Raw genomic sequence first — 56,530 nt, 5'->3', positions numbered from 1 at the left:
GGTTGGCCCCGGCGGACGCCGCCACGGGGACGGCCGAGAGCAGGCCCACGGTCAGGAGCAGGGGAAGCAACCGGAAGTGCATGGATTCAGGCTAGCGCCGCCGCGGCCGCTCCCCCTGGCTCCGGCCCCTCACTCGTAGAAGACCCGCTCGACGACCTGGCGCGCCCGCCGCGTGATGCGCATGTAGTCGTTGACCATCTCCTCGGTGTGGTCCTGACCGATGCCCAGCAGGTGGGCCAGGCCGGCACGGTCCATGGCGGTCTCGACCATCGACTCGGCGGGCTTGGCGCGCCACAGGACCACGCCGTTGCGGATCCGCGCGACGAGGCGCCACGACTCGATGAGCGCCTGCGCGTCCTCGGTGGACAGCAGGCCGGCCTCGGCCGCTGCCTCGAGCGCGGCCAGCGTGCGGGTCGTGCGCAGCTCCGGCACGCGATGGGCGTGCTGCATCTGCAACAGCTGGATCGTCCACTCGACGTCCGCCAGGCCGCCACGGCCCAGCTTCAGGTGGGTGTTCGGGTTGGCGCCGCGCGGCAGTCGCTCGGAGTCGACCCGGGCCTTGATGCGCCGGATCTCACGCTCCTGGGTCGTCGACAGGCCGTCCTCGGGATAGCGCAGCGGATCGATCAGGGCCGTGAACCGCTCGCACAGCTCGGGGTCGCCGATGGCGGCCTCGGCACGCAGCAGGGCCTGGGCCTCCCACGTGTCGGACCACTTCGCGTAGTAGGCCGCGTAGGCGTCGAAGGTCCGCACGAGGGGTCCGTTCTTGCCCTCGGGCCGCAGTCCGGCGTCGATCTCGAGCGCGGGGTCGGCACCGGCCGCGCCGAGCATCTTGCGAATCAGCTGCGCAACCCACAGGGCGCACGCCTTGGCCTCGTCGACATCGGCGCCCGCGATCGGGTCGTGCACGAACATGACGTCCGCGTCGGAGCCGTAGCCCGCCTCGTGGCCGCCGAGCCGCCCCATGAGGATGATCGCGTTGCGCGTCGGCACCGGCCGGTCGTGATCGATGGACCACGCCAGCTCCGCCGTGCGCAGAGTGGCGGCGATCGTGGCGGTGTTGATCGAGGTCAGTGCCTCGCCGACCTCGGTGATGTCCAGCCGGCCCAGCACGTCGGACATCGCCACGCGGCACAGCTCGCGGCGCCGGATGCGCCGGATCGCGCGCACCGCGCCGTCGGGGATCGGGTGTCGCCTGGCCGCCAGCGTCATCTCGGTGTCGAGACGTTCCAGCTCGCGCGGGACCAGTGCCTCGTCGTCACCGAGCAGCGCCACGGCGTCGGGCGCCCGGCGGATGAGGTCGGTGACATAGGTGCTGGAGGACAGCATCTGGGCGAACTGCTGGGCGCCGGTGCCCTCATCGCGCAGCTTGCGCAGGTACCAGGGCGAGTCGCCGAGCTCCTCGGAGATCTGCCGGAACGCCAGCAGCGCCGCGTCGGGCTGCGGCGACTCGGCGAACCAGCTGAGCATCGCCGGGAGCAGCGAGCGCTGGATCACCGCGCGGCGCGTGACCCCCGAGGACAGGGCGCTGATGTGTGCCATGGCGCCGCGGGGATCGCTGAAGCCGAGGGCGGCGAGCCGGTCCTCCGCGGCCTGCGTGCTCAGCCGCAGCCGGTCCTCGGGCAGCGAGGCGACCGCCTCGAGCAGCGGGCGGTAGAAGATCTTCTCGTGCAGACGGCTGACGATCCGCCGGTGCGCCTGCCACTCCTTGACCAGGTTGTCGGCCGGGTTCGTGGCGAAGCCCATGCTGCGGCCGATGCGGCGCAGGTCGTCGGGGTCCTCGGGCACGAGGTGCGTGCGCCGCAGCCGGAAGAGCTGCAACCGGTGCTCGAGCGCACGCAGGAACTCGTACGACTCCTCCAGCGCCGAGCCGTCGCGCCAGCCCACGTACCCGCGCTCGGTCAGCGCGCTGAGCGCCTCCAGCGTGTTGGGGCTGCGGATCTGCTCGTCGACGCGACCGTGGACCAGCTGCAACAGCTGGACCGCGAACTCGACGTCGCGCAGACCGCCGCTGCCGAGCTTGAGCTGACGGTCGCGATGGGCGGCCGGGATGTTCTCGATGACGCGCCGGCGCATCCGACGCACCTCGGGCACGAAGTCCGCCCGCTCGGCGGCCTTCCACACCAAGGGCTGCAGTGCCGCCAGGTACTGGTCGGCCAGCTCGCGGTCGCCCGCGGCGTACCGGGTCTTGAGCAGAGCCTGGAACTCCCAGGTGACCGCCCACCTGTCGTAGTAGGCGATGTGACTGGCCAGGGTGCGCGACAGCGGTCCCTGCTTGCCCTCGGGCCGCAGGTTCGGGTCGACCTCCCAGATGGTGCCCTCGGCCGTGTGCTCGCCGCAGATCCGGATGATCGCCGAGGCCAGGCGTGCGGCCACCGCGGAGGCGCGGTGGTCGTCGGCGCCCTCGGCCGGCTCGTGGACGAAGATGACGTCCACGTCGCTGACGTAGTTCAGCTCGTGACCGCCGGTCTTGCCCAGGGCGATGACCGCGAGCCGCACCAGGTCGGCCTCGGGCTCGTTGGCCACCGCGATCCGCAGGGCCGCCTCGAGCGTCGCGACGGCGAGGTCGGACAGCTCGGCCGACGACTGGGCGAACGTCGTGTGCGCGTTGAGGTCGCGCGCGGCGATGGCCGCGAGCTCGCGGTGGTACCGCACCCGCAGCGCGTCCGGGTCGGTCGCGTCGGTGAGCCAGTCGCGGTACTCCGGCTCGGTGGCCGGACGCTCGAGCAGGTTCTCGCCGACGAGGTCCATCACGTACTGCGGGTGCCGCCGCCAGAAGTCGCCGATGGCGCGACTCGTGCCCAGCACCACCATGGCCCGCTGGCGCAGGACCGGGTCGCCGTCCAGCGCCTCGATCACGCTGCGGCCGTCGTCCGTCTCGGCCAGCGCCACGAGGGACGTCAGCGCGGTGTCGGGGTCGGCGACGGCCGAGATCTGCTCGACGAACTCCGCGGACACCGCCCCCAGTCGGGCGAGGTTGGCGCTGGCGGTCTCGGGGTCGGCGAACCGGGATCGGGACACGGCGGCGCCTAGAGGACCGGCATGAGACGGTCGATCTCGAACTGCGTCACCTGCGAGCGGTAGTCCTGCCACTCGGCTCGCTTGTTGCGCAGGAAGAAGTCGAACACGTGCTCACCGAGCGTCTCGGCGACCAGCTCGCTGGTCTCCATCGTGCGGATCGCCTCGTCGAGGTTGCGCGGCAACGGCGAGATGCCCATCGCGCGGCGCTCGTTCTCGCTCAGCGACCACACGTCGTCCTCGGCCTCGGGCGGCAGCGGGTAGTCGTTCTCGATGCCCTTGAGGCCCGCGGCCAGGATCAGCGCGTAGGCCAGGTAGGGGTTGCAGGCCGAGTCGGGCGCGCGCAGCTCCACGCGGGCCGAGCCGGACTTGTGCGGCTTGTACATCGGCACCCGCACGAGCGCGGAGCGGTTGTTGTGGCCCCAGCACACGTAGTTCGGCGCCTCGCCGCCCCACGCCAGACGCTTGTAGGAGTTGACCCACTGGTTCGTCACGGCGGTGATCTCGGGCGTGTGGTGCAGGATGCCCGCGATGAACGCACGGCCGGTCTTGCTGAGCTGGTACTTGGCGCCGGCCTCGTAGAAGACGTTCTCGTCGCCCTCGAACAGCGAGACATGCGTGTGCATGCCCGATCCGGGGTGGTCGGTGAACGGCTTGGGCATGAACGACGCCCACTTGCCCTGGCTCAGCGCAACCTCACGCACGATCGTGCGGAACGTCATGATGTTGTCGGCCATCGACAGCGCGTCGGCGTACCGCAGGTCGATCTCCTGCTGGCCGGGGCCGCCCTCGTGGTGGCTGAACTCGACCGAGATCCCCATCGCCTCGAGCATCGAGATGACCTCGCGGCGGAAGTCCTGGCTCGCGCCCTGCGCCGTGTGGTCGAAGTAGCCGCTGTCGTCGACCGCGACCGGCCGCGTGCCGGGATCGGGCTTGTTCTTGAAGACGAAGAACTCGATCTCGGGGTGCGTGTAGAAGGTGAAGCCCGCGTCCGACGCCTTGGCCAGCGCGCGCTTGAGCACGTAGCGGGGATCGGCGTACGAGGGGCTGCCGTCGGGCATCGCGATGTCGCAGAACATCCGCGCGGTCGCCGGGGTCTCGCCGCGCCACGGCAGGATCTGGAACGACGTCGGGTCGGGCTTGGCCAGCATGTCGGCCTCGTGCACCCGGGCGAAGCCCTCGATGGCCGAGCCGTCGAAGCCGATGCCCTCCTCGAACGCGCCCTCGAGCTCGGTCGGGGCGATGGCCACCGACTTCAACGAGCCGAGCACGTCGGTGAACCACAGCCGGACGAAGCGGACGTCCCGCTCCTCGATCGCGCGTAGGACGAAGTCCTCCTGCTTACTCATGCGGTCAGTGTAGGGCCGCGCCCGGTCCGACCGACCGCAGGTTTGGCGTCCGCCCCACCATCGACTCCGTCACCCGCGCGGCGAACCGGTGCGGAAGTTCCTACGCTGGGTCCCGTGCCTCAACTTCGTCTCGCTCTCGCCCAGGTCAACCCCGTCGTCGGAGACGTCGACGGCAACCTCGAGCTCGTCCTGCAGCAGGCGCGTGAAGCGCATGCCGCCGGGGCGCACGTGCTCGTCACGCCGGAGATGGCGCTGACCGGCTATCCGATCGAGGACCTCGCCTACCGCCGGTCCTTCATCGACCGCTCGCAGGGCGCCGTCGCCTCCCTGAGCGAGCAGCTGGCCCAGGAGGGTCTGCAGGACCTCGTCGTGATCGTCGGGCACCTCGACCGCGCCCGCGACATCCCCGACCGCCTCGGCGTCCCGAAGAACGCGCCGGTCAACGCGGCCTCGATCATCCACGACGGCGCGGTCGTCGCGCGCTACGACAAGCACCACCTGCCCAACTACGGCGTGTTCGACGAGTTCCGCCACTTCGTGCCCGGCGAGCGACTGCAGATCGTGCAGGTGCACGGCGTCGACGTCGCGGTCGCGATCTGCGAGGACATCTGGCAGGAGGGCCCCTCCAAGGCAGCGAAGGCCGCCGAGGCCGGCCTGCTGGTCGTGCTGAACGGCTCGCCGTACGAGGCCGCCAAGGACGACGAGCGCCTCGAGCTGTGCGCCCGGCGTGCCATCGAGGGCGAGTGCGCCCTGGCCTACGCCAACCTGGTCGGAGGACAGGACGAGCTGGTCTTCGACGGCGACTCCCTGGTGGTCGACCCGCAGGGACAGCTGGTCGCGCGTGCCGCGCAGTTCCAGACCGAGCTGCTGGTCGTCGACCTCGACCTGCCCGGGGCCACCGCCCCCATGCCCGCGCCGGGCACCCGCTTCGAAGGGCTGCTGGTCGAGCGCACGATCATCAGCAGCGAGCCGCTGCCGGCGTACGAGCCGGTCGAGCCCTCGGTGGCCGAGCGGTGGGACGACCTCGGCGAGCGCTGGCAGGCGATCGTCCTGGGCCTGCGGGACTACGTCGAGAAGAACGGCTTCCGCTCGGTCCTGTTCGGCATGTCCGGCGGCATCGACTCCACGCTCGTCGCGGCCATCGCCTGCGACGCCCTCGGACCGGACCGTGTCTTCGGCGTCTCCAACCCGAGCAAGTGGTCCACCGATCACTCGCGCTCCGACGCCGCGGACCAGGCCGAGCGCACGGGCCTGGACCTGCGCACGATCCCGATCGCGCCGATCTTCGACGCCTACCAGGAGGCGTTGCACCTCGAGGGCATCGCCGAGGAGAACCTGCAGGCCCGCATCCGCGCCGTGATCTGGATGGGGCTGTCGAACGCCGAGAACCACCTGGTGCTGGCGTGCGGCAACAAGTCCGAGCTGGCCACCGGCTACTCGACGATCTACGGCGACGCGGTCGGCGGGTACGCGCCGATCAAGGACGTGCCCAAGACGATCGTGTGGGAGCTGGCGAAGTGGCGCAACGCGTGGGCCGAGTCCCAGGGCCAGACGCCCCCGATCCCGCCGAACACGATCTCGAAGGAGCCCTCGGCCGAGCTGCGTCCCGGCCAGCGCGACTCCGACAGCCTGCCGCCCTACCCCGTGCTGGACGGCATCCTCGACGCCTACGTCGAGCGTGATCTCAGCTCGGCCGAGGTCGTCGCCGAGGGCTTCGACGCCGAGATCGTCGAGAAGGTCGTCACCCTGGTCGACCGGGCCGAGTACAAGCGTCGTCAGTACCCGCCGGGCCCGAAGATCAGCAAGCGCAACTTCGGCCGTGACCGGCGCGTGCCGATCACGAGCCGCTGGCGCGAGCAGCTCTGAGCCGACCGGCCGGGCTCACTCGTCGCGGATGGACACCAGGACGCGGATCTCGCCGTCGCCCTCGTCCGTCAGCAGCGGGTAGGTGAACGTCTCGTCGGCCGGCTCCTGCGGATCGGCCCAGCCGGTGTCGCCCGCGCGCTCCTCGAGTCGCACCACGACCCGCCGGCCGTCGATGTCGCGCGGCCGGCGGTGGTCGTCGTCGGCGGACTTGGGCCACCAGGACTCGTAGTAGACCGAGCGTCCCTCGACGATCAGCTGGTGCGAGACCGCCGGTCCGACACTGCCCCAGGCGGTGAACCCGACACCCTCGACCTCGACGGGCAGATCGGCGTACGGCCACTTCTGCAGGATGGGCACGAGGTCGTCGAGCACGAGCCGCGCCTGCTTCGTGTTGACCTCGTTGCCCGACTCGACGAACGTGCGCACCGACGCCCAGCCCGCGGTCGCCCCCACGACCGGCAGGAGCAGCGCCGCCACCGTGGCGTAGCGGCCCAGGCTGCGCAGCCGCTCGGGGGTCTCGCCGCGCTGCTCCAGCGTCAGCCGGGCCCGGTGGAAGGCCCACAGGGCGACCGCGGCGGTGAAGAAGACCGGCCCGGCCATCGTGAAGTCGAGGTAGCCGATGCGCAGGTCGCCGCCGGTGCGCGTCCCGGCCCAGAAGCACGCGGCGAGGGCGAAGAGTCCCACGACGACCGCGCTGGTCGCGGCGTCGATGTTCGGGTCGATCCGGCGCCGGTGGCGGCGGTCGCGGGCCCGCCACGCGACGGCGAGGACGCCGAGCGCCAGCAGCACGACGGCGGGCCAGGTGACCTCGCCCACGTCACGCCACTGGCGCGTCCACGGGAACATCATCTGGGTGAGGTGGACCCAGGCCTCGCCCCTCGGGGTGTCCTCGGTCTTCTCGGCCGTGGTCAGCGCCAGGATCTCGCCGACGTTGTTGGGCGAGTAGGTGACCACCTCGATCAGCGGCCCCAGCCAGCACACCAGCGTGACGATCAAGGTCTTGCCGACCGCGCCGGGCGCGCTGCGGTAGCCGCGCCACCAGCGCCGGATGGTCAGCGCGAGCATCCAGACGCCCAGCAGCCCCACGACCGGGGTGACGCCCAGGTGCGCCTGACCGGTCCAGCTGACGCACACCATGAACAGCGGCCACAGCCCGCGGTGACCCAGCAGCATCCGCCAGGCGACCGCCAGACTCGCCAGCAGCCCGAAGACGGTCGGCCACGGGTTCCACGGCAGCACCAGCACCGAGCCGAACAGCCCGTAGAGCGTGACCGTCGCGGCGGCCATGACGAGGAGTCCGGGGCGGCCGGCGGCCCGGTACCCGGACCACAGCGAGACGCCGACGAACGCCGCCAGCACCAGCGCGCAGCCGAGCAGCAGGCCCCACACCTGCCATCCGGACAGCAGGTACGGCAGGCCGATCACGTAGAACTCGAGCGGCCCGGGGTGATAGGCGAACACCCCGTCGACCGTCTGGTCGCTGGTCGAGCGCATGCCGACCAGGGGCCAGTGACCCGTCCACGCGTCATGGGCGCGGGTGGCGATCATCGCGTCGTCGCCCTGGGGCAGCCAGCCCTCACCCAGGCGCGAGAAGAACCAGAAGACGATCGGCACCAGCAGCACGGCGAAGACCGCCCAGAACCAGGGGTGTTCGCGTACGGCGAGGCGGCGGCCGATCCGGTCGCGGATCGAGGCGGTCGAAGTCGGCACGGGTTCCTTGCGGGACGGGGTCGAGGACTTCGGCAGTCTACGGGCCGATCGCGCTACTCGCCGGGGACTACTGTGATCGCCATGACTGAAGAGCCCGCACCCTACGGTTCCCGTCCCACGACCTCGCCCGACGTGCGCAAGGTCCGCACCCACCACCTCGCGAAGTGGAAGGCCGAGGGGCACAAGTGGGTCATGCTCACCAGCTACGACCAGTACACGGCGCAGATCTTCGACGAGGCCGGCGTCCCGGTCGTGTTCATCGGTGACTCCGCCGCCAACAACGTCTACGGCTACGAGTCGTCCCTGCCGATCACGGTGGACGAGATGCTCGCCCTGACGAAGGGCGTCACGCGCTCGGTCCGGCGCGCCCTGGTCGTCGCCGACCTGCCGTTCGGCTCCTACCAGCGCTCGCCCGAGCAGGCCTACGACACCGGTGTCCGGTTCATGAAGGAGGGCCTCGCACACGCGGTCAAGCTCGAGGGCGGCGCCGAGATGGCTCCCCAGATCCGCAAGCTCACCGAGGGCGGCATCCCCGTGATGGCGCACATCGGCTTCACGCCCCAGTCCGAGCACAACCTGGGCGGCTACCGCGTCCAGGGCCGTGGCGACGCCCGGCAGAAGCTCATCGACGACGCCCTGGCCGTGCAGGATGCCGGCGCCTTCAGCGTCGTGATGGAGATGGTCCCGGCGCCCGTCGCGGCCGAGATCACCGCCACGCTGCACATCCCGACGATCGGCATCGGGGCCGGCGCGGACTGCGACGCCCAGGTGCTGGTGTGGCAGGACATGCTGGGGCTGCGGTCGGGCAAGGCGCCGCGCTTCGTCAAGCAGTACGCCGACCTGCGCGGCATCATCGCCGGTGCGGTCGACCAGTTCCAGAGCGAGGTCGCCGACGGCACCTTCCCCGGCCCGGAGCACGCCTTCGAGAGCTGAGTCGCCCTCACCTCACGGGGGTCAGCACCAGGTCGACGTACCGGTCACCGCCGAGGGCGGGCGTGTCCGGCCGCTCCGGCAGCACGACCCGCTCGACCACGGCTCCCTCCGCTGCCGGCTGGGGCCGGTCCGCGTGGCTGTCGACGATCAGCTCGCGGTGCGGCGCGTCCAGGTGACGCGGGTGGCGGAAGTCGTCCTCGCGTCGCCCGTCGACCCGGGGCTCGAAGTACACCTGGCGCCCGTCGGCCACGAGGGCCGCGTACACCGCAGGAGCGATGTCGACCCAGGCGGAGACTCCGGTCGAGCGGACCACGACCGGCCCGTCGATCCCCTGCGCCACCTCGCGGGCGCGCTCGACGACGGGCGCCGCACGGTCGGCGGCCGCGCCGAGGAACCGGTCGAAGGGCCGAGGGACCAGCAGCAGGCTGAGGGCCACGGCGGCGGCGAAGCCGTAGGCGGCGGTCCGGGCGTGGCGCGACCGGCTCCACCACCCCACCAGGGGCCACGTCAGCAGGACCAGCATGGCCGGCAGGGCGAAGGCGATGTAGGCGGCCCGTCCGCCGCCGGCGCGGCTCGCCGACAGCAGCAGCACGGCCGTGGCGATCACGAGCCAGGGGACGACGGCTGACGGCCTCCCGGACGCCACTCCCCCACCCCGCCGGTGGAGCCACCACAGCACCGCGCCGGCCGCCGCGAGCACCATGAGCGAGAGGACGGGCGCGCCATCCCCGGCGCCGGCGACCTCCAGCAGCAGCTCCAGGTTGTGCGGACTCCGCGTCGCGACGTCCGCCAGCGGCGCAGCCCAGCAGGCGACGCCCAGCAGCGCGGTCAGGACGACCGTGCCCCGGGTCATCCGCAGGCGTCCGGCGCGCCAGAGCACGATCGAGACGCCGAGCGCGACCACACCCAGCACGACCGACGCCGGCGCGACGGCCAGATGGGACTGCGCCGCCAGCGACAGTGTCACGATGAAGGCCGGCCACCACCCGCCACGGCCGACCAGGACGGCCCAGCCGCACGTGACGGCGGCCGTGAAGGCGACCATGGCGACCCACGGGTTCCACGGCGTGACGAGCTGCGAGCCCGCCACCGGGAGCACGACCGCCTGCGCGACGGCGACCGCGATCACGCCGCGCTGCCCGCCGGCAACGTCCGCGGCGGCCAGCGCCAGCGCCAGCAACCCCGCGATCAGGACGAACGACCCCACGACCAGGGCCCACGGGGCGTAGCCGGTCACGGCGTACAGCGGCGCCAGCAGCTGGAAGTGCAGCGGGCCGGGGTGGTGGGCGTGGACGCCCGCCACGGTCTGCCCACTCGTCGACGGCATGCCCAGGAGCGGGGTGTGCGATCCGAAGACGTCGTGGACCCGCACGGCGGCCACCGCGGTGTCACCGTGCGGGACCCACCCGCCCGCGACGAGCTCCACGGTCCACCACGCCAGCGGCAGCACCAGGAGGAGCCAGGCGATCAGCCAGGGCCGGGACCGAAGGTCGTCGCGCAGCGTCACTCAGGCGAGCCCGACTCGGGCACGTCGTCGTTCCACTTCGGGTCCTCGTCCCACGCCTTCGTCTTCTCGCGGGCGATCTCCAGCGCGCGCGACGCCTCGTCCTCGGTCGCGTACGGCCCCATGCGGTCGGCGGCCTTGCAACCGTGATCGCCTTCGACGGCATGGTGCTTCAAGCAGTAGTAGTAGGCCATGGGCACATCGTGCCCGATCGAGACGCGGCGCGCGCTGGTACCTCAGCCTTCGGGGACCCAGCTCATCTCGTCGGGGTCGGCGCCGATCCGGCGGCCGGCGTCCAACGCCGAGATGGCGCCCATGTCGGCGTCGGAGAGCTCGAAGTCGAACAGGTCGAAGTTCTGCTTCAGCCGCTCGACCGACGAGGCCTTCGGGAACACGATGTCGCCGCGCTGCAGGTGCCAGCGCAGGACGACCTGCGAGACGCTGCGGCCGGTGCTGCGTGCGATGGCCTCCAGCGCCGGGTCGTCGAACACCTGGCCCTGGGCCAGCGGCGACCACGCCTCGGTGGCGATGCCGAGCTCGGTGTTCACCGCGCGCAGCTCGTCCTGGGTGAAGTACGGGTGGATCTCGATCTGGTTGACCGCGGGAACGACCGTGGCCTCCTGGACGACGCGACGCAGGTGCGACGGCTGGAAGTTCGAGACGCCGATCGCCCGGGCCTTGCCGGCCGCGTAGGCCTCCTCCATGGCGCGCCACGTGTCGACGAAGTCGATGTCGAGCATGGGCAGCGGCCAGTGGATGAGGAAGAGGTCGACGCGCTCGAGGCCGAGCTTCTCGAGCGACTCGTCCAGCGCCGGGCCGACGCGCTCGGGATCGTGCCGGTTGTTGTTCAGCTTGGTCGTGACGAAGACCTCGTCACGGCCCAGCCCGGAGGCCGCGATCGCCGCGCCGACGCCTTCCTCGTTGCCGTACATCTGGGCGGTGTCGATGTGCCGGTAGCCGATGTCCAACGCCTCGGCCACGCGGTCCTGCGCCGTCTCCGGCGGCACCTGCCAGGTGCCGTAGCCGAACTGGGGGATCTGGACGCCGTTGTTCAGGGTGAGAGTGGGAACCGTCATGTGCCCCACGCTAACGGGGGGTCGCCGGGCTCGCGTCCCGGGAACTTCCGGACAGCGACGCGGCGCCATGACATGGTGCCGTCATGCCTCGCTTGATCCCGTCCGCACCACAGTTCACGACCGCCTCCGAGCAGGAGGTCTGGACGCGGCTGCGGGACGGACTCGGCCCCGATGACGTCCTGATCGCCAACCTGCGGCTCACGGACGAGACGAAGGACCACGAGGCCGACCTGGTCGTGCTGATGCCCGACGTCGGGATCGTGGTCGTCGAGGTCAAGGGCGGGAGCGTGTGGCACGACGGGGACCGCTGGCTCATCAGCCGCAACGGACGTCCCACGGTCATCCACCCCGTCGACCAGGTGCGCGGCACCAAGTACGCCATCCGGAACTACGTGGGCCACGACGAGCGGTGGAGCCGGCGCAACCACGTCGCCTGGGGCCACGCGGTCGTCACCCCGTACTCCGCCTTCGATGACGAGTTCGACCTGCCCGAGTGTCCCCGCTGGATGCTGCACGACCGGGACGACCAGCACGACCTCGTGGCGCGGCTGCGCGACAACGCGGCCCGGCAGCAGCACGGCAAGCTCCCGCCGACGGCGGACGAGGTGGACCTGATCGTCGAGATCCTGACCGGGCGCCTCACCACGAGGTACGACATCAACGCCGACTCCGACGAGCGCGCCGCCGCCGCGGACCGCCTCACGCAGGAGCAGTCCGCGATCCTCGGGGTCACCCGACTGCTGCACCGGGTCGAGGTGCGCGGCGGGGCCGGCAGCGGCAAGACGGTCCTGGCGCTGCAGCAGGCCAAGCAGCTGACCAAGGGCCGCAGCGGTCAGCGGCCCCAGCGCGTGGCGATGCTCTGCTACTCCCTGGGCCTGGCCGAGTACCTCAAGCGCGAGGTCCAGTCGTGGAACCGCAAGGAGCGGCCGGCGTTTGTCGGCACCTTCCACGAGTTCGGCAGGCAGTGGGGCGCCCCGGACGGCGACCGGACGGACAGCGACTTCTGGGAGCGCCGGCTGCCCGCGCTCATGTCGGAGCTGGCCGACGGTCTGCCCCAGAGCAAGAAGTACGACGCCGTCATCGTGGACGAGGCCCAGGACTTCGCCGACGACTGGTGGCAGCCCGTCCTGAAGTCCCTGCGCGACGAGCACGAGAGCGGCCTCTTCGTGTACTCCGACGAGAACCAGCGGATCTTCGCCCGCTTCGGCCGCCCGCCGGTGCACCTGGTCCCCCTCGTGCTGGATCACAACCTGCGCAACACGCGCCAGATCCACGAGACCTTCGGTCCCCTGGCCCCCTCGCGCATGTACGCCCGCGGTGGCGAGGGTCCGGGCGTGCGCTTCCTGCCCGCCGAGGCGGGCGACGCGCTGGCGGTCGCCGACGACGCGATCGACGCGCTCCTCGACGAGGGGTGGAAGGCGGGCAACGTCTGCCTGCTGACCACCGGAAGGCGGCACCCCATCCAGGTGGAGCGCACCGATTTCCACGACCAGAGCGGCTACTGGGAGACGTTCTTCGACGACGACGACGTCTTCTACGGGCACGTGCTGGGGTGCAAGGGCCTCGAGCGGCGTGCCGTCGTGCTGTGCGTCAACGAGTCGAGCGTCCAGGAGCGCTCCCGGGAGCGGCTGTACGTGGGGATGTCGCGCGCCACGGACGAGCTGATCGTGGTCGGCGATCCTGAGGTGATCCGCGACATGGGCGGCCCCGAGGTGGCCAGGCGCCTGGGCATCGAGTGAGGCGCGCCCGCGGCGCTGGGCCGGGGGGTGCGAATGAGTCGGCCTGTACGCCGGATTCTGTCCTTCCGGAGCAGGGGCGGCCATCCATCTGGGATGCCCATTGCTGGACACCTCGGTGCGACCCACCTGCCGCGTCGGACGAGCAGCCCTGTGGCACGGCCCCGCGAGGGGCCTACTTGGTCTTGCTCCCGGTGGGGTTTACCTAGCCACGGCGTTCGCCTGCCGCCAGCCGGTCACCGAGCCGGCGGCGCTGGCGGCCCAGCTCGAAATCAGGTGATCCCGGCGGCGACCACCGCTTGCGTGACCCGGTCGTCGGCCGAGCTCAGCGGGGCCTCCACGTTGACCCACGGGTCGCCCCCGAAGTGACGGGTGAAGATCTTCTCCGCCGTGCGGGTGGCGAGAGCCTGGGTGGTCAGCGTCGGGTTCACGCCGCCGGCGCTGTTGGGGAGCGCCGAGTTGTCGGCGACGAACAGGTTCCGCACCGCCCGGGCCTCGCCGTCGGCGTTCAGCACGGAGTCGGAGGCGCGGTGGCCCATCCGCATCGACGACTGCGTGTGCAGCATCAGCGGCGCCATGTCGATGCGGATGACCTTGCGGGCGCCGGCGGCCCGCATGAGCTCCACCGCCTTGGCCGCCAGCCACTCGCGGTTGCGCAGCGTCCGGGCCGAGCGGACCCGCTTGTACATGCGGACCTTGGGCAACGAACCGTTGCGGTCGGGCGGCAGCGGCGAGCGGAGCACCCGGTTCTTCGCCTCGACGTCGTCGTCGGTGAGGATGAGCATGTTCAACAACTTGTTGTTGTCGCGCATGGTGTCCTTCAGCTCGAGCCCGAGGGGACGGCCGGTCTTCCCGTCCCACGGCCCCGTGAGCCCACGGCCGTTGCCGTAGGCGCCGCGGACGCCGCTGTCGCTCAGCAGCATGCTGAGCACCTGGGCCGCCGGACCGAGGCCGACGTTCTCGATGGCCCCGCGGCCGGGGAAGTCGGCCCGGCACGCCGAGTCCGGGCCCTTGTCCTGGTCGGTGTCCTCGTCGAAGATCCCGGTCACCCAGTCGAGGGCGTGGTCGGTGAGGCCCCGGCCCACCCAGCCGTTCGGGTTCGGCAGGCCGCTGTTCAGCCACAGCCGGGGGTTCTCCACGACGCTGCCGGCCATGACCACGACTTTGGAGTCGGCCCGGGTGACCGCACCGGTCCTGGTGTCGCGCCAGGTGACGCCGACGGCCTGCGGGCCGCCGAGCAACGTCGTGCGCGTGTGGATCTTCGTCACGAACGCGTCGCTCACCAGCGTCACGGCGCGTCCGCCCGGCGCCCACCGGTCGGCGGTCAGGGCCATGGGCACGTAGCTGTTGTCGGTCGAGCGCTTGGCTTTGAGGTTTCGCGGTGCCTGCCTCGGCAGGTTGCAGCCCTGCAGGCAGCCCCCGCACATGGTGCAGCCCTGGGCCAAGGGGTACGTGAGCAGCGCCGGGTCGGTGGTGCGGCCGGCGGTGCCCTCGGGCTGCAGGATGGCGTTCTCCTGGGGGCGGTAGGAGTCGTGGGTGGTGTCGCGCTGACGGAGCACCGGTAGGCCGATCCGCTCGCACCCCCGGAAGAAGATCTCCTCCTTCGTACCCATCGGCGCCGTCAGGATCGGGAGGGTGTCCTCGACCCACTCCAGGTACGGCCGGAACTCCTCGTAGGTGAAGGGGAAGCGGTGCTCCGTGTCGTAGGCGCCGGCGTCGGGGCCGGCGTACCCGGCGAAGACGCCCGGTGGCGTCCGCGGGCTGTTGCCGAAGTAGTGCGCGGTCGTGCCGCCGACGCCGGCGACGTGGAAGACCTGGGAGTTCTGCGGGTGGTCACGCTGCCACCACGGCATCTCCCGGTCGTCAGCGCCGAAGCGGAGGTAGCCCCAGAGCGGGTTGTTGGCGTCGTCCTCGAGGCGTGTCCACTTGGCGTCGATGTTCTCGTTGCGGCTCCCCCCTTCGAGCAGCAGGACGTCGAGCCCGCGCTGGGCGAGCTCCTTGGCGACGACGGGCCCGCCACCGCCCGCTCCGATCACGATGACGTCAGGCATCGACGCTCGACCTCCCCTGGTAGTAGCCCCGGAACTCGTCCCATCCGTCGACCGGCCACAGACGGCCGGGCAGGTGGTTCGACAGGTCCCAGCCGATCGGCCGATCCACCAGCCGCCGGGCGGCACGGTCGTACACGAGCGTCTCGCTGTAACTGAAGAACCCGGCGAGCACCGGCGCCACGCCGGACGCGTACTCGATGATCCCGCCGAGCGTCTCGTTCAGCTCGAGGAGCCGACCCACGACCGGCGCCTCCATGGCGGGGTACCGCGGCTTGAGCAGCCGGGGGACGTCCTGCTCGAGTCGGCGCCACGTCTCGGCCTTCTCGGCCCAGCTGAGGCGGGCGAACGGCGCCGCGTGCGGGCCCGCTGCGCTCGACGGGCGGACCGAGACGGCCACGGCGTTGACCAGCGCCACGATGACCGGCGCCAGCGGGACGCCGCCCTCCTGCTCGATCGCCGAGCCGATCCGCTCGCAGGCGGCGACGTCGTCGGGCAGCTCGACCAGCTGGAAGAGGTCGGCGAGCCGGTCGAGCAGCAGCGTGATCGCCGTGGGGTCGAGCAGCACCTGGTTGAAGGCCATGGTGAGGAACTGCGGTGCGCCGGCGGCCACGGCTCCCGGGCGGGGATCGGTGACGCCCTGGGTCGCGGAGTAGGCGTCGTCACCCGGCAGCACCCAGGCGGCGAGCCCGGCCATCGTGTCGTAGGTCGGCCGGCTCATGCAGTACGTCGGCCCCGTCCCTCCCGGGGCGACGTGGTCGGCGAGCAGCGCGGCGTCGGCGGGCGCCACCCGCCAGAGCGACGACGGCGCCAGGCCCGCCACCACGGCGGCGCCGAGGCCGAGCAGCAGGCGCCTTCGTTCGAGCCCGTGCGACGAGAGCGGTTCTTCCACGGCGGTCCCCCCACTCGGATCGACGGCTCATTCCTGGTGACGCTACCGAGTGCGGGCCAACGAAATCAACGGTTTTTTCGGGAAATCAACGGTTTCGTCGGGTTCGTCGTCACCGTGCTGGTCCCGGGCGTAACAGCGTTCACTCGGCCTCCAGGTTGGCCCGCGCTCCCAGCAGGCGGGGCTCCTCGAGCGGCTCGTCGACAACGCACGGCGGGCCCAGCACGGCGCGTCCATCGCCGCGCGCAGGACGACGTGGACCTCATCGCCGAGATCCTGACCGGGCGCCTGCCCACCTCGTTCGACGTGAACGCCGCGGCCGACGAGCGCGCGGAGACAGCCGACCGGCTGACGCAGGAGCAGGCGACCATCCTCGGCGTCACGCGGTTGCTGACGCGCGTCGAGGTGCGCGGCGGTGCCGGAAGCGGCAAGACCGTCCTCGCCCTGCAGCAGGCCAAGCAACTGAGCAACGGGCGCGACGAACTCGTCGGCACCTTCCACGACTTCGGTCGCCAGTGGGGCGCGCCGGACGGCGATCGCACCGACAGTGACTTCTGGGAGCGACGGCTGCCCGCCCTGATGACCGAGCTCGCCGACGGTCTGCCGGATGGGCGGAAGCACGACGCGATCATCGTGGACGAGGCGCGGGACTTCGCTGACGACTGGTGGCAGCCGGTGCTCACGGCGCTGCGCGACGAGGACCGCGGAGGACTGTGCGTCTACTCGGACGAGTACCAGCGGATCTTCGCGCGCTTCGGTCGACCGCCGGTGCAGCTCGCTCCGCTCGCGCTGGACCACAACCTGCGCAACACGCAGCAGATCCACGAGGCGTTCGGGCCGCTCGCGCCGTCGCGCATGTACTCCCGTGGCGCCGTGGACGCCCTGCTGCCCCGGGAAACCGAAGGGTGCGAATGAGTCGGCCTGTAAGCCGGATTCTGTCCTGCCGAAGCAGGGGCGGCCATCCATCTGGGATGCCCATTGCTGGACACCTCGGTGCGACCCACCTGCCACGTCGGACGAGCAGCCCTGCGGCACGGCCCCGCGAACGGGGCTCACTTGGTCTTGCTCCCGGTGGGGTTTACCTAGCCACGACGGTCACCCGCCGTGCTGGTGAGCTCTTACCTCACCGTTTCACCCTTACCCGCACCACCCGGAGGTGGCCGCTGGCGGTCTGTTCTCTGTGGCACTGTCCCGCACGTCGCCGTGGGTGGCTGTTAACCACCACCGTGCTCTGTGGAGTCCGGACTTTCCTCGACGCCCGAAGACGCCGCGACCGCCCGGCCGACTCATTCGCGCCCCCATCCTATGCCGACGCACCGGTCCTTCCCCCGGCCCGGTACGCTGGAGGCATCGAAAGGGAGTAGTCCCCAATCGCTGTGTCGACACACTGAGGCCTCGGTCTCCGGTGCAGCGGGCCAGGCAACTGGCGGACGAGACTTTCGGCCGGATTCGTGTACGACGAGCCCGGTCGAGGCTCGTCGCGAAACATGGCTCCTCGTCCGGGTGGACGAGGAGTTTTTTGATGGAAGCCGTCTTCATCGCGGCAGCGCTGGTGTTCGTCGCCGAGCTGGGTGACAAGAGCCAGCTGATGGCGATGACCTTCGCGACCCGCTTTCGCGCGCGCACCGTGATCCTCGGCATGGGCATCGCCTGCGCGATCATCAACCTCGCCTCGGCGCTGGTCGGCGAGGCGCTGGGCTCCTTCATCCCCGAGCACGTCCTGCAGATCGTCGCCGGTGTCGTGTTCCTCGTGTTCGCCGCGATCACGGCGTGGTCGCTGCGCGGGAGCGAGGACGAGGAGGAGATCGCCGTCGTCCCGCACAGCCGGCGTGCCCTCATCACGGTCGGCCTGGCCTTCACGCTGGCCGAGCTCGGCGACAAGACGATGTTCGCCACCATGACCCTGGCCACCCAGTACTCGTGGGTCTGGGTCTGGATCGGCAGCACCGCGGGCATGCTGCTGTCGATCATCCTGGCGGTCCTGCTGGGCAAGCAGATCCTCAAGGTCCTGCCGGTCCGGGCCGTGCACGCCGTCGCGGCCGTCCTGTTCGCGGCCCTCGGCATCTGGCTCCTGCTCGGCTGACATAAAGTCGCCGACGTGCTGATCGTCCTCCCCCCGTCCGAAGGCAAGACCCGACCGCAGGCCGGTCCCCCGCTGGATCTCGCGGCGCTCTCGTCGCCCCGGCTGACGCGCACTCGCGAGCAGCTGCTGAACGCCCTCGTGCGGCTCAGCACGACCAAGCGCGCCGCCGAGGTGCTCGGCCTCGGCCCGCAGCAGGCCGACGACATCGTCCGCAACGCGCGGCTGCGCGAGGAGCCCACGGCCCCGGCGATCGAGGTCTACACCGGCGTCCTCTACGGCGAGCTGGACTGGTCCGGACTCGACGAGGACGCCCGCGAGCGAGGCCGCTCGAGCCTCGCGATCGCCTCGGCGCTGTTCGGGCTGGTGCGTCCCCACGACCTCATCCCGGCCTACCGGATGAGCGGCTCGGTCACGCTGCCGCGCCTGGGCACCGTCGCCTCGCGCTGGAAGCCGGTCCTGCCGGCCGCGCTGGTCGATCTGGCCGACGGCGAGCTGGTCCTGGACCTGCGGTCGGGGACCTACGTCGCGCTCGGTCAGGCGCCCGCCGGATCGGTGACGATGCGCGTGTTGACCGAGAAGGACGGCAAGCGCTCGATCGTGAGCCACAGCAACAAGGCCACGAAGGGGCGCATCGTGCGCCGGCTGCTCACCGAGGGCGTCGAGGCGAAGGACGCGGAGTCGCTCGCCGACGCCCTGCGCGACCTCGGCTGGACCGTCGAGGCCTCGGGCCCCGCGCGGCTGGACGTCGTCCTGCGCTGAAGCGCCCGACCCGACTCCTCGTCCGCCCCGCCCAGCCCAGCCCCCCACTTTTGGAATCGGATCCACGTCAAACGGTCCGATTGAGGTGGATCCAGTTCCAAATGTGGGGGTGGGTGGGGTGGGGTGAGCTGAGCTCTCGAGCTCAGGGAATGACGGAGAAGTTGCGCAGGCTCGGGGTGCCGTCGGGCCACCACGCGATCGTCGTGATCGAGGCCGGCGACAGCTCCATCCGGTGGATGACGTTCATGTCGGCGCCGAGCGCGAGCCGCACCATGAGCTTGATCGGCGTCACGTGGCTGACCACGACGACCGTCCGGCCGCTGTGGGTCTTCAGCAGCCGGTCGCGTGCCGCCTCGACTCGCTTGGCCACGGCGTCGAAGGACTCGCCGCCGGGCGGCGGGACGGCCGTCGACGACAGCCAGGCGTCCAGGTCGGCGGGCCAGCGCTTCATGATCTCGGCGAACGAGAAGCCGTCCCAGTCGCCGAAGCCGGCCTCGGCGAAGCCCTCTTCGATCTTGACGGGCAGGCGCAGCCGATCGGCCACGGCGCCGGCCGTCTGACGGGTGCGCAGCAACGGCGAGGCGACGATCGCGTCGGCTCCGCCGTGCGCGGCGATCCAGTCCGCCGCACGACGCGCCTGCTGGACGCCCTCGTCGACCAGGGGCGGGTCCTCTCCCCCGGTGCCGCTGAACAGCTTGCGCTGCGTGTGGGCGGTGACGCCGTGCCGCAGCAGGATGACGGTGGTGGGATCGCCGTGCAGCGAGCCGCGCCAGCCCACCAGTGGGTTCTTGCCCTGCGCCTCGACGGGCGCGTCGGCGCGCGGCTCGGTGAACAGCGACGGCGGCTCCGGCGGCTCGTCGGCCAGCTGCACCGGACCGGTCGCGTCGAACGACGAGACGAGGCCCGGGCGACCGGCCTTCTGCTCGTCGAGCGCGGCGTTGGCCAGGGCGTCGGCGCGGGCGTTCTGGGCGCGGGGCACCCACGTCCAGGTGACCCGCCCGAGATCGCGGACGATCTCGCGGGCGCGCGCGGCCAGCGGAATCATGTCCGGGTGCTTGATCTTCCAGCGGCCCGCCATCTGCTCGATGACCAGCTTGGAGTCCATGCGCATCTCGAGCGGCTCGCCGGGCGCGTGCTCGCGGGCCAGCTCCAGCGCGGCGATCAGGCCGCGGTACTCGGCGACGTTGTTCGTGGCGCGACCGATGGTCTCGCCGCGGTCGGCCACCAGCACGCCGTCGCGCAGCAGCGCGGCGCCGTACGAGGCCGGACCGGGGTTGCCGCGAGATCCTCCGTCAGCCTCGGCGGTCCAACCCATCAGACGCCGGACTCGGGCGTGCGCACCAGGATGCGGCTGCACTCCGGGCACCGCAGGACCGTGTCGGCGGGCTCGGCGGCGAGCTCGCGCAGATCGGCCCCGTTGATCTCGATGTGGCAGCCGGTGCAGCGGCGTGCGCGCAGCTCGGCCGCGCCCAGCCCGCTGTGGCTCCCGGCGACCTTCTCGTAGAGCGCCAGCAGGTCGGCGGGCACACGCGGCAGCACGAGCTTGCGCGCCGCGACGAGCTGAGCGGCCTCGGCGTCGAACGTGGCGACCTTCTCGTCGCGCGCGGCGACGAGGACCTCACGGGTGGCGTTCTCCTGTGCGAGCGCGGCCTCGGCCTCGGACAGCTCGGCCTGGGCGGTCTCGAGCTGCTCCATGATCTCGAGCTCCTCGTCCTCGAGCGTGGCGATGCGCCGCGCGAGGGCCTCGAGCTCGCTCTGGAGGCTGGACAGGTCCTTGGGGTTCGTGATGGCCCCGGACGAGAGCCGGTCCTCGTCGCGCGTGCGACGGGTCTTGACCAGCTCGACCTCGGTATCGGCCTTCGCCGCGGCGCGCGTGAGGTCCGAGACGCGGGTCTGGACCTCGATGCGGCGGGCGTCGAGCTCGCGGATCCGACCGTCGGCCGCGGCGATCTCGGCGTGCTCGGGCAGGGACTTGCGGCGGTGGGTCAACTGCGCCAGCGCCGAGTCCTTGCCCTGCAGGTCCAACAGTGCCTGCTGGGCGACCGGTTCAGCCTTCACGTGCAACTCCTCATGACAGCGTCCGGCTCCACGGATCGGTGACGATCGTGGAGACGTGGGTCTTCACCGTATCGCCCAAGGCCTCACGGACCGCCGCCGCCACGGTCGGCAGCCAGGTCCACTCGGCGGCCCAGTGCGGCACGTCGACGACGGCACAGGCGCCCGGCCGCTCGAGGTGCTCGCTGACCGGATGGTGGCGCAGGTCGGAGGTGACGTAGACGTCGGCGCCTGCCGCGCCGGCGGTGCCGAGCAGGAAGTCGCCCGATCCCCCGCACAGCGCGACTGTCTCGACGGTCCGGTCGAGGTCGCCGGCGATGCGGGTGGCGCCGGCGTGCGACGGCAGCGCCGATCGGACGTGCTCGGCGAACGCGCCCAGGGTCATGGGCTCGGCGAGACGACCGATGCGGCCCGTCCCGCGCTCGCTCGGCCGGGCGGCCAGCGGCCACAGATCGTAGGCCACCTCCTCGTAGGGGTGCGCCGCCAGCAGCGCGGCACGGACCTGCTCGCGGACAGACCCGTCGGCCACGAGCTCGAGGCGGGTCTCGTCGACCCACTCGACCTCGCCGACCGATCCGATCGCGGGAGCGGCGCCGTCCAGCGGGCGGAACGAGCCGCGCCCGTCGCTACGGAACTGGGCCTGGTCGTAGTCGCCAATCCGTCCCGCGCCGGCGTCGTGCATCGCGGCGACCACGCGGTCTGCGTCGGCGCGCGGGACGAAGACGACCCACTTGTCCAGCGGCGCCTGCGCGTCGGTCTCGAGAGGGCGCACATCCGTCAGTCCCAGAGCGAACGCCATCGACTCGCTGACGCCCAGCGGAGCGCAGTCGGCGTTGGTGTGGCACGTGTGCAGCCCGATCCCGTGGGAGATCAGGGTGTGGATGACACGCCCCTTCGGGGTCGTCGCGGCGACGGACGTCGTTCCCTTGAGGTAGAGCGGGTGGTGCGTGACCACCAGCTGGGCGCCGCGCTCGACCGCCTCGTCGACGACCGCCTGGACCGGGTCGACGGCGAACAGGATCGAGGTGACCTCCGCGTCGGGGTCTCCGGCGACGGTGCCGACGGCGTCCCAGTCATCGGCCCATCGGGGGTCGTAGAGGCCGTCGAGGACGGCGATCACGTCACGCAGCGCAGGCATGGGCCGAGTCTGTCACGTCGCTCGATCAGGCCTCGAAGACCTGGAAGTTCGCCGGCAGGCCCGGCTCGATGTCGGTCGCGGGTGGCTTCTTGTCCCAGCCGTGATCAACCGCCCCGGGCGTCTGGGTGAGCCCGTCGAACCGCATCGGCAGTCCGGCCGCCCGCAGCGGCTGCGCCCGATCCATGAGCTGGAAGTGCAGGTGCGGCTCCGACGTGTTGCCGGAGTTGCCGACCGTCCCGACCACTTCGCCGGCCGCCACCTGGTCCCCCACCCCGACGGCCGCGGTGCCGCGTCGGACGTGGGCGTAGAGCGAGTGGACGCCATCGCCGTGGTCGATCACGACGTGGTTGCCGATGACGGCGCCGGGGCCGCCCAGGTCTCGGACGCCGTCGATCACCATCATGTACGCGAACGCCAGCCACGAGGTGCGAGAGAGATGGTCGCGCCGGCCGTCGAGCACCCGCACCACCGTGCCGTCGGCGACCGCCAGGATCGGCTCGCCGAACGAGCTGAACCGCTCGGGTCGCTCGAAGCCGCCGAGCAGCGGGTACGACGGCTTCGTGCCTTCGGGTCGGGGATGGATGATGTCGACGGCGTGCGACTGCCCGTAGGCGCGGACGCCGTGGCTGGGCACGGCGCTGGCGGGGCTGTGCACGACGGTCCACCGGCCTCGCACCGGACTGGCGACGTGCACCGGGTCGCGATCGTCCTGATGGGGCGGCCGCACGAGCGCCAACGCGAAGAACAGCAGGGTGAACGGTCCCGCGACGGCGTAGGGCACCGACGGCAGCAACCCCGACACCACCGCCGCCAGGAACCCCCAGGCCCAGACCGGGAACAGACCGCTGACCGCTCGGCGCCTCCGGCCGGAGTCGCGGCTCGACATCCGCGACACGCGCTCAGCCGACACTGGCCAGCGCGAAGGGCAGGACGCCGGGCGCGCCGGCTCGGCGCAGCTCGCGGGCCGCGACGGTGATCGTCCACCGGCTGTCGACCAGGTCGTCGACCAGCAGAACCGGCCCGTTCAGACCAGCCAACGCGGCAGCCAGCTCGGGACCGACCGAGAACCGTCCCCACACCGAGGCGAGACGGAAGGCGCTGTTGCCGCCGGTCTCGGCGCGCGGGATGTGCGGGTCGAGGTCGAGCGTGCCGAGCAGCGGCATCCGGCCCAGTCGCGAGATCGTCTCGGCCGTGGAGCGCACCAGGGTCGGTCGCGTGACCGAGGGCATCGCCACGACCGCGACGGGTCGCTGGTCCCACGGCCAGTCCCGCAGCGCCCGCACGACGGCGCCGACCAACGGCTCGGGGATCTCGCGGTCGGGCGCCCCTGCGGCGAACAGCTCTCGCAACGTGCCGCCCCAGCCCAAGTCGGTCAGTCGGGCGACCACGCGCCCGGTCTCGGCGCGCTCGTCCGGCGCGATCCGGCCCTTGACGTCGACGCCGCGGCGATCGGCACCCGTGGGCCACTGGCCCCGGGGCTCGATCGGCACGCCGACCCGGTCGAGTGCCTCGGTGGCACGGCCGACGGTGGCCTCGGGGACGTCCGTCGGATAGAACGGCGCCGCGCAGACGTCGCACCGGCCGCAGGGCGCGGCCGAGGGGTCGTCGAGGTCCTGTTGCAGCAACTGCATCCGGCACGTCTCGCCCCGCTCGTACGTCAGCATCGCCTGCTGTTCGTGCTCACGGGCCGCCGCGATGCGCTCGTACCTCTCGGCGTCGTACGTCCAGGGCCGGCCGGTGGCGACCCATCCCCCGCGCACCTTGCGGACGGCGCCGTCGACGTCGAGCACCTTGAGCAGCAGCTCCAGCTGGGTGCGCTTGACGTCGACGAGCGCCTCGAGGGCCGGGGTGGAGATCGGCTCGGAGCCCAGCTGGTCGATGACGCGAGCCGCGCGCTCGGGATCGGGCATCGACGCCGTGGCGAAGTACCGCCAGATGTCGCGATCCTCCGGCCCGGGCAGCAGCAGCACGTCGGCGCGCTCGGTGGCGCGGCCGGCACGGCCCACCTGTTGGTAATAGGCCACGGGCGACGACGGCGCACCGAGGTGGATCACGAACCCCAGGTCGGGCTTGTCGAAGCCCATCCCCAGGGCGCTCGTGGCGACGAGCGCCTTGACTCGGTTCTCCTTCAGCGCCTGCTCCAGCTCCTCGCGCTCGGAAGGGTCCGTGCGGCCGGTGTACGCCCGCACCTCGAAGCCCGCCTCGCGCAGCAGCCGCGCCGTGTCCTCGGCCGCCGAGACGGTGAGCGCGTAGATGATCCCGCTGCCGTCGAGGTCACCCAGGTGAGCGACGAGCCAGCCCAGCCGCTGCTTGGCGGTGGGCAGCGTCAGGCAACCCAGCCGCAGCGAGTCACGTGCCAGCGAGCCGCGCAGGGTCAGGACGTCGCCGCCGAGCTGCTCGGCCACGTCGGCCACGACGCGGGCGTTGGCCGTGGCGGTGGTCGCCAGGACCGGCACGTGCGGCCCCAGCGACTCGATGACGTGGGCCAGCCGGCGGTAGTCGGGCCGGAAGTCGTGGCCCCAGTCGGAGATGCAGTGCGCCTCGTCGACGACGAGCAGGCCCATCTGCTCGAGCAGTCGCGGCAGCTGCCGCTCGCGGAACGTCGGGTTGTTGAGCCGCTCGGGTGAGACCAGCAGCACGTCGATCGTGTCGGCGGCCAGCCGGGCCTCGATGTCGTCCCACTCCTCGACCGTGGCCGAGTTGATGGCGGCGGCCCGCACGCCGGCGCGCTCGGCGGCGGCGACCTGGTCGCGCATCAGGGCCAGCAAGGGAGACACCAGGACCGTCGGGCCGGCACCGCGAGCACGCAGCAGCGCGGTGGCCACGAAGTACACCGCGGACTTGCCCCAGCCGGTGCGCTGGACGACGAGCGCACGGCGCTGGTCGTCGACCAGCGCCGCGATCGCCTCGAGCTGGCCCTCGTGGAACTGGGCGTCGGGTCGTCCCGTCAGCGCCCGGAGTCGTTCGAGGGCGGCATCGGCGGTGGTGGTGGCGATCGACGTCATGCACCGATCGTGTCAGGCGGCTCCGACAGCCGCGCGCACCCGCTGCGTCAGTCGGGTCGCGCGGCGACCCCGACGCCCACCCAGAAGGCCAGGTCGTCCTCGCCCGCCAGGCCGACCGGGTCGACCTGGAGCCAGCGCTCCCCCATCTCTCGGCCGTTCTTCATCACGGCCGGCTTCGCACCGGGTCGTGCCGCAAGCTCGTCCCGGCGCGTCGGGTCGATGCGCACCAGGAGGTCTCCATCACTGCCGGCCGACACGGCGAGCGCACCGTCGACCATGAAGGACAGGCCGCCGAACATCGAGACCTCGCGAGTCCGCCGGTCGGCGAGCGCGCGACGGATGCGGCGCACGAGCATCTCCTGCGGCGACATCTCCCCAGCCTACGAAGGCGGGACGAAGGACTCGAGCCCTCGACCTCCCGCCATGGCCGTGCCACAGGAGCTCTGCCGCAACCCGGGGCCAGCACTGGCCGTGCTCGCGGCCTAGCCTGAACGCATCGCGAGAAGGAGCACCATGAAGATCACCATCATCGGCGGTTCGCAGGGGACAGGTGCCGAGCTGGCCCGGCTCGCCTCGGCAGCAGGTCACGAGGTGACCGTCCTGTCACGCAGCGGTTCAGCGCCCGCCGGCGCCCGCTCGATCACCGGCAGCGCCACTGATCCGGCCAGCGCCGCTGCCGCGGTGACCGGCGCCGACGCCGTCGTCGTCACCGTCGGTGGTGCCAAGGGGGTTCGCCACCAACGAGCCGCTGTCACCGCCGAGATCGTCACCGCGATGAAGCAGGCCGGAGTACGGCGCCTGGTGGTCCAGTCGTCGCTCGGTGCCGGCGACTCCGCCCGCCAGCTGCCCGGCGTGCTGCGCTGGATCACCCCGCTCCTGCTCGCCGGCCCCCTGGCTGACCACAACGCCCAGGAGGCGGCCGTCATGAACTCAGGCCTGGACTGGACGATCGTGCGGCCGACCGGCCTCACCCGCAAGCCCTCCACCGGAGCATGGACCGCTCTCGAGGTCGGCCAGCCGGGAACCCTGCGCGGCACGATCACGCGCGCCGATCTGGCGGCCTATCTGCTCCAGGTCGTGCAGGACCCGTCGACCATCGGTGCCGCCATCGGGATCAGCAACAGCTGATCGTGGCGAAGTGGGTGGGCGAAGAGGGGCTCGAACCCCCGACCTTCCGGGTGTAAACCGGATGCTCTGACCAACTGAGCTATTCGCCCGAACGCAGGTGAACGTTAGCGCACCGGACTGCGCACAGGCCCCCGGAGACAGAAAGGCCGCGCCGCCGGGGTCTCGGGTCCCCGGCGGCGCGGTAGCACCATCAAACCAGATCCATATGGTCAATGTGAGTTATTTCCACCCGATCTGACCTGAAAATCTGCTGTGTTGTCAGCGGAGTGACTCAAGTGCCTCACGGTACGCGGCGAGATCGCGCGCCTCGCCCAGTCCGTTCTCGATCTTCCAGCGAACGATGCCCTCGCGGTCGATCACGTAGGTTCCGCGCGCCGCGGCGCCGGGACCCTCTTGGAAGATCCCGTACGCCTTGGCGACCTCTCCGTGGGGCCAGAAGTCGCTCAGCATGCTGAACTCGTAGCCGTCCTGGTCCGACCACGCGCGCAGCGCGAACATCGGATCACACGAGATCGCCAGGACCTCGGCGTCGGCGTCGTTGAAGACGGAGAGGTTGTCGCGGATCTCACACAGCTCGCCGGTGCAGATGCCGCTGAAGGCGAACGGGTAGAAGACGACGACCACGTTGCGCCCGCGCAGACCCGAGAGCGAGACGTCCTCGCCGTGCTGGTTCTTGAGGGTGAAGTCCGGCGCCGGGGCGCCGACCTCGACCAGCGATTCGCTCACGGTCACCGCTTCTGCGTGGACAGCTTGGTGGCGACCCAGTTCGGGCCCACGGCCGACGTGGTCGTGATCGAGAGACCCGCGATCGGGGCAGCCTCGCCGATGTCGGCGCCGGAGACGTGACCGTCCAGCCCGACCTTCGGGGTCAAGAGCCACACGGAGCCGCCCTCCGCGACGTCCTGCGTCGCGTCGACCAGCGCATCGGTCAGGTCACCATCGTCCTCACGCCACCACAGGATCACTCCGTCGACGACCTCGCCGACGTCACCGTCGACCATTTCGCTTCCGGTGTGTGACTCGACCGCCGAGCGAAGCTCGTCGTCGACGTCCTCGTCCCAGCCGAGCTCCTGGATGACGGAGTCAGGTTCGAAGCCCAGCTTCGCCGCGTCCACCGCACCTCCTTCTCCCCTGCTTCTCGACAGGGTGTATCGGTTGCTTGCCGGACTCACACTAGCGAACTCCGGGTGGTTTGATGGAAGGGTCCATCCCGACACCCCAGGGAGTGCACCATGGCCTCATCCGGCCCCGACCGTCCGATCATCCACGGGGGCATGCCGACCCAGCTGCCCGACGTGGATTCCGAAGAGACGCAGGACTGGCTCCGTTCGCTCGATCAAATGGTCGACGAGCGCGGCCGGGACCGCGCCCGCTACGTCATGTTGCGGATGCTCGAGCGCGCCCGTGAGCGCGCCGTCGGCATGCCCGCGCTGCGCAGCACCGACTTCATCAACACCATCCCCCCCGAGCGTGAGCCCGACTTCCCCGGCGACGAGGAGATCGAGCGACACATCCGCTCCTACATCCGTTGGAACGCCGCGGTCATGGTCTCGCGGGCCAACCGCGCCGGACTGGGCGTCGGTGGGCACATCGCCACCTACCAGTCGGCCGCCAGCCTCTACGAGGTCGGCTTCAACCACTTCTTCCGTGGCAAGGACCACCCCGGTGGCGGCGACCAGATCTTCTACCAGGGCCACGCGGCCCCCGGCATCTACGCCCGCTCGTTCCTCGAGGGACGCTTCGACGAGGACCGCCTGAACAACTTCCGCCAGGAGCACTCGCAGGGCGCCGGCAAGGGCCTGCCCTCGTACCCGCACCCGCGGCTGATGCCCGACTACTGGGAGTTCCCGACGGTCTCGATGGGACTCGCGGCGATCAACTCGATCTACCAGGCCCGGTTCAACCGCTACCTGCAGCACCGTGGCATCAAGGACACCAGCGAGCAGCACGTCTGGACGTTCCTGGGCGACGGCGAGATGGGCGAGCCCGAGTCGCTCGGCGCGATCAGCGTCGCCGGCCGCGAGCAGCTCGACAACCTCACGTTCGTCGTGAACTGCAACCTGCAGCAGCTCGACGGCCCGGTGCGCGGCAACGGCAAGATCATCCAGGAGCTGGAGTCGATCTTCCTCGGCGCGGGCTGGAACGTCATCAAGGTCGTGTGGGGCCGCGAGTGGGACGACCTGCTCGCCCGTGACACGACCGGCGCGCTGGTCAACCAGATGAACCGCGTCCCCGACGGCGAGTTCCAGAACCTGTCGATCGCCGACGGCGCGTACAACCGCGAGAACTTCTTCGGCCCCGACCCGGAGCTGCGCAAGATCGTCGAGCACCTCTCGGACGAGCAGATCGAGAAGCTGCCGCGCGGTGGTCACGACTACCGCAAGGTCTACGCGGCGTTCGACTCGGCGCTCAAGCACAAGGGCCAGCCGACCGTGATCCTGGCGCACACAGTCAAGGGCTGGCTCCTCGAGTCGCTCATGGCGCGCAACGCGACGCACCAGATGAAGAAGCTGACGACGGACGACCTGAAGAACTTCCGTGACCGGCTGCACATCCCGATCACGGACGAGCAGATCGACTCGCCCGACGGCGCGCCGTACTACCACCCCGGCAAGGACCACGAGCACATCAAGTACATGCTCGAGCGCCGTCGCCAGCTCGGCGGCCCGCTGCCGTCGCGCATCGTCAAGGCCAAGCCCCCGACGCTGCCGGCGGAGGACGCCTACGCGGACCTGCGCAAGGGCTCGGGCAAGCAGCAGATCGCCTCGACGATGGCGTTCGTGCGGTTGCTGCGCGAGCTGATGAAGGACAAGAACATCGGCTCGCGCATCGTGCCGATCGCACCGGACGAGTACCGCACGTTCGGCATGGACTCGATGTTCCCGTCGGCCAAGATCTACAGCCCGCACGGCCAGATGTACGAGTCGGTCGACCGCAAGCTGCTGCTGGCCTACAAGGAGAGCCAGCAGGGCCAGCTGCTGCACGAGGGCATCAGCGAGGCCGGCGCCATGGCGTCGGCGACCGCGGCGGGCAGCGCCTACGCCACCCACGGCGAGCACATGATCCCGGTGTACCTCTTCTACTCGATGTTCGGGTTCCAGCGCACCGGCGACTCGATCTGGGCGATGGCCGACCAGATGGCCCGCGGCTTCCTGATCGGAGCCACGGCCGGTCGCACGACCCTCACGGGCGAGGGCCTGCAGCACGCGGACGGCCACTCGCCGCTGCTGGCGCGCACGAACCCCGCGATCGTCCACTACGACCCCGCGTTCTCGTTCGAGATCGCGCACATCGTGCAGGACGGCATGCGGCGCATGTACGGCGACGAGCCCAACCCGCAGGGCGGCACGGGCGAGAACGTCATCTACTACATGACGGTCTACAACGAGCCGCTGAACCAGCCGGCCGAGCCCGAGGGCGTCGACGTCGACGGGATCCTCAAGGGCGCCTACCGGTACGCCGCCTCGCCCATCGAGGACGATGCGCCGACGCGGATCCTCGCGTCCGGTGTCTCGGTGCCGTGGGCACTGCAGGCGCAGCAGATGCTCGCCGAGGAGTACGGCGTGGCGGCCGAGGTCTGGTCCGTCACCTCGTGGAACGAGCTCGCTCGCGAGGCCGAGGAGGTCGAGCGCTGGAACTTCAACCACCTCGACCAGGAGCCGAAGACGCCGTGGATCACCACGAAGCTCCAGGACGGTGGTCCGACGGTCGCGGTGAGCGACTACATGCGGGCCGTGCCCGACCAGATCGCTCGCTGGGTCCCCGGCGCGTGGATGTCCCTGGGCGCCGACGGGTTCGGCTTCGCCGACACCCGCGCGGGCGCACGGCGCTACTTCCAGATCGACGCCGAGTCCATCGTCGTGGCGGTGCTGGCGTCGCTGGGCCGTGCGGGTCGCGTGGACCTGAAGGTCGCTCGCGAGGCGTTCGAGTCCCTGCGGATCGACGATCCGACTGCCGCCAGCGGCGGAAACCAGGACGGCGGCGGGGCCTGAGTTCGGTCGACCGGCCGCCTCACCGGCGGCCGGTCGGCCCCCCGTAGACTGACCCGCATGGTCCAACGGTGGTGGAGCGCGGCACGCTCATGGCCCTACACCTTCGGTGTCCTTCTGGCGGCCGCTGTCGGCATCACCGCGATCGTCATGTCGGCGCGTCTCGGCATCGCCCTGAAGGACCCTGAAGGCTTCCTCGGCCCGGCGTACGTCCGGCTGCCCGTCATGGGCCTGGGCTTCTTCGCCCTGGGCATCGTTCCCATGGCCCTGAAGCGCGCCGGCGTGCGCCACTTCGGCCGGGGCGTGAAGGACATCATCCGCGACGAGTGGTCGTGGAACCGCGTGTTCCACATCGCGACGGGCCTGCTGACGTTCTACATCTGCTACGTCAGCTACCGGAACATCAAGGGCTTCCTGCCCACCGTGCGCGAGGGCGTCAACTTCGACACCATGCTCTCGCGCTGGGACTACTGGATGATGTTCGGCCACCACCCGGCCGACCTGCTGCACAACCTGCTCGGCACCGGGTTCGCCGCCCAGGTCCTGGCGACGGTGTACGTCAGCTACCTGCCGTTGATCCCCATCACGCTGGCCGCCTTCCTGGTCCTCAACCGCGACTACACGCTGGGCGCCTGGTACGCGACCGCCCTGTCGCTGAACTGGGTCCTGGGCGCCGCCGCGTACTACATCTTCCCGTCGCTGGGCCCGGCCTACACGAACGCCGCTCTGTTCGACGCCCTGCCCACGACCGGCGTGACGCAACTGCAGTACTCGCTGTTCGTGAACGCCGCCCAGAACCTCGAGAATCCGCTGGACGCCCCCATCTGGGGCATCGGCGCCTTCGCCTCGCTGCACGTGTCCGTGACCCTGACCGCCGTCCTGTTCTTCGGCCGCACGGACCAGCCGCGCTACCTGCAGATCACCGCGTGGATCTACTTCGTCCTCACGGTCATCGCCACGATCTACTTCGGCTGGCACTTCATCGCCGACGACATCGCCGGCGCGTTCATCGGCTGGGTCTCGGTCGCCCTGGCCGGCTGGGCCACGGGCAACGGCTTCTGGCGACAACGGCACCACAAGATTCAGCTGACGGCCGAGGGAGACTCCTCGGCGGGCAGCGACACGCTGGCCAACCCCGCCTGATCGCCGCGGCGCAGCAGGGCGCGCCACTTGCCGCGGTGGTACTGCGCCGGCGCCTGGATCCGGCAGAAGTCGACCACCAGCTGGGCGAACTCGTCCGGATGGTCCTTGTGCGGGAAGTGCCCCGAGTCCTCGAAGACGTGGACGTGCGAGTTCTCCATCAGCGGCAGCCGCTGGGCGTGGGCGACCGGGATGACGTGGTCGTTGCGGCCCCACACCACCAGCAGGGGCATGAGCCGCGTCAGGTACGCCCGGTCGGCCATCGTGACGAACTGGCCGTTCCAGTCCAGGACCGTCCGGGTGAGCCGCCGGATCGCGAGCGACGTGGTCGGATCGGCCAGACCCTCGTAGATCCGTGCCACCTCGTCGAGGTCACGCGCCACCGGCACGTGGGACAGGGCGCGCATCGATCCGCGCACCGCTGAGCGCCAGGGCCTGGCCGTCGCCAGCCGGATTCCCAGGCCCGCCCCCGGCAGGGTCAGCGCGCGGATCAGGGGCGTCACCTCGGGCCCCAGTCCCCCGCTGGAGACCAGCACGACACGCTCGGTGCGCTCGGGGAACTGGTAGGCGAACTGCATCGCCACACCGCCGCCGAAGCTGTGCCCGGCGACCGTGACCTTGTCGATGCCCAGGATGGTCAGCAGGTCGCGCATCCCGTTGGCGAAGCCGCCGAGGGAGTAGTCGGCGTTCGGCTTGTCCGACTCGCCGTGCCCGAGCAGATCGGGCGCGATGACGGTGAAGTGCTGGGCCAGCTGGTCCATGACCGGGAACCACGTCGAGGAGTCGCAGGCCATGCCGTGGAGGAGGAGCAGCGGCGGGCCGGATCCTCGCAGGCGGTAGGCGCGTCGGTAACCGTGGACCACGACGTACTCGACGTCGTCGACTGCTCCGCGCTCCGGGGGAAGCACCATCTTCACATCGTAGGCCAGGTGAGCGGGGGTTACGTGGCGAAGCCATTAGACTCGCCACGTGACGTCTCGACCCGACCTGCGCCATCCTGCTGCGCGCGCTCTCGGCTGGCTCGCACTGATCGGCGTGGCCCTGGGGATCGGCTTCGGCCTGTTCTCCGCCGGTGCGCTGACGGCCACCGGCGTGACGTCGGCCGACCTGCCGCCCTTGGCGGCCCCCACGAAGGACCCCGAGCCCACGCCCAGCCCCGAGCCCGAGCCCACGCCGGAGGAGCCGCAGGAGGACGACACGCCCAAGCCCAAGCTGACGCGTGTGCCCGGCGACCGGGTCGCCCCCGGCGAGCGGTTCCCGATCGTCGGCGTCCTGCCATCGGTCGACGCCGGTACCGAGCTGCAGATCCAGGTCAAGGACGGCGACGGGCCGTGGGACGACTTCCCGGTCACCGTCACCGCTCGCGACGGTGGCAGCTTCGAGACGAAGATCTACACGTCGCGCACGGGCGAGCGGAAGTTCCGCGTGATCGACAAGGCGTCCGGCGACAACACGCCGGACATCCCCGTCACGATCGGCTGATGGGTCGGGCGCGCTCACTCCCGGCTCCGCAGAGCTCCGCCGGGCCGACCCGCTCGTCGCTGCGCTCCTCGTCATGGCGAGCGTCCACCCGGTGACCTGACTTCTCAGATCACCTGGTGCAACCAGCGCACCGGCGCGCCCTCGCCCGCGAGGCGGAAGGGCTCGAGCTCGGCGTCCCACTTGACGCCCAGCAGCCCGTCGAGGGCCTCGTCCATGGTGATCTCGCCCTGGGCGGCCTTGACCCGGAACGCCTTGATGCGGTCCTCGGGGATCAGGAGGTCGCCGTGCAGTCCGGTCATGGCGTGGAAGATGCCGAGCGTGGGCGTGAAGGAGTAGCGAGCGCCCTCGGTGGTCGCGGTGGGCTCCTCGGTGATCTCGAAGCGCAGCAGGTCCCAGCCACGCAGCACGGAGGTCAGCGAGGCGGCCGTGCCGGCGGCTGCCTGCCACGACAGCTCGGCGCGGTAGGTGCCCGGCTCGGCCGGTTGCGGGGTCCACGAGAGATCGACCTTGCCACCCAGCACTCCGGCGGCCGCCCACTCGATGTGAGCGCACAGCGCGGACGGTGCTGAGTGCACGAAAAGGACACCCCGGGTCAATGGGGTGCCGGTTCGGACCGTGTTCACCGTGTTCATCGGTACCTCCCTAGGTGCGCCTTCCCCAGCGATCTCGGGTGATACCTGCGCCCATTGTGTCCCAAACACCCCGTCACGACAAGGGTGGGGCGTCGCGGCGCGCCGACCGCCTCCGGCCGGAGCTCACCCGAGACGTCACAGCAGGTCGCGGCAGCAGGCCAGGATCCGGTCCTCGGCGGCCCGCCAGTCCTCCTCGGCGCCGATCGTGTGGGTCACCGGCACGGGGATGTGATCGACGTGGACCCCGGCCTCGCGCAGCCTCGCCACGTAGTCGAGCGCCGGCGCCGTCAACGGGTCGAAGTCCCCTGTCACCACGACGGCCGGCGGGAGTCCGCGCAGGTCCGGGGCCCGCAGCGGTGACAGGTACGGGATCGCCCGATTCGGCGCGTCCCCCGCGTAGTAGCGGCGGAGCGTCTCGATCCCCCGCAGGGCGTGCGGGTCCTCGAGGCCGGCCGGGTCCTCGGAGAGGTCGACCGCGGGCGCCACCAGGATCTGCAGCGCCAGCTGGGGCTCGCCCTCGTCCCTCAGCAGCAGGGTCAGCGCCGCGGCGACGTGGCCGCCCGAGCTCGTTCCCGCGACGGCGATCCGATCCGGGTCGACCCGCGGGCCGTCCCCTCGCCGCAGCCAGGCGACGACGTCGCGCGCGTCGTGCAGCTGGACCGGGAACCGGAACTCCGGCGCCAGCCGGTAGTCGACGTTGAGGACGACCGCTCCGAGCCCGTGGCACAGCATCCGGCACGTGCCGTCGCCCAACCGGTAGCCCTGGGCGCCCCCGCCCATCCACCAGCCGCCGCCGTGCAGCACGACGATCGCCGGCGGACGATCCTGCGGGTCCGGCGGCTGATAGACCCGCGCCGCGATCGTCCCGTCCTCGACGGGGATGTCCGCGTACGTGATCGACCCGACCGGGTCGTCCCCGTCGCCGAGGAAGCCGTACCGGGCGGCGATCTCGAGGGCCAGCGCGTCGTGCTGGGCGCGCGCCCGCGCCACGCGTCCCTCCCACGCCTCGCGAGTCTCGCCGGGGGCGGGCTCGGGATCGGGCAGGGGCGGCGTCGGGCTCTCGGCCTGGGCGGCCAGGGCGCGCTCGACCAGTGTTCTCAACCGCGGCGGCATCTCGACCGGCAGCATGGGCCCTCCTCGGGTCGGGTGGTCAGGTGGTGACGCCCCGCGACAGGCGAGGCTCGAGCATGATCTGCTGCGTCGTGGTGTCGCCGTCGAGCCGCGCCATGAGCAGCCGTCGCCCGACGACGCCCGACTCGCGCAGCGGCTGGACGACGGTCGTCAGCTGGAGCGCGTCGGCCAGCACTCCCCCGTCGTAGCCGATCACCGCCAGGTCCTCGGGCACGCGCAGTCCCAGTTGGCGCGCCGCGGTCACGACGCCGGCGGCCAGCTCGTCGTGGTGGGCGAAGACCGCCGTCGGCCGGGGATCGAGGGCCAGGATCTCGTGCAGCGCCTCCCGCGCGCCGGCGAAGTCGGGGCCGCAGACGACCCGGCGGATCGCGCTCTCGGGCACACCCGCCTCGCCGAAGGCCCGCTCGACGGCACGCCACCGACGCTGGCCGGGCGAGAGGTAGTCGTTCGAGGCCTGGTCCTCGGCCAGGAAGGCGATGTGCCGGTGCCCCAGCTCGGCCAGGTGCCGCCCCACCACGAGGCCTCCGTGGTCGTCGCTGACCGACACCGAGGAGAAGCCCTCGTACTCGCTGTCGACCAGGACCGTCGGCAGACCGTGCTTCGCCTGTCGCTCGGCCAGCTCTCGGTCCAGGGGCACGCCCATGATGATGAGGCCGTCCAGTCGCCCCGAGACGGGCAGCGAGGCCAGCAGCGGATGCGGGTCGGCCGCGACGGAGTCGTGGTCGAAGACGACGACCTCGGTCCGTCCGGACCGGTTCTCCAGGATTCCGGCCAGTCGCTGCAGGTAGGACGGGTACGACGTGAAGGGCGCGAGGACGCCGATCCGCCCGGTGCCCCGCCGCGCCCGCGACACCGCGACCTCCTTCGGCACGAACTGCAGGTCGTCGATCACGGCCAGGACACGCTCGCGCGTGGCGGCACCGACCCGCTCCGGGCGGTTGAGCACATGGGAGACGGTGGCGATCGAGACGCGGGCCAGGCGAGCGACGTCGTAGATCGTCGGTCGACCCTCACGGCCGGCCATCGCGACCCCCCTCGCCCACCACGGCGCTCGGGATCGCCTGCCAGAGCCTGCGGGTCACGTCGGCCGCGGGGTTCTCGTGGACCTGGCGTGCCCCCGCCACCTCGACGAGCCGCCCACCGTCGAGCACGGCGATGCGGTCGCTGAGATGCCGCACCACCGTGAGGTCGTGCGAGATGAAGACATGGGTCAGCTGACGACGACGCCCCAGGTCGGCCAGCAGGTTCAACACCTGCGCCTGGACGGAGAGGTCCAGGGAGCTGACGACCTCGTCGCAGATGAGGAACTCCGGGTCCATCGCCAGTGCACGGGCGATGGCGATCCGTTGGCGCTGGCCGCCTGAGAACGCGTCGGGGTACCGGTCGAGGGCGTCGGGCTCGATACCGACGTCCGCGAGAGCATCGACGGCACGCTCGCGTGCGCCGTCCCGGCTCAGCCCCAGCGTCAGCCGGGGCCCCTCGGTGAGGGAGTCACCGATCGTCCGCAGCGGATTCAGGGCGCTGCGGGGGTTCTGGAAGACGATCTGGCGCCGACGGGCCAGATCGCGCGATCGGCGTCCACGCCGCACGAGCAGCGGCGCGCCGTCGTAGGTGACCGTGCCGTCCGTCGGCGCCAGCAGTCCGCCCAGGACGGCGCCGAGCGTGGACTTGCCCGAGCCGGACTCCCCCACCAGGCCCAGCACCTCGCCACGGCGGACCTCGAGGTCGATCCCCTCGAGCGCCACCACACCTCGCCGGCCGGAGCCGTACCGCACCGTGACGCCGCGCGACGCCACGAGCGGCGTGTCAGTCGTGCCCTGCTCCTGTGCCGTCATGCGCGGGTCCTGTCCAGCACGTCGGCGAACCTCAGGCACCGGCTCACGCGCGGATCGGCGGCATCGGTCGGATCGGCGGGGTCCACGTCGAACAGAGGCACCGAGGTCTCCCGGCACGCCTGCGTCACGAGCAGGCAGCGGTCGGCGAACCGGCAGCCGCTCGGCCACGACCCCGGAGCCGGGACGGTCCCGTCGATCGCGGCCAACCGCTCCCCCGGCGTGCCTCGGCGCGGGTCTGCCGCCAGCAGCGCGGCCGTGTACGGATGAGCCGGATGCGTGAGGAGCTCCTGCGTGGGCGCGAGCTCGACGACCTCTCCGGCGTACATGACCGCCGCGCTGTCACAGACGGCGGCGAGGACCCCCACGTCATGCGTGATGACGACCAGCGTCATGCCGTCTGCGCGGAGCTCGTCGAACAGCGCCAGCACCTCGGCCTGGACGGTCGTGTCGAGTGCCGAGGTCGGCTCGTCGGCCACGATCAGGTGCGGATCGGTGGCCAGGGCCATCGCGATGCCCACGCGCTGCGCCATGCCGCCGGACAGCTCCCAGGGCCGGCTGCGAGCGACCCGCCGTGGTTCGGGCAGGCGCACCCGTTCGAGCAGGTCGAGCACCCGGGCCCGCACCTGGGAACGGCTGAGCTCCGGACGATGCACGCGCACGACCTCGGCCAGCTGCGCGCCGACGCGACCGCTCGGGTCCAGGCTCGACGCCGCGTCCTGCGCCACCCAGCCGACGCGGCCGCGCCGGCGGACCTCGCCCGCGGTGATCTGGCCGGTCCCCCGGATGCGCCCGACGATCGCCTCGGCCGTGATCGACTTGCCGCACCCGCTCTCGCCCAGGATCCCCAGCGCGCCTCCCGGCAGGACCGCGAGATCGACGCCGCGGACCACGTCGATCCAGTCCTGTCCTCGCGGGAAGCTCACCGTCAGGCCCCGCACGGAGACCAGCGCGTCCTCGGAGTCGGGCAGTTCGGGAGCGGGCGGCGTGGCCGCGCGTGGACGCGCTCCGGACTCGACCCGCGTGCGCATGCTGGCCGCGACCGCGTCGCGCACCCCGTCGCCGACGAGACCCAACGCCATGACGAAGGACATGATCACGAAACCGGACGGCACCATCAGCCACGGGTGAGCGCCCAGGTGCCGGGAGGCCTCCGCCACCAGCAGGCCCCAGGACGACTCCCCGCTGCCCAGCCGCAGGAAGCCCAGGGCGGTCTCCAGCCCGACGGCCGCCGCCCCGAACAGGGACAGCTGGACGATCACCGGACCGCTCAGATGAGGCAGCACGTGGCGGCGCATGATCGCGACCGGCCGCAGGCCCATCGTCTGGGCGGAGCGGACGTAGAGCTCCTCGCGCACGCCGAGGGTCACCGACCTGACGACGCGGGCCAGGCCGGGAGCACCCAGGACCCCGAGCGCGACCATGGCGATCACCTGCCGTCCGGGGAACACCGCCAGGACGACGAGCAGGATGATCGCGGCCGGGACGGCCTGCAGCACCTCGCTGGTCCGCAGCACGGCCCATTCGACCGGTCCGCGCAGGTAGCCGGCCAGCAGGCCCGCGCTCACGCCCAGCACGGCGAACACCACCACGGCGACGAGGACGCCGTACAGGGTCGTGCGGCCGCCCCACAGGATGCGACTGAAGACGTCCAGTCCGAGCTGCCCGGTGCCGAGCAGGTGCTCACGACTCGGCCCGGCCAGGTTCGCGTCGAGGTTCTGCTCGGTCGGTCCGTACGGAGCGATCGCGCCGGCGAACAGGACGAGCAACAGGACGAGGGCGAGGTAGGCGGCCGCCATCATCGGCACCTTCTGGCGCACGAAGTAGGTCACCCAGGAGCGGCGGCTCATCCGGCACGCACCCGGGGGTTGAGCAGCACGTAGACGAACTCGACCAGCAGGTTCACCACCACGACCATCACGGTGAACGTCACGGCGATCGCCTGGATCAGCGGCAGGTCGCTGGACATCGTCGCCTGGACGGCCTGGCTGCCCAGACCGGGCAGGACGAAGACCGTCTCGACCAGGACCGTCCCACTCAGCAGGCCGACGAAGACCAGCCCCATGATCGTGATGACCGGCGCGGCCGCGTTGCGCAGGACGTGTCGGCCGATGACCGAGCGTTCGCCGATGCCGCGCACCCGCAACGCGTACACGTAGTCCTTGTCCAGCTCCGAGCGGATTCCGTCCCGGGTCTGCTTCGCGATCGGAGCACTGCTCGTGAGTCCGAGCGTCAGGACAGGCAGCACCAGCGATCTCGCCCAGCCGGCGGGATCGGAGCCGAACGTGACGTATCCCGTCGCCGGGAAGAAGGACGTCTCGATCGCGAACAGGAAGACCAGCACGTACGCGAACCAGAACGACGGCACGGCCAGACCGAGCAGCGCGAGACCGTCGACCAGCCGTCCCAGGAAGCCGTGCTGGAGTGCCGCGGCAACCCCCAGGGACACTCCCACCACGGTGGCCACCAGCAGCGACGCGACGACGAGCGTCACCGTGACCGACAGCCGGGTCGTCAGCTGGCTCGCCACCGCGGCGCCGTTCGTCAGCGAGTTCCCGAAGTCGCCGTGCAGCGCCGCCCAGGCCCAGTCGCCGTAGCGCTCGAGCAGGGGCCGGTCCAGGCCCATGGCCACGCGCATCTGCAGGTACTGCTCCTGCGTCGAGTTCAGGCCCACGACCGAGCGCGCGGCGTCACCGGGCACCAGGTCGACCAGCACGAAGGTCAGGAAGGACACCGAGACGACCAGGGCGACCGCCGTGAGCACCCATCGACCTGCCAGGCGCAGCATGTCACTTCGCCACGTTGTACCAGTCCAACGGCGTGGCCACCGGCGCCTTCGGCGACACCGCCACGCCGCCGAGGTCGTCGCGGCTCGCGTAGAGCACGGGACCGAAGGACACGGGCGCGAACCAGGCCTCGTCGGTCAGGTACGTGATCATGTCCTGGTTGAGCTTGTCGCGCTCGTCGCCGCTGGCCGCGGCCGCCTTGTCGTACAGGTCCGTGAGCTCCTTGCGCTCCGTCGCGAAGCCGTTGAAGATGCCCGCGTTCGGCAGGAACAGGCCCTGGCCCAGCAGGTACATCGGCTGCGCCCCGTAACCCACGGACATCGCCGGGTAGCTCTTGTCGGTCGCACCCTGGACGTAGGACTGCTCGTCGGTGAGGTGGTCCAGCTCGGCCTTGATGCCGATCTCGGCCAGGTACGGGGCGACCGCCTCGGCCATCGTGTCGATCTCGGCGAACCGGATGGACAGGACCTTGAGGGGGAAGCCCTTCTCGTAGCCGGCGTCCTTCATGAGCGACTTGGCCTTGTCGACGTCGTAGGGGTAACGGTCGGCCGCCTCCTTGGACCAGCCCTCACCGCCCTCCATGACGACGGTGTCGGTCGGCACGCCGTACTTGCCCAGCAGCGCCTCGGTGATCTTCTTGCGGTCGATCGCGTAGTTGATCGCCTGGCGGACGCGGACGTCGCCGAGCGGCTTGCTGACCTCGCCGTCGCGGTCGATGAGGCTCAGGCCCTGCCACACGAACGGGATCCAGACGATCTGTGCGCCCGCGCTCGTGGCTTGGTCGACGGTGTCGGGGCTGGCCGTCGCGAGGTCGATCTGACCGGTCGCCAGGGCGTTGACGCGGGCCTGCTGGTCGCCGATGACGCGGATGACGACCTCGTCGTAGTGCTGGCGCTCGTCCTTCGCGTAGTAGTCCGGGTTCGCGGTGTACGTGTAGTGATCGCCCGGGACCGACTTTTTCGGGTCGAAGACGTACGCACCGGCGCCCTGCGACGGGTTGTCGGCCGTGAGCTGACCCGGCGCCTTGACCCCGGCGGGGCTGATGATCTGCCCGACCCCGTAGCTCTGCGTCAGGAACTCCGGCAGCATCGGGTTCGGCGAGCTCAGTCGCAGCGTCAGACTGTCGTCGTCCTCCGCCTCGATGCTCTTCACGTTCGCCAGCAGGTGGGCGTTGGGCCCCTGACCGTCCCGGACGTACTCCAGCGAGGCCTTCACTGCGGCGGCGTTCACCGGGCTCCCATCGGTGAATGTCACCCCGTCCCTCAGCTCGAGCTCCATCGAGGTGTTGCCGTCGCCCATCTCCCACTCCTGCGCCAAGGCGGGCTTCAGAGTGCCGTCCGAGCTGCGGTAGATCAGCGGCTCGTACGCCAGCAGCGTGTAGTTGACGAAGGCGATGTTGACGGTCGCCGGGTTGATCGACGTGGCCTCGGTCTCCATGGCGAACGTCAGCCGCTTGCCCCGTTCGGGGGTGCCGGTGACGCCCTTGAGGTTGTCCTTCTCCTGATCGGACGAGTCACCCCCGTCGTCACCGCTGCAGGCGGTGAGGGCCAGGGACGCGGCCAGGGCGGCGACGGCGACGCGAATGGATCGAAGCGAGCGGTTCGAAGGGCTCATCGGATTCCCCTGCCGTATGTGTGATGTATCTCACACTGATCCCGGGTCCGACAGGAGTCAAGAGTTTTCTGTCAAGCACTTCACACACCGGCAGCACGGGCCGGATTCACCGCAGGACGGGCTCACACGAGGTGGACCGCGCCGACACCGGACTCGCGCAGAAGGTCGGCGACCGGCTCGTCGTCCTCCCAGGCCTCGACGATGCGCAGATCGTCGTCGTCGATGTCCTTCAGCAGGGCCGCCTTGACGGTCACGGCGGGGCGATAGTCGGCCGCCCAGCGCATGTAGAGCCCATCGTGGGCGATCCCGTGGCCGGCGAGCCAGTCCAGCGTCAGATCGCGCCACACGAACTCTCGTCCGGTCCACAGCACGATCGCCAACCCGCGACGCCGTGCGTCCTCGAGGGCCTCGAGGACGTCCGCGCGCGGCGGGCAGCCGGCGGAGGCCGCGTGGAAGGCGGCGTAGTCGCGGTCGGCTCCCTGCGTGAGGTGCTCGATCGAGGACGTGTCGCACAGCGTGCCGTCCAGGTCGAAGAGTGCCGCCTCGCGCATCCTGACTCCGTCTCGCGTCGGTGGGGAGGGTGGGGCTCGAACCCACGACCCAAGGATTATGAGTCCTCTGCTCTGACCGGCTGAGCTACCTCCCCGTCGCGGTCCGAGCGTACAAGTCCGGCCGGCTCCCCCGTGAACAAGGCGCGATCAACGTCGCCGAAACCGCCGGCCGGGGCGATCCGCCCGCCTACTGTTCCCTCATGAGGACACTGACCGCTCGTCTGTCGAGACTCCGCCGGCGCGTCATGCTCCGACTGCGCGGCTACCGGCACGGGGTGCCCGGCGCGAAGGTCGGCAGCGGCGTGCAGCTCGGCGGCCCCGGCACGTACGCCCTCGGTGCCGGCGCCGTCGTTCGCCAGGACGCGCGGGCCTGGGTCGGACCCGGCGCGACGCTCACCGTGGGCCCGAACGCGAACCTCGGCATCCGCAACATCATCAATGTCGCCGCCGGGCTCACCATCGGAGCGCACACCGAGCTCTCGTGGGACGTGCAGATCAGCGACACCGACTTCCACGACATCGCCCACAGCGACGGCGTCCAGCGGCCCCGCACCGCGCCCGTCGTCATCGGCGAGCACGTCCTGGTCGGCGCTCGGGCGATGATCCTCAAGGGAGTCACGATCGGCGACGGCGCGATCGTCGGCGCCGGCGCGGTGGTCGCCTCGGATGTCCCCCCCCCCATGCGATCGTGGCCGGCAACCCGGCTCGTGTCGTCGGTCGTGCCGACGACTGGAAGTGAGCGGGTGGACCACGCCCGTCGCGGTCCGTACGCGGGAGTCCCAGCCCGAGCATGAAGAAGGCCCGGTTCTCGCTCGCGTGCGAACGAAAACCGGGCCTGTCCCGCTCCCCCGATTGGACTCGAACCAATAACCCTTCGATTAACAGTCGAATGCTCTGCCAATTGAGCTACGGGGGATCGGCTCCTCAAGAGGAGCACGATGAGAAACTCTAGCAAGTCCCTCACGCAGACGCGAAAGGCCCCTCCCCTCTCGATCGCGGACCTGCCATCGCGTGAGCCGGAGCCGGTCGGCCACCTCCTGGATCGTCAGTCCGACCCCGTCCTCGCACAGCAGGCCGAACCGCAGGCCGACCACCGCGGCGAGCTCGACGGGCAGCTCCGAGAGCAGGTCACCGTCCGCCCGGACACGCAGCACGGGCTCGCTGACGACCACGGTCGGCGCGGGGGTCATGGCGCGCGCGATCCACGCCCAGGCGTAGGTGGCGAGCCGGGTCCCCCGGTCCGGATCGAAGCGGTCGACGGCCCGGATCAAGCCCTCGACGCCTGCCGCCACCGCCTCGTCGAGGTCGTCGCCGCGGTGCCCCAGCCTCAGCGCGTGCAGGGCGACGTTGCGCAGGCCCGCGCAGATCAGCTCCTCGCGCGCGTCACGGTCGCCGCCGGCTGCGGCGCGGGCCAGCAGTCGTTCGGCGTCGGGCGGGAGCGGGGCCTGAGCCAGGGCGTGGGAGACGAAGGGCGACACGTGTCCCACCCTCGGGCGTGCGGACGCGCCGGGACAGGGCCCCGGGCGGACTGTGGACGACCGCGAGGTCTCCCACAGCAAGGGGTCAGGAGCCGACGGCGCCCAGCGCGCGATCGCGGATGCCACGGCGGCGCTGCTCCAGTGCGACCAGCTGGCCGAAGACCTCCTGGTACTCCGGAGCGGTCGGATCGGTGCGCTGGAGCCGGGACTTCACGTCGCCGATCTGGCGCGAGATGGCGAGCTCCTGCACGTGGGCCAGGACGGCCGGCACGACGGTGACGGCGGTCTGCTCGGAGGCGTGCAGCGGCTCGACCGCAGCCACCCCGAGCACCCGGCGCAGGTCGTCTCCGGGCAGCGAGTCGGCCACTGCCGGCAGCCATCCGGCGTCGGCGTGGTCGGGCAGGCCGCGGGCCACCATGTGGCGCCAGATCTCGCGCGCCACGGGGTGCACGAAGTCGTCATCCGTCAGGTCGGCCGCGACCGTCCGGGCGACCTGGGGGTACTGCGCCAGCGCCTTGAGCGCCTCGCGCTCGGCGGCGAACTGGGGCGCCCCGAAGCTGGCGAACACGGATGCCTCGGGACGGGCCGGCTCCGGCTCGGGGGCTCCGGCCCCGGCGCGGGTCAGCTTGGGCGCGCTCGGCTTCTGGTCCTTCGCCTTGCGGTGCTCGGCGTGGACGAGATCGATGTCGACGCCGGCGCGCGTGGCGATCTCGCGCAGGAACTCGTCCACCTTGGAGGTGTCGCGGACCGCCGAGGCGAGCCGGACGGCCTCGCGCACGGCGTCGATGCGCTGGTCGCCCCGGTCGAGGTCGTAGCGCTCGAGTGTGTTGTCCAGGACGAACCGGTACAGCGGAATGCGCGAGCCGATCAGCTCGCGGACTGCCTCGTCGCCCTCGGCCAGGCGCAGGTCGCAGGGATCCTTGCCGGTGCCCTCGACCGCGACGTAGGTCTGGCCCGTGAACTCCTCGTCACCCTCGAACGCCTTGACCGCGGCCTTCTGGCCTGCCTCGTCGCCGTCGAACGTGAAGATGACCTCGCCGTGGAAGGCATCGTGGTCGAGCATGAGCCGGCGCAGCACGCGCGCGTGCCCCTCGCCGAAGGCCGTGCCACACGTGGCGACGGCCGTCAGGACGCCGGCCTGGTGGCAGGCCATCACGTCGGTGTAGCCCTCGACCACCACGGCCTGGCTCTGCTTGCGGATCGGGTCGCGCGCCAGGTCGATGCCGTAGAGGACCTGGGCCTTCTTGTAGATCGGCGTCTCGGAGGTGTTGACGTACTTGCCGCTCATGAAGTCGTCATCGAACATCCGGCGGGCGCCGAAGCCGATGACCTCGCCCGAGATCTCCTTGATCGGCCACATCAGGCGACCCTGGAACGCGTCGAACAGGCCGCGCGCGGACTTGCGGGCGAGCCCGCCGATGACCAGCTCGTCCTCGGCGAAGCCCTTGCCTCGCAGGTGGTTCACGAGCGCCTGACCGGACTTCGGCGCCCACCCCATGCCGAAGAGCTCGGCCGCCGCCTGGTCGAAGCCACGGTCGGTCACGAGGCGTCGTCCCGGAGCGGCCTCGGGCGAGGACATGAGCTGCTCGGCGTAGAAGCGCTCCGCCGCCTTGTGGGCCAGCAGCAGGCGCTGGCGCTGGCCGGGGTCGCGGCGCGGGCCGGTGGGGGCGCCGGTCTCCTCGTAGCGCAACTGGACGCCGTACTTGTCGGCCAGGCGCTCGACCGACTCGGCGAAGGTGAGGCCCTCGATCTCCATCAGGAACTTGATGGCGTCGCCGCCGACGCCGCAGCCGAAGCAGTGGTAGAAGCCCTGGGCCGGTCGCACGTTGAACGACGGGGACTTCTCGTCGTGGAAGGGACACAGGCCCTTGCGGGCGCCGCCGCCGGCGTTGCGGAGGGTGACGTACTGCTCGACGACCTCGTCGATCCGGACCCGCTCACGGACGAGTTGGATGTCCTCGTCCTTGATGCGTGCCATGGCGTGATCCTACGCGGCGGCGCCAGAGGCCGTGGCGGGTCGTGGCCTTATCCGAGCACGCGGCGTCCCCACGCCACTGCCGAGGCATCGGTCAGGCTGGCGACCTGGTCGACGATCACCCGCAGCCGGTGCGCGTCGTCCGGCGCGGCACGGAAGTCGGCGGCGAACTCGGGCTCCAGCTCGGCCTCCCCCACCTGCCGCAGGTGCGCCACGAGGGCGTGCAGCAGATCGCGCTGGTTCTCCAGATCCCGCACGCGCAGGTCGGCGCGCATGATGTGGTGCGCCGCGAGCGACTTCAGCACGTTGATCTCGTCGAGCGTCTCGGGCGGGACCTCCAGCTGACCGGCGTAGCGGACCAGCGGACCGTTGCCCCACCGCTTGATGGTCGCCTCGTACGCGGCGCCCGCGAACCGGCCGATGAGGGCACTCGTGAGGCTCTTGAGGACGGCCTGGGACGCCCGGTCGCCCGTGAACGGGCCCACGGGCCATTCGCCCATCGCGCGGAGCCTGGCGAGCGCCGCGTCGAGCCGGTCGTCGGTGGCCGTCGGGTCGTACCAGTCGCGCGCGACGTGCCACGAGCCCGGCGTGTCCAGGTCGCCCACGAGACTGAGCCACCCGCCGACGACGCCGTCCTCGACGTCGTGCACGGAGTACGCGATGTCGTCGGACAGGTCCATGACCTGCGCCTCGATGGTCAGCCGGCCCTGCGTGCCGAGCCACTCGAAGACCGGGACCTCGTCGTCGTAGACGCCGAACTTCACGGTGTCACGCTCACCGCGGCGCCACGGGTACTTCACGCACGCCGCCAGCGTCGCCCGGGTCAGGTTGAGTCCGACGCTCTGCCCCTGCGGGCTGAACGTCTTGGCCTCGAGCCGGGTCAGGATGCGCAGGGTCTGCGCGTTGCCCTCGAAGCCGCCGATCGATGCGGCGACCTGGTCCAGCGCGATCTCGCCGTTGTGGCCGAACGGCGGATGCCCGAGGTCGTGCGCCAGCGCGGCGGAGTCGACGATCTCGGGGTCGCAGCCCAGGCTCTTGCCCAGCTCGCGGGCCACCTGGGCGACCTCCAGCGAGTGGGTCAGGCGGTTGCGGACGAAGTCGTCGGTGCCGGCGCCCATGACCTGGGTCTTGCCGGCGAGGCGACGCAGGGCTGACGAGTGCACGATCCGTGCCCGGTCACGCTCGAAGGAGCTGCGCCCGGACCGCTTCGGCGGCTCGACCACGTAACGCTCGCACGCCTCGTCGCCGTAGACACCGATGGACTCCGTCACGCGGTCACCCTAGCGAGCAGACGGGCATGCGAAGGTCACCAGCGGCCGTTGCGCGGACGCGGCTGGCACGTCGGGCAGCGGTAAGACGAGCGGTTCATGAACGGCTCGCGCACGATCATGGCGCCACAGCGCTCGCACGGCCGGCCCTCCTGGCCGTAGGCGTGCAGCGAGCGGTCGAAGTAGCCGCTCTGGCCGTTGACGTTGACATAGAGCGCGTCGAACGAGGTGCCGCCCTGCGCCAGCGCCTCCGTCATGACGTCGCGCACGTGCCCGATCAGCGCGGTCGCCTCGGCGATGCGCAGGCCCTTGGTGTTGCGGGCGTAGTGCAGCGGCGTGCGCCACAGCGCCTCGTCGGCGTAGATGTTGCCCACGCCGGACACCAGCCCCTGGTCGAGCAGGGCACGCTTCACGCCGGTCTGGCGGCGGCGCAGGCGTGCCACGAAGTCGGCATCGTCGAACGCGGGATCGAGGGGGTCCAGGGCGATGTGCGCGATCTCGGTGGGCGGGTCGGTCTCGCTGATCGACATGCCGCCGAAGATCCGCTGGTCGGCGAAGCGCAGCTGGCGGCCGTCGTCGAGGTCCAGGACGATCCGCAGGTGTCGGGTCGCGGGAGCGTCCGCGTCGCTGATGAGCGCCTGTCCGCTCATGCCCAGGTGCATCAGCACGCTGGAGCCGTCGTCCAGGCTCAGCCAGAGGTACTTGCCGCGACGGTGGGCCGCGTCGACGCGGCGCGAGACGAGCCGAGCGACGAAGTCGGTGGGGCCGGCGCCGTGACGGCGGACCGACCGGGAGTCGAGCACCTCGACCGAGGTGATCGTGCGGCCGACGACATGGTCGTCCAACCCGCGTCGGACGACCTCGACCTCAGGAAGTTCGGGCACCGTTGCTCTCGGCGCCACCGGCGGCCCGAGCGTCGGCGTCGGCGTCGCTGTTGATCGCCCGCCAGGCGATCTCGGCGACCATCTGCTCGGCGTCCTTCTTGGACCGGCCGGTGCCGCCGTCGAACCGCAGGTCGTTCAGCAGGACCGAGGCGGTGAAGGTCTTGTCGTGATCGGGGCCGGTGCCCTCGAGCACGTACACGGGGACCCCGAGCCCGTTCAGGGCCGAGATCTCCTGCAACGACGTCTTCCAGTCCAGCCCCGCCCCCATCGTGGCGGCGTCGGCGATGACCGGATCGAAGATCGTGTGAATGACCTCGGCGGCTCGCTCGATGCCGAACTCGATGAAGATCGCGCCCAGCACGGCCTCCATCGCATCGGAGAGGATGGACGGCTTGTCCCGCCCGCCCGAGGCCTCTTCGCCCCGGCCGAGGCGCAGGTGGTCACCCAGCCCCAAGGTGCGCGCGACCTCGGCCAGCGCCTTGGCGCTGACCACGGCCGCGCGCAGCTTGGCGAGTTGGCCCTCGGGCAGATCGGGATGGCCCCGGAACAGCGTCTCGGTCACGACCAGCCCGAGCACCGAGTCGCCCAGGAACTCCAGGCGCTCGTTGTTCGGGATCTGGCCGTTCTCGTACGAGTACGACCGGTGCGTCAGGGCATGGGTCATCAGCTCGGGATCCAGATCAGGAACCCCGAGGGTCTCGCTCAGTGCCTCGATGTCGGGCACAGCGTGGGTCAGAGAACCTGGCGCTGCTCGCCACGGGCGCCGTACTGGCCGCACTCGGCGCAGGCGCGGTGAGAGATCACCTTGCCGTTGCATGCCGGGTTCGCGCAGTCGACGGTGGCAACAGCCGTCGTCTTCCACGCGGACCGGCGGTGACGGGTGTTGCTGCGCGACATCTTCCGCTTCGGGACGGCCACGATTACTCCTCAGGTCGTTCGGTCAGTTGGGTCAGCGTCGACCATCGCGGGTCGATCGCGTCGCCGTGTGTGTGATCTGGATCGTCCGCGAGCCGCGCCCCACAGTCGGGGCACAGTCCCGGGCACTCCGGGTCACACAACGGGTTGTGCGGCAGTGCGAGCACCACCGCGTCCCGCAGGACGGGCTCGAGGTCGAGCAGGTCGTCCTCGAGGGCCAGTTCGTCCTCGCCCGCGTCCTCGTAGAGGTAGAGCTCCTGGAAGTCGCAGTCGAAATCCTCTTCGACGTCCCTCAAGCAGCGCACACACTCGCCGACGGCGTGGACCGAGGCGGTTCCGGTGGCGAGAACACCTTCCATCAAGGCCTCGAGCCGCAGCTCGAGATCGATGGGCGATCCCTCGGGAACACCGAAGACCGGAAGACCGAGGTCCGCCGGTGCCTCGAGAACGAGCTCGAACGACTTCTCGGTCCCGACTTGCCGCCTCAACACCTGGGTGTCGAACACGAACGGTCCCGAAATCACGTAGAGCCCCTCATCGAATGCACCGAAAGAACCACGGCCCACAAACGGGCCAGCGTCAATCGTACCCCGGCCCCCCGCAGCCATGCCAATCGCGGTCCCCTCGTCGCGCGTGGGAGTGTCGGACCCGGCTGGGAGAATCAGGGAGTGGACCAGCAGGCGGGTGACGACCGGATCGGATCGATCCTGCACGCCGACCTGGACGCGTTCTACGCCTCGGTCGAGCAGCGCGACGATCCCAGCCTGCGGGGCCGCCCCGTCATCGTCGGCGGCGGGGTCGTCCTGGCCGGATCGTACGAGGCGCGGGCCCGCGGGGTCCGCACCGCGATGGGCGGACGACAGGCGCTGCGGCTGTGCCCCGAGGCCGTCGTCGTGCCACCGCGGTTCGAGGCGTACGTCGAGGCCAGCCGCGCCGTGTTCGAGATCTTCCACGACACCACTCCCCTGGTCCAGGCGCTCTCGATCGACGAGGCGTTCCTCGACGTCTCGGGCCTGCGGCGCCTGCGCGGCCCGGCGCTGCCGATCGCCCGCGAGCTGCGCCGACGCGTCCAGGCCGAGGTCGGTCTGCCGATCTCGGTCGGCATCGCTCGCACGCCCTACCTGGCCAAGGTCGCCAGCGCCCTGGCCAAGCCCGACGGGCTGCTCGTGGTCCCCACCGACGGCGAGCTGCAGTTCCTGCACGCCCTGCCGGTCGAGCGGCTGTGGGGCGTCGGCGACGTCACCGCCGCCAAGCTGCACGCGGCCCGCCTGCGATCCGTCGCCGACGTCGCCCGGCTCAGCCCGGCCGAGCTGTCGGGCATCGTGGGACGGGCCGCCGGGCACCACCTGCACGCGCTGGCCACGGGCCACGACCCGCGCCGCGTCGAGACCGGCACGCGACGCCGGTCGATCGGCGCCCAGCACGCGCTCGGCGGCCGCGGCACGTACGCCGAGGCCGACCTCGCGCTGCTGGCGCTGTGCGACAAGGTCGGGCGCCGGCTGCGGCGGGCGGGACGCACCGCGGCCACCGTCACGGTCCGGCTCAGGTTCGGCGACTACCGCCGCTCGACCTCGTCACGCACGCTGCCGCGGCCCACCGAGAGCACCACGACCGTCTCCGACGTCGCACGCGGCCTGCTGCGGGCCCGCCGGGACGAGATCGAGCGCGACCGCATCACGCTCGTCGGGGTCGCGCTGTCGGGCCTGGACGACGAGGGCGTCCAGTTGGCCCTGCCGCTGGACGGCGAGGCCGATCCGGCGCTGGACCGCACGCTCGACCGGGTGGCCGAGCGATTCGGCACCGCGGCCGTGCGCCGCGGCAGTCACCTCGACCGCAACTGGGAGCCGCGCTCCCCCGTCCAGTGACCCAGGTCAGTGACCGAAGACCTCGTCGAGGGCGTTCATGACCTGCTTGGGCACCAGGCCGGTCACGTCGCCGCCGTGCTTGGCGACCTCCTTGACCAGGCTCGAGGCGATGAACGTGTAGTCGGGCGAGGTCGGGATGAAGACGGTGTCGATGCCGGTGAGGTTGCCGTTCATCTGCGCCATCTGCAGCTCGTAGTCGAAGTCCGACACCGCCCGCAGGCCCTTGACGATCGCCTGGACGTCGTTCTGGGCGCAATAGTCGACCAGCAGGCCCGAGTAGGAGTCGATCGTGACGTTCTCGAGCTCGGTGGTCGCATCGGCGATCAGCTCGATCCGGCGCTCGATCGGGAACAGGCCCGACTTGCTCTGGTTGACCAGGACCACGACGACGACCTCGTCGAACAGGAACGAGGCCCGCTCGATGATGTCGAGGTGGCCGTTGGTCACGGGGTCGAAGGATCCGGGGCACACCACGCGCGTCATGTCAGTGACCGTACCAAAGGCGGGTGTCGCCGTACGCCTTGTCCCGGAGCCCCTCGAAACCCTCCGGCCAGTCGAACGGGTCGCGCTTGGCGCGCTCGACCACGACCACCGCGTCGGGGTCCAGGTACGGGCGCAGGGCCGTGAGGATCGCCTCGATCTCGGCATTGGGCACGGCGTACGGCGGGTCGAGGAACACCACGTCCCAGGGACCGGACTCCTCGTCGACGAAGCGCTGCGCCGTGACGGCGTGGACCTCGGCCGGGGCACCGAGCTCCTTGACGTTGCGCTGGATCGTGCGAGCCGCCTTCGCGTAGGACTCGACCAGATCTGCGTGGACAGCACCGCGCGACAGCGCCTCCAGGCCCAGCGCGCCCGATCCCGCGTACAGGTCGAGCACGCGCAGGCCGTCGAAGCCGCCGAGCAGCGAGTTGAGGGAGGCGAACATCGACTCGCGCACCCGGTCGGACGTCGGACGGGTGCCGTCGCCCGTGGGCACGGTCAGTCTGCGGCCGCCCCAGCGGCCGGCGATGATCCTCGTCATGCTCTCTCCAGGTAGTCGGCGCGCTCGGACTCCTCGAGCCGCCTGATCGATGCCTCCAGGTCGGGCGGTACGTCGCCCGAGGCCAGTGTCGCCACGGCGGCGTCGCGGGCCGACGCGATGACCTGCTCGTCGCGCACCACCGACAGCAGCTTCAGGCTGGACCGCACACCGGACTGGCGCGCGCCCAGCACGTCGCCCTCACGTCGCAGCTCGGCGTCCAGCCGCGAGAGCTCGAAGCCGTCCGTGCTGGCCGCGACCGCAGACAGCCGCTCGCGCGCCGGGGTGCCGGCGGGCGAGCCCGTGACCAGCAGGCACAGGCCGGGCTCGGTGCCTCGACCCACGCGGCCGCGCAGCTGGTGCAGCTGCGAGACGCCGAACCGGTCGGCGTCCATCACGATCATCATCGTGGCGTTCGGGACGTCGACACCGACCTCGACGACGGTGGTGGCGACGAGCACGTCGAGGTCGCCGGCTGCGAACGCCGACATCACGAGGTCCTTCTCGTCGGGCGGCATCCGTCCGTGCAGCCGGCCCAGGCGCAGACCGGCGAGAGGTCCCTGCTCGAGTGCCTCCGCGAGCTCGACCAGCCCGACGGTGGGGCGCTTCTCGTCCTCGTCGTCGTCGGGCGGAGGCGCGTCCTCGTCCGAGACGGCCTCGCCGATGCGGGACACGACGACGTAGGCCTGGCGGCCGCGGCCGATCTCCTCGTGGACGCGCTGCCACGCGCGATCGAGCCAGGCCGGCTGCTCGGCGACGGGCACGACGTTGGTCTGGATCGGCTGACGGCCCGCCGGCAGCTCGCGCAGGGTCGACACCTCGAGGTCGCCGAAGACGGTCATCGCGATGGTGCGCGGGATCGGCGTCGCCGTCATGACCAGCACGTGGGGGCTGACGCCGCCGGCGGCGGCCGCGCGGTCCGACAGCACCGACCGCTGCTCGACACCGAACCGGTGCTGCTCGTCGATGACGACGAGGCCCAGGTCGGCGAACTGCACGGTCTCCTCCAGCAGGGCGTGGGTGCCGATGACGATCCCGGCCTCGCCCGAGACGATGTCCAGCAGGGCCTGCTGGCGCGCCTTCGCGCCCATCGACCCGGTCAGCAGTCGCACCCGCGTGGCCTCGTCGGCGCCGCCGAGCATGCCTGCCTTGGCGAGGTCGCCGAGCATCCGCTCGATGCTGCGGTGGTGCTGGGTGGCGAGGACCTCGGTGGGCGCCAGGAGGGCGGCCTGGCCGCCGGAGTCGACCACCTGAAGCATCGCCAGCAGCGCCACGATCGTCTTGCCCGAGCCGACCTCGCCCTGCAGGAGCCGGTGCATGGGATGGGCGGCCGCGAGGTCCTGGTCGATCTCGGCCGCGACCTTGGCCTGACCCTCCGTGAGCGTGAACGGGAGCCGCTGCTCGAAGGCCACGCGGATGCCGTCGCCGCGACCGGGACGCGGCAGGGCCCGCCGCTGCTGGGTGTCGAGGCGCCGCCGGGCGAACACCGCCTGCACCTCGAACGCCTCCTCGAAGCGCAGCCGGGTCTGGGCGAAGACCCAGTCCGTGCGCTTGCGCGGGCGGTGGATGTACTCGTAGGCCGTCGGCGCGTCGAGCAGGCCGCGCTCGCTGCGGACCTGCGCGGGGATCGGCTCGGGGAACGTGTCGACGACGTCGAGGGCCAGGTGGACCGATCGCTCGACGTCCCACGAGGTCAGTCCCGAGCCGGCCGGATAGATCGGCAGCGCCGTGCCGCCGCGGCCCAGGTCGGCCAGCGTCTTGCCCGGGGGCAGCTCGCGCATCTGCGGCGAGGCCAGCTGCAGCCGGCCCTGGTAGACCGAGACCTCGCCCGAGAGCAGCTGCTGGCTGCCGACCGGCGTCTTGGCGATGGCGAACTGGTTGAAGAAGACCGCCTCCATCGTGGAGCTGCCGTCCGAGAGTGTCACCACGACCCGGAACTTGCGCGGGTTGTTCCGGAAGGACAGCTTCTTGACGTCCAGGACGGTGGCGACGAAGGCCACGATCTGGCCGGGCTCGAGGTCGTCGAAGGAGTCGGCGTGCTCGAGGTCGATGTAGCGGCGCGGGAAGTGGCGCAGCAGGTCACCGACGGTGCGGTGCCCGAACGCCTTCTCCAGCTTCTTGGCCGAGTCGCCCACGACCTTGGACAGGCGGGTGTCGAAGTCGATCACGACGTCACTCCACCGCCAGGAACAGCGAGTAGGTGTCCTGGTCGCCCTCGATGACCTCGACGTCGACGTGCGGCGCGTCGCGGCGGACCCGGGCGGCGAGCTCGTCGCTGACCTGCGGCTCGCAGTCACGGCCCAGGACCAGCGTGACCATCTCGGCGGTGGCGAGGTCGAGGCGCTGGAGGATCTCGTACGCCACGTCGGCCTGCGAGGCGCCGATGATCGCGAAGTCTCCGTTGACGACGCCGAGCACGTCGCCGGCCTTGCAGGGACCGGCCATGGTGATGCCGTCCTCGGCCGCGATCGTGATCGCGCCGTGGCGGGTCGCGCCCGCCGCGTTCGACATGGCGACCACGACGACGTCGAAGGGGCGCCCGGGATCGTGGACCGCCAGCGCGGTGAGCGCCTGGACCTGCACGGTCGTCGGCAGCACCGCCACCCGCGCGCCCTCGTCGCGAGCGGCGGCCGCGGCCGCCTCGAACATCGCGATGTGGCCGCTGCGGTTGGGCAGGCAGATGACCTCGTCGGCCTTGCTGTCGCGGATCGCCTCGGTCACCATCGCGACGCTCAACGGCTCGTCGGGACCGAACATCAGCGGCGTGCCGCCGGCGCGGCTCGTGAGGTCGGCCAGGCCCGGTCCGGTGACGGCGCTGATGATGACGCGGCCGCCCGTGACCGACGCGGCCCGGGCGATCTGGTCGGCGAAGTGGGTGACCGAGATCTGGAACGGGGACCCGGCGCCGATGCCCGCCTCGATGGCGGCTCCCACGTCGTCGACGTGGACGTGGACGTTCCACAGCCCCTCTCCCCCGACCACCACGAGCGAGTCGCCCAGCGGCTCGAGGGCCTCGCGCAGCGCCGGGATCCGCTCGTCGGGCGTGCGCAGCAGGAACATGACCTCGTAGGACGGCCCGTCCTCGGCCAGGTCCGAGCCCGGCTCGACGAGGGGCACCGGCACCGTGGCGGGGCGCGGCGACGGGACGCGCCCGGTCAGGGCGAAGGCGACGGAGTCCAGCACCACGACGAGCGCCCGACCGCCCGCGTCGACGACACCGGCGCGGGCGAGCTTCTCGAACTGGGTGGGGGTCAGCGCGAGCGCCTCGCGGGCCGCGCCCGCCGCCACGTCGAACACGCGCTTCGGGTCGTCGTCGGCCGCGGCCGCCTCGCGACCGGCCTTCGCGGCCGCGGCGGCCACGGTGAGGATCGTGCCCTCCTGTGGTCGGCCGACCGCGGCGTAGGCGGCGGCCGAGGCCGCGCCGAGCGCCTCGGCCACGTCGTCCGCCGTCAGTCCGTCGACGCAGCCGCGCAGCACGCGCAGGCTGCCGCGGACCAGCTCGGCCAGGATCGTGCCGCAGTTCCCGCGGGCGCCGATCAGCAGGCCCTCGGCGAAGGCGCGCATGGTGTCGAGCGGGGTGGCGCCGGCCGGAAGGGCGTCGATCGCCTCGACGCCGGAGACGAACGTGAAGTACGCGTTCGTGCCGGTGTCGCTGTCGGGCACGGGGAAGACGTTGAGCGCGTCGATCTCGTCGCGGGCGACGGCGAGCGACTCGGTGCACAGGCGGACCCACGCGCCGAAGCGCTCACTCTCGATCCGCAGGGCCATGGGGGTGAGCCTATCGAGGAGTCGTCGGGACTCGATTCGCGCTGGCCGTGTCGCGTCAGGTACGATGGTGAGGTTGTATTCCCCCGATCTAGTTCAGGAGTGGTCGCCGTGGCAGCCGTCTGCGATGTGTGCGGCAAGGGACCGGGCTTCGGCCACAACGTGTCCCACTCGCACCGACGTACCAAGCGTCGTTTCGATCCGAACATCCAGCGCGTCCGCGCCACCGTCGAGGGCACTCCGAAGCGGCTCAACGTCTGCACCGGTTGCCTCAAGGCTGGCAAGGTCTCGCGCTGAGACGTTCGGCACTTTTCATGACAACGGCGGCCTTCGGGCCGCCGTTGTCTATTCTCACGGGGTGACCCGAACCCACGCCTTCACCGACGACGTCCTCGCCGATCACGACGCCGTCGCGGTGGCCCAGCTCATCGCCTCCGGAGCCATCAGCGCCTCCGAGGCCCTCCAGGCATCCCTCGCCCGCATCGATCGGGTCGATCCGACCCTGAACGCGATCGCACACGACGACCGTGCCCGCGCCGCCGTCCGGGCCGAGGAGCCGCTCGCCGAGGGCGCGCCGCTCGCGGGTGTGCCGAGCCTGATCAAGAACAACACCGACTTCAAGGGCCTGCCCACGCAGCAGGGCTCCGCCGCCGTGCCCGCGACCCCCGCCGACTCCCACGAGGAGTTCACCGAGCAGTTCCTCGCGACCGGCCTCAACGTCGTCGGCGCCACCACCCTGCCGGCCTTCGGCCTGACCGCCTCGACCGAGTTCGTCGACCGCGAGCCCACCCGCAACCCGTGGGACCCCCGGTTCTCCAGCGGCGCCTCCTCGGGCGGCTCGGCGGCGCTCGTCGCGGCCGGCGCGGTGCCGATCGCCCACGGCAACGACGGCGGCGGCTCCATCCGGATCCCCGCCGCGGCGTGCGGACTGGTCGGCCTGAAGACGACCCGCAACCGCCTGGCGCCGGCCAAGGAGATGAAGGACGCGCCGCTGGACATCGTCGCCAACGGCGTGATGACCCGCAGCGTGCGCGACACCGCCGTGTTCCTGGCCGCCGCCGAGCGGTACCGGCCGGTCCCCCGCCTTCCGCGCGTCGGTCTGGTCGAGGGACCGTCGAAGCGCCGGCTGCGCGTCGGCCTCGTCACCGAGACCCTGCACGGCGCCGATCTCGACGCGGACAGCACCCGCGAGCTGCTCCGCACCGCCGAGCTCGTCTCCTCGCTGGGCCACGAGGTCGTCGAGATGCCGATCCCCGTGGACCCGACGTTCGAGCGTCACTTCGTCCAGTACTGGCGCACGCTGGCCTTCTCGCTGGACTACACCGGCCGGTTCGTGGTGTCGCGTGACTTCGACCGCAGCAAGGTCGACCCGTTCACGCGCGGACTCGCCCAGGCGTTCCTGCGCAGCTTCTGGCGCACGCCCGGCGCGATCGTCGCGCTGAAGCGCTCGGCGCGTCAGTACAGCGAGGTCTTCGCCGACTGGGACGTCATCCTCAGCCCGACGCTGGGCCACACGACGCCCGAGATCGGCTGGCTCGACCCCGGCGTGGAGTTCGAGGAGGCGTTCGACCGGCTGCGCACCTACGTCGCCTACACGCCGCTCAACAACGCCTCGGGCGGTCCCGCGATCAGCCTGCCGCTGGGACGCACCTCGCAGAACCTGCCGCTGGGCCTGCACTTCTCGGCCGACCACGGCGACGAGCGCACGCTGCTGGAGCTGGCCTTCGAGCTCGAGGCCGCCTCACCGTTCGCGCGGATCCAGGACTGACGCTCAGGTCCAGTGCCGGTGGCCGGGGCCGCCCTCCCAGGGGGCTCCGGCGACCGTGACGCCCTCGCCCGACCGGACGACGCCGATGCGCGTCCATCCCTCGGGCAGCGTCGCGTCGGCCGGGAACGTGGCGGCCA

General features: G+C 71.2%; 52 protein-coding genes, 3 tRNA genes and 1 other RNA gene (2 of these 56 running past the window's edge). 14 read left to right on the top strand and 42 right to left on the bottom strand.

The features are described from left to right. The 3 genes in view from NP095_RS05470 to NP095_RS05460 are tightly spaced (at most 47 nt apart) and all read right to left on the bottom strand, a layout consistent with a single transcriptional unit that may run on beyond the window. Positions 1-82: the 5' portion of a DUF3152 domain-containing protein gene (locus NP095_RS05470; RefSeq protein WP_232416995.1), read on the bottom strand. It extends 812 nt beyond the left edge of the window; the window shows 82 of its 894 coding nt (coding positions 1-82); it begins with the start codon at positions 80-82; its stop codon lies off the left edge, out of view. A gap of 47 nt (positions 83-129) precedes the next feature. Beyond that, positions 130-3,021, bottom strand: a complete 2,892-nt coding sequence (locus NP095_RS05465; protein WP_232416997.1) for a bifunctional [glutamine synthetase] adenylyltransferase/[glutamine synthetase]-adenylyl-L-tyrosine phosphorylase — start codon at positions 3,019-3,021, stop codon at positions 130-132. Positions 3,022-3,029: 8 nt separating this feature from the next. Next, the gene (locus NP095_RS05460) at positions 3,030-4,367 is read right to left on the bottom strand and encodes a glutamine synthetase family protein (RefSeq protein WP_154595345.1); all 1,338 of its coding nucleotides are present in this window, start codon (positions 4,365-4,367) and stop codon (positions 3,030-3,032) included. A gap of 114 nt (positions 4,368-4,481) precedes the next feature. Between NP095_RS05460 and NP095_RS05455 the strand changes: the two genes are divergently transcribed. Next, positions 4,482-6,233, top strand: a complete 1,752-nt coding sequence (locus tag NP095_RS05455) for an NAD+ synthase (RefSeq protein WP_232416999.1) — start codon at positions 4,482-4,484, stop codon at positions 6,231-6,233. A 15-nt stretch (positions 6,234-6,248) separates the two neighbouring features. Here NP095_RS05455 and NP095_RS05450 read toward each other — a convergent pair whose 3' ends face one another. Further along, a complete protein-coding gene (locus NP095_RS05450) occupies positions 6,249-7,943 on the bottom strand; it encodes a DUF2339 domain-containing protein (protein ID WP_232417001.1) in 1,695 nt (564 codons plus the stop codon). A gap of 81 nt (positions 7,944-8,024) precedes the next feature. Between NP095_RS05450 and panB the strand changes: the two genes are divergently transcribed. Next, on the top strand, positions 8,025-8,876 hold the full coding sequence (panB, locus tag NP095_RS05445; RefSeq protein ID WP_232417005.1) for a 3-methyl-2-oxobutanoate hydroxymethyltransferase: 852 nt from the start codon (positions 8,025-8,027) through the stop codon (positions 8,874-8,876). A 7-nt stretch (positions 8,877-8,883) separates the two neighbouring features. Here panB and NP095_RS05440 read toward each other — a convergent pair whose 3' ends face one another. Genes NP095_RS05440 through NP095_RS05430 form a run of 3 tightly spaced genes read right to left on the bottom strand, consistent with a single transcriptional unit; the run spans position 8,884 to position 11,456 of the window. After that, positions 8,884-10,383: a hypothetical protein gene (locus NP095_RS05440; protein WP_232417006.1), complete on the bottom strand. Its 1,500-nt coding sequence runs from the start codon at positions 10,381-10,383 to the stop codon at positions 8,884-8,886. Further along, positions 10,380-10,574, bottom strand: a complete 195-nt coding sequence (locus NP095_RS05435) for a hypothetical protein (RefSeq protein WP_232417007.1) — start codon at positions 10,572-10,574, stop codon at positions 10,380-10,382. Before NP095_RS05435 ends, NP095_RS05440 begins: the two co-directional genes overlap by 4 nt. A 42-nt stretch (positions 10,575-10,616) precedes the next feature. After that, positions 10,617-11,456: an aldo/keto reductase gene (locus NP095_RS05430; RefSeq protein WP_232417008.1), complete on the bottom strand. Its 840-nt coding sequence runs from the start codon at positions 11,454-11,456 to the stop codon at positions 10,617-10,619. A gap of 83 nt (positions 11,457-11,539) precedes the next feature. Between NP095_RS05430 and NP095_RS05425 the strand changes: the two genes are divergently transcribed. Next, positions 11,540-13,195, top strand: a complete 1,656-nt coding sequence (locus NP095_RS05425; protein ID WP_232417009.1) for a nuclease-related domain-containing DEAD/DEAH box helicase — start codon at positions 11,540-11,542, stop codon at positions 13,193-13,195. A gap of 269 nt (positions 13,196-13,464) precedes the next feature. Here NP095_RS05425 and NP095_RS05420 read toward each other — a convergent pair whose 3' ends face one another. Both NP095_RS05420 and NP095_RS05415 read right to left on the bottom strand, forming a co-directional pair. Next, the gene (locus NP095_RS05420; RefSeq protein WP_232417010.1) at positions 13,465-15,243 is read right to left on the bottom strand and encodes a GMC oxidoreductase; all 1,779 of its coding nucleotides are present in this window, start codon (positions 15,241-15,243) and stop codon (positions 13,465-13,467) included. After that, positions 15,236-16,132, bottom strand: coding sequence for a hypothetical protein (locus NP095_RS05415; protein WP_232417011.1), 897 nt, complete (start codon positions 16,130-16,132; stop codon positions 15,236-15,238). The genes NP095_RS05420 and NP095_RS05415 overlap by 8 nt, the downstream gene beginning before the upstream one ends. 252 nt (positions 16,133-16,384) lie before the next feature. Here NP095_RS05415 and NP095_RS05410 point away from each other — a divergent pair, with 252 nt between their 5' ends. Next, positions 16,385-17,044, top strand: coding sequence for a DUF2075 domain-containing protein (locus tag NP095_RS05410; RefSeq protein ID WP_232417012.1), 660 nt, complete (start codon positions 16,385-16,387; stop codon positions 17,042-17,044). Here NP095_RS05410 and rnpB read toward each other — a convergent pair. Continuing rightward, positions 17,038-17,418, bottom strand: an RNA gene (gene rnpB, locus NP095_RS05405) — RNase P RNA component class A. The two genes, NP095_RS05410 and rnpB, sit on opposite strands and share 7 nt — an antisense overlap. Positions 17,419-17,651: 233 nt before the next feature. Between rnpB and NP095_RS05400 the strand changes: the two genes are divergently transcribed. Together NP095_RS05400 and NP095_RS05395 are read left to right on the top strand one after the other, a co-directional pair. Further along, the gene (locus tag NP095_RS05400) at positions 17,652-18,212 is read left to right on the top strand and encodes a TMEM165/GDT1 family protein (protein ID WP_232417013.1); all 561 of its coding nucleotides are present in this window, start codon (positions 17,652-17,654) and stop codon (positions 18,210-18,212) included. Positions 18,213-18,227: 15 nt separating this feature from the next. After that, positions 18,228-18,971: a YaaA family protein gene (locus tag NP095_RS05395; RefSeq protein ID WP_232417014.1), complete on the top strand. Its 744-nt coding sequence runs from the start codon at positions 18,228-18,230 to the stop codon at positions 18,969-18,971. A 142-nt stretch (positions 18,972-19,113) separates the two neighbouring features. On the opposite strand, the gene NP095_RS05390 is transcribed toward NP095_RS05395, so the two are convergent. Genes NP095_RS05390 through NP095_RS05365 form a run of 6 tightly spaced genes read right to left on the bottom strand, consistent with a single transcriptional unit; the run spans position 19,114 to position 25,540 of the window. After that, positions 19,114-20,286 (bottom strand): bifunctional RNase H/acid phosphatase, encoded by a 1,173-nt coding sequence (locus NP095_RS05390; protein WP_232417015.1) that lies wholly within the window; start codon positions 20,284-20,286, stop codon positions 19,114-19,116. Beyond that, on the bottom strand, positions 20,286-21,029 hold the full coding sequence (locus NP095_RS05385) for a zinc ribbon domain-containing protein (protein ID WP_232417016.1): 744 nt from the start codon (positions 21,027-21,029) through the stop codon (positions 20,286-20,288). The genes NP095_RS05390 and NP095_RS05385 overlap by 1 nt, the downstream gene beginning before the upstream one ends. 10 nt (positions 21,030-21,039) lie before the next feature. Further along, the gene (locus tag NP095_RS05380; protein ID WP_232417017.1) at positions 21,040-22,164 is read right to left on the bottom strand and encodes a Nif3-like dinuclear metal center hexameric protein; all 1,125 of its coding nucleotides are present in this window, start codon (positions 22,162-22,164) and stop codon (positions 21,040-21,042) included. 25 nt (positions 22,165-22,189) lie between these two features. Then, entirely contained in the window at positions 22,190-23,050 is an 861-nt protein-coding gene (locus NP095_RS05375) for a murein hydrolase activator EnvC family protein (RefSeq protein ID WP_232417426.1), read from the bottom strand. A gap of 13 nt (positions 23,051-23,063) precedes the next feature. Then, positions 23,064-25,169 carry a RecQ family ATP-dependent DNA helicase gene (locus tag NP095_RS05370; RefSeq protein WP_232417018.1) on the bottom strand — a complete coding sequence of 702 codons (2,106 nt, stop codon included), beginning with the start codon at positions 25,167-25,169 and terminating at the stop codon, positions 23,064-23,066. Between the two features lie 47 nt (positions 25,170-25,216). Next, complete coding sequence (locus NP095_RS05365; protein ID WP_232417019.1) at positions 25,217-25,540, bottom strand: TfoX/Sxy family protein; 324 nt, start codon at positions 25,538-25,540, stop codon at positions 25,217-25,219. Positions 25,541-25,682: 142 nt separating this feature from the next. Between NP095_RS05365 and NP095_RS05360 the strand changes: the two genes are divergently transcribed. Then, positions 25,683-26,297 carry an NAD(P)-dependent oxidoreductase gene (locus NP095_RS05360; RefSeq protein ID WP_232417020.1) on the top strand — a complete coding sequence of 205 codons (615 nt, stop codon included), beginning with the start codon at positions 25,683-25,685 and terminating at the stop codon, positions 26,295-26,297. 15 nt (positions 26,298-26,312) lie between these two features. Here the strand turns inward: NP095_RS05360 and NP095_RS05355 are convergent. From NP095_RS05355 to NP095_RS05345, 3 genes are all read right to left on the bottom strand, one after another. Next, positions 26,313-26,386 (bottom strand) — tRNA-Val (locus tag NP095_RS05355). A 169-nt stretch (positions 26,387-26,555) separates the two neighbouring features. Next, entirely contained in the window at positions 26,556-27,023 is a 468-nt protein-coding gene (locus NP095_RS05350; protein ID WP_232417021.1) for a peroxiredoxin, read from the bottom strand. A 2-nt stretch (positions 27,024-27,025) separates the two neighbouring features. Then, positions 27,026-27,412 (bottom strand): DUF3052 domain-containing protein, encoded by a 387-nt coding sequence (locus tag NP095_RS05345; protein ID WP_232417022.1) that lies wholly within the window; start codon positions 27,410-27,412, stop codon positions 27,026-27,028. Between the two features lie 117 nt (positions 27,413-27,529). Here NP095_RS05345 and aceE point away from each other — a divergent pair, with 117 nt between their 5' ends. Both aceE and NP095_RS05335 read left to right on the top strand, forming a co-directional pair. Then, a complete protein-coding gene (gene aceE, locus NP095_RS05340) occupies positions 27,530-30,289 on the top strand; it encodes a pyruvate dehydrogenase (acetyl-transferring), homodimeric type (protein ID WP_232417023.1) in 2,760 nt (919 codons plus the stop codon). A 57-nt stretch (positions 30,290-30,346) separates the two neighbouring features. Continuing rightward, positions 30,347-31,429: a phosphatase PAP2 family protein gene (locus tag NP095_RS05335; protein WP_232417024.1), complete on the top strand. Its 1,083-nt coding sequence runs from the start codon at positions 30,347-30,349 to the stop codon at positions 31,427-31,429. Here NP095_RS05335 and NP095_RS05330 read toward each other — a convergent pair. Then, positions 31,369-32,337: an alpha/beta fold hydrolase gene (locus tag NP095_RS05330; RefSeq protein ID WP_232417025.1), complete on the bottom strand. Its 969-nt coding sequence runs from the start codon at positions 32,335-32,337 to the stop codon at positions 31,369-31,371. The genes NP095_RS05335 and NP095_RS05330 overlap by 61 nt on opposite strands. A 58-nt stretch (positions 32,338-32,395) precedes the next feature. Here NP095_RS05330 and NP095_RS05325 point away from each other — a divergent pair, with 58 nt between their 5' ends. Next, positions 32,396-32,908 (top strand): hypothetical protein, encoded by a 513-nt coding sequence (locus NP095_RS05325; RefSeq protein ID WP_232417026.1) that lies wholly within the window; start codon positions 32,396-32,398, stop codon positions 32,906-32,908. Between the two features lie 104 nt (positions 32,909-33,012). On the opposite strand, the gene NP095_RS05320 is transcribed toward NP095_RS05325, so the two are convergent. The 9 genes from NP095_RS05320 to NP095_RS05280 form a co-directional block, all read right to left on the bottom strand. Next, positions 33,013-33,483, bottom strand: coding sequence for a DUF3145 domain-containing protein (locus tag NP095_RS05320; RefSeq protein WP_429726099.1), 471 nt, complete (start codon positions 33,481-33,483; stop codon positions 33,013-33,015). A gap of 192 nt (positions 33,484-33,675) precedes the next feature. Beyond that, positions 33,676-34,668, bottom strand: coding sequence for an alpha/beta hydrolase (locus tag NP095_RS05315; RefSeq protein WP_232417028.1), 993 nt, complete (start codon positions 34,666-34,668; stop codon positions 33,676-33,678). Positions 34,669-34,690: 22 nt separating this feature from the next. Further along, the gene (locus NP095_RS05310; RefSeq protein ID WP_232417029.1) at positions 34,691-35,695 is read right to left on the bottom strand and encodes a LacI family DNA-binding transcriptional regulator; all 1,005 of its coding nucleotides are present in this window, start codon (positions 35,693-35,695) and stop codon (positions 34,691-34,693) included. Continuing rightward, positions 35,682-36,506 (bottom strand): ABC transporter ATP-binding protein, encoded by an 825-nt coding sequence (locus NP095_RS05305; protein ID WP_232417030.1) that lies wholly within the window; start codon positions 36,504-36,506, stop codon positions 35,682-35,684. The genes NP095_RS05310 and NP095_RS05305 overlap by 14 nt, the downstream gene beginning before the upstream one ends. Further along, a complete protein-coding gene (locus tag NP095_RS05300; RefSeq protein ID WP_232417031.1) occupies positions 36,503-38,353 on the bottom strand; it encodes a dipeptide/oligopeptide/nickel ABC transporter permease/ATP-binding protein in 1,851 nt (616 codons plus the stop codon). The genes NP095_RS05305 and NP095_RS05300 overlap by 4 nt, the downstream gene beginning before the upstream one ends. Continuing rightward, a complete protein-coding gene (locus tag NP095_RS05295) occupies positions 38,350-39,291 on the bottom strand; it encodes an ABC transporter permease (protein WP_232417032.1) in 942 nt (313 codons plus the stop codon). Before NP095_RS05295 ends, NP095_RS05300 begins: the two co-directional genes overlap by 4 nt. Position 39,292: 1 nt before the next feature. Further along, positions 39,293-40,903, bottom strand: coding sequence for an ABC transporter substrate-binding protein (locus tag NP095_RS05290; RefSeq protein ID WP_232417033.1), 1,611 nt, complete (start codon positions 40,901-40,903; stop codon positions 39,293-39,295). A 122-nt stretch (positions 40,904-41,025) separates the two neighbouring features. Continuing rightward, the gene (locus NP095_RS05285) at positions 41,026-41,454 is read right to left on the bottom strand and encodes a phosphatase domain-containing protein (RefSeq protein ID WP_232417034.1); all 429 of its coding nucleotides are present in this window, start codon (positions 41,452-41,454) and stop codon (positions 41,026-41,028) included. Between the two features lie 21 nt (positions 41,455-41,475). Next, positions 41,476-41,549: transfer RNA gene (locus NP095_RS05280), tRNA-Met, on the bottom strand. Positions 41,550-41,654: 105 nt separating this feature from the next. Here NP095_RS05280 and NP095_RS15250 point away from each other — a divergent pair. Then, positions 41,655-42,248: an acyltransferase gene (locus tag NP095_RS15250; protein ID WP_306173284.1), complete on the top strand. Its 594-nt coding sequence runs from the start codon at positions 41,655-41,657 to the stop codon at positions 42,246-42,248. Positions 42,249-42,297: 49 nt separating this feature from the next. On the opposite strand, the gene NP095_RS05270 is transcribed toward NP095_RS15250, so the two are convergent. The 8 genes from NP095_RS05270 to NP095_RS05240 all read right to left on the bottom strand — a co-directional run bounded on the left by NP095_RS05270 (position 42,298) and on the right by NP095_RS05240 (position 48,582). Beyond that, positions 42,298-42,370 (bottom strand) — tRNA-Asn (locus NP095_RS05270). Next, positions 42,333-42,932, bottom strand: a complete 600-nt coding sequence (locus NP095_RS15300; RefSeq protein ID WP_404801105.1) for a sigma factor — start codon at positions 42,930-42,932, stop codon at positions 42,333-42,335. Before NP095_RS15300 ends, NP095_RS05270 begins: the two co-directional genes overlap by 38 nt. 85 nt (positions 42,933-43,017) lie before the next feature. Then, positions 43,018-44,910, bottom strand: a complete 1,893-nt coding sequence (gene dnaG / locus NP095_RS05265) for a DNA primase (RefSeq protein ID WP_232417035.1) — start codon at positions 44,908-44,910, stop codon at positions 43,018-43,020. A 47-nt stretch (positions 44,911-44,957) separates the two neighbouring features. Beyond that, positions 44,958-46,178 (bottom strand): deoxyguanosinetriphosphate triphosphohydrolase, encoded by a 1,221-nt coding sequence (locus NP095_RS05260; RefSeq protein WP_232417036.1) that lies wholly within the window; start codon positions 46,176-46,178, stop codon positions 44,958-44,960. A gap of 35 nt (positions 46,179-46,213) precedes the next feature. Continuing rightward, positions 46,214-47,059 (bottom strand): bifunctional DNA-formamidopyrimidine glycosylase/DNA-(apurinic or apyrimidinic site) lyase, encoded by an 846-nt coding sequence (gene mutM / locus NP095_RS05255; RefSeq protein ID WP_232417037.1) that lies wholly within the window; start codon positions 47,057-47,059, stop codon positions 46,214-46,216. Continuing rightward, the gene (rnc, locus tag NP095_RS05250; protein ID WP_429726098.1) at positions 47,043-47,783 is read right to left on the bottom strand and encodes a ribonuclease III; all 741 of its coding nucleotides are present in this window, start codon (positions 47,781-47,783) and stop codon (positions 47,043-47,045) included. The genes mutM and rnc overlap by 17 nt, the downstream gene beginning before the upstream one ends. Before the next feature lie 8 nt (positions 47,784-47,791). Then, complete coding sequence (rpmF, locus tag NP095_RS05245) at positions 47,792-47,977, bottom strand: 50S ribosomal protein L32 (protein WP_232417038.1); 186 nt, start codon at positions 47,975-47,977, stop codon at positions 47,792-47,794. A 2-nt stretch (positions 47,978-47,979) separates the two neighbouring features. Beyond that, positions 47,980-48,582 carry a YceD family protein gene (locus tag NP095_RS05240; RefSeq protein WP_232417039.1) on the bottom strand — a complete coding sequence of 201 codons (603 nt, stop codon included), beginning with the start codon at positions 48,580-48,582 and terminating at the stop codon, positions 47,980-47,982. Positions 48,583-48,642: 60 nt separating this feature from the next. On the opposite strand from NP095_RS05240, the gene dinB reads away from it, so the two are divergent. Beyond that, positions 48,643-49,839 carry a DNA polymerase IV gene (gene dinB, locus NP095_RS05235; RefSeq protein ID WP_232417040.1) on the top strand — a complete coding sequence of 399 codons (1,197 nt, stop codon included), beginning with the start codon at positions 48,643-48,645 and terminating at the stop codon, positions 49,837-49,839. Positions 49,840-49,845: 6 nt separating this feature from the next. Here the strand turns inward: dinB and coaD are convergent, their stop codons facing one another. From coaD to NP095_RS05215, 4 genes are read right to left on the bottom strand one after another with little or no spacing between them, the layout of a single operon-like run. Continuing rightward, entirely contained in the window at positions 49,846-50,322 is a 477-nt protein-coding gene (gene coaD / locus NP095_RS05230; RefSeq protein WP_232417041.1) for a pantetheine-phosphate adenylyltransferase, read from the bottom strand. A gap of 1 nt (position 50,323) precedes the next feature. Further along, positions 50,324-50,863, bottom strand: coding sequence for a 16S rRNA (guanine(966)-N(2))-methyltransferase RsmD (gene rsmD / locus NP095_RS05225; RefSeq protein ID WP_232417042.1), 540 nt, complete (start codon positions 50,861-50,863; stop codon positions 50,324-50,326). Next, positions 50,860-53,028: an ATP-dependent DNA helicase RecG gene (locus NP095_RS05220; RefSeq protein ID WP_232417043.1), complete on the bottom strand. Its 2,169-nt coding sequence runs from the start codon at positions 53,026-53,028 to the stop codon at positions 50,860-50,862. The genes rsmD and NP095_RS05220 overlap by 4 nt, the downstream gene beginning before the upstream one ends. Before the next feature lie 4 nt (positions 53,029-53,032). Then, complete coding sequence (locus tag NP095_RS05215; RefSeq protein ID WP_232417044.1) at positions 53,033-54,628, bottom strand: DAK2 domain-containing protein; 1,596 nt, start codon at positions 54,626-54,628, stop codon at positions 53,033-53,035. 108 nt (positions 54,629-54,736) lie between these two features. Here NP095_RS05215 and rpmB point away from each other — a divergent pair, with 108 nt between their 5' ends. Next, the gene (gene rpmB, locus NP095_RS05210; RefSeq protein ID WP_187411817.1) at positions 54,737-54,922 is read left to right on the top strand and encodes a 50S ribosomal protein L28; all 186 of its coding nucleotides are present in this window, start codon (positions 54,737-54,739) and stop codon (positions 54,920-54,922) included. A 61-nt stretch (positions 54,923-54,983) separates the two neighbouring features. Next, entirely contained in the window at positions 54,984-56,393 is a 1,410-nt protein-coding gene (locus tag NP095_RS05205) for an amidase (protein WP_232417045.1), read from the top strand. Positions 56,394-56,396: 3 nt separating this feature from the next. Here the strand turns inward: NP095_RS05205 and NP095_RS05200 are convergent, their stop codons facing one another. After that, positions 56,397-56,530 carry the 3' end of a thiamine-phosphate kinase gene (locus NP095_RS05200; protein WP_232417046.1) on the bottom strand. Its footprint extends 823 nt past the window's final position, so only the last 134 of its 957 coding nucleotides appear in the window; the start codon falls outside the window, past its right edge; its stop codon occupies positions 56,397-56,399.

The sequence above is a fragment of the Aeromicrobium duanguangcaii genome (assembly GCF_024508295.1).
Classification (GTDB): Bacteria; Actinomycetota; Actinomycetes; order Propionibacteriales; family Nocardioidaceae; genus Aeromicrobium; species Aeromicrobium duanguangcaii.
This window is presented reverse-complemented; position numbering and strand designations above follow the sequence as displayed.

Bases quoted from the DNA above. Each gene is read 5' to 3' on its own strand.
- NP095_RS05290 (WP_232417033.1), bottom strand. From the start codon at position 40,903: ATGAGCCCTTCGAACCGCTCGCTTCGATCCATTCGCGTCGCCGTCGCC.
- NP095_RS05315 (WP_232417028.1), bottom strand. From the start codon at position 34,668: ATGCTGCCGGTCGAGATGCCGCCGCGGTTGAGAACACTGGTCGAGCGC.
- NP095_RS05240 (WP_232417039.1), bottom strand. From the start codon at position 48,582: ATGGCTGCGGGGGGCCGGGGTACGATTGACGCTGGCCCGTTTGTGGGC.
- NP095_RS05300 (WP_232417031.1), bottom strand. From the start codon at position 38,353: ATGAGCCGCCGCTCCTGGGTGACCTACTTCGTGCGCCAGAAGGTGCCG.
- panB (WP_232417005.1), top strand. From the start codon at position 8,025: ATGACTGAAGAGCCCGCACCCTACGGTTCCCGTCCCACGACCTCGCCC.
- NP095_RS05330 (WP_232417025.1), bottom strand. From the start codon at position 32,337: ATGGTGCTTCCCCCGGAGCGCGGAGCAGTCGACGACGTCGAGTACGTC.
- dnaG (WP_232417035.1), bottom strand. From the start codon at position 44,910: ATGGCACGCATCAAGGACGAGGACATCCAACTCGTCCGTGAGCGGGTC.
- NP095_RS05420 (WP_232417010.1), bottom strand. From the start codon at position 15,243: ATGCCTGACGTCATCGTGATCGGAGCGGGCGGTGGCGGGCCCGTCGTC.
- NP095_RS05305 (WP_232417030.1), bottom strand. From the start codon at position 36,506: ATGACGGCACAGGAGCAGGGCACGACTGACACGCCGCTCGTGGCGTCG.
- NP095_RS05425 (WP_232417009.1), top strand. From the start codon at position 11,540: ATGCCTCGCTTGATCCCGTCCGCACCACAGTTCACGACCGCCTCCGAG.
- aceE (WP_232417023.1), top strand. From the start codon at position 27,530: ATGGCCTCATCCGGCCCCGACCGTCCGATCATCCACGGGGGCATGCCG.
- NP095_RS05380 (WP_232417017.1), bottom strand. From the start codon at position 22,164: ATGCCTGCGCTGCGTGACGTGATCGCCGTCCTCGACGGCCTCTACGAC.
- coaD (WP_232417041.1), bottom strand. From the start codon at position 50,322: ATGACGCGCGTGGTGTGCCCCGGATCCTTCGACCCCGTGACCAACGGC.
- NP095_RS05360 (WP_232417020.1), top strand. From the start codon at position 25,683: ATGAAGATCACCATCATCGGCGGTTCGCAGGGGACAGGTGCCGAGCTG.
- NP095_RS05400 (WP_232417013.1), top strand. From the start codon at position 17,652: ATGGAAGCCGTCTTCATCGCGGCAGCGCTGGTGTTCGTCGCCGAGCTG.
- NP095_RS05335 (WP_232417024.1), top strand. From the start codon at position 30,347: ATGGTCCAACGGTGGTGGAGCGCGGCACGCTCATGGCCCTACACCTTC.
- NP095_RS05430 (WP_232417008.1), bottom strand. From the start codon at position 11,456: ATGACGGTTCCCACTCTCACCCTGAACAACGGCGTCCAGATCCCCCAG.
- NP095_RS05310 (WP_232417029.1), bottom strand. From the start codon at position 35,695: ATGGCCGGCCGTGAGGGTCGACCGACGATCTACGACGTCGCTCGCCTG.
- NP095_RS05375 (WP_232417426.1), bottom strand. From the start codon at position 23,050: ATGTCGAGCCGCGACTCCGGCCGGAGGCGCCGAGCGGTCAGCGGTCTG.
- NP095_RS05295 (WP_232417032.1), bottom strand. From the start codon at position 39,291: ATGCTGCGCCTGGCAGGTCGATGGGTGCTCACGGCGGTCGCCCTGGTC.
- NP095_RS15250 (WP_306173284.1), top strand. From the start codon at position 41,655: ATGAGGACACTGACCGCTCGTCTGTCGAGACTCCGCCGGCGCGTCATG.
- NP095_RS05460 (WP_154595345.1), bottom strand. From the start codon at position 4,367: ATGAGTAAGCAGGAGGACTTCGTCCTACGCGCGATCGAGGAGCGGGAC.
- rsmD (WP_232417042.1), bottom strand. From the start codon at position 50,863: ATGACGAGGATCATCGCCGGCCGCTGGGGCGGCCGCAGACTGACCGTG.
- NP095_RS05365 (WP_232417019.1), bottom strand. From the start codon at position 25,540: ATGTCGCCGCAGGAGATGCTCGTGCGCCGCATCCGTCGCGCGCTCGCC.
- NP095_RS05390 (WP_232417015.1), bottom strand. From the start codon at position 20,286: ATGGGTTGGACCGCCGAGGCTGACGGAGGATCTCGCGGCAACCCCGGT.
- NP095_RS05435 (WP_232417007.1), bottom strand. From the start codon at position 10,574: ATGGCCTACTACTACTGCTTGAAGCACCATGCCGTCGAAGGCGATCAC.
- NP095_RS05285 (WP_232417034.1), bottom strand. From the start codon at position 41,454: ATGCGCGAGGCGGCACTCTTCGACCTGGACGGCACGCTGTGCGACACG.
- NP095_RS05370 (WP_232417018.1), bottom strand. From the start codon at position 25,169: ATGACGTCGATCGCCACCACCACCGCCGATGCCGCCCTCGAACGACTC.
- NP095_RS05215 (WP_232417044.1), bottom strand. From the start codon at position 54,628: ATGGCCCTGCGGATCGAGAGTGAGCGCTTCGGCGCGTGGGTCCGCCTG.